Annotated in this window: 44 protein-coding genes (1 of these 44 only partly in view); 30 read left to right on the top strand and 14 right to left on the bottom strand. The window is 51.1% G+C overall.

The genetic code is table 11. The features are described 5' to 3' along the window. The first annotated feature begins 506 nt into the window (after positions 1 to 506). From nadD to priA, 3 genes are all read left to right on the top strand, one after another. Positions 507 to 1,538 carry a nicotinate-nucleotide adenylyltransferase gene (gene nadD, locus WC959_04270; protein ID MFA5688348.1) on the top strand — a complete coding sequence of 344 codons (1,032 nt, stop codon included), beginning with the start codon at positions 507 to 509 and terminating at the stop codon, positions 1,536 to 1,538. A 67-nt stretch (positions 1,539 to 1,605) separates the two neighbouring features. Continuing rightward, complete coding sequence (locus WC959_04265; GenBank protein MFA5688347.1) at positions 1,606 to 2,022, top strand: secondary thiamine-phosphate synthase enzyme YjbQ; 417 nt, start codon at positions 1,606 to 1,608, stop codon at positions 2,020 to 2,022. Beyond that, complete coding sequence (gene priA / locus WC959_04260) at positions 2,019 to 5,003, top strand: primosomal protein N' (GenBank protein ID MFA5688346.1); 2,985 nt, start codon at positions 2,019 to 2,021, stop codon at positions 5,001 to 5,003. The genes WC959_04265 and priA overlap by 4 nt, the downstream gene beginning before the upstream one ends. A gap of 34 nt (positions 5,004 to 5,037) precedes the next feature. On the opposite strand, the gene mutY is transcribed toward priA, so the two are convergent. Continuing rightward, positions 5,038 to 6,159: an A/G-specific adenine glycosylase gene (mutY, locus tag WC959_04255; GenBank protein ID MFA5688345.1), complete on the bottom strand. Its 1,122-nt coding sequence runs from the start codon at positions 6,157 to 6,159 to the stop codon at positions 5,038 to 5,040. 119 nt (positions 6,160 to 6,278) lie between these two features. Between mutY and WC959_04250 the strand changes: the two genes are divergently transcribed. The 3 genes from WC959_04250 to WC959_04240 are packed head-to-tail and all read left to right on the top strand — an operon-like array spanning position 6,279 to position 8,434. Next, on the top strand, positions 6,279 to 7,112 hold the full coding sequence (locus tag WC959_04250; protein ID MFA5688344.1) for a hypothetical protein: 834 nt from the start codon (positions 6,279 to 6,281) through the stop codon (positions 7,110 to 7,112). Then, positions 7,109 to 7,438 (top strand): hypothetical protein, encoded by a 330-nt coding sequence (locus WC959_04245; GenBank protein ID MFA5688343.1) that lies wholly within the window; start codon positions 7,109 to 7,111, stop codon positions 7,436 to 7,438. Before WC959_04250 ends, WC959_04245 begins: the two co-directional genes overlap by 4 nt. Positions 7,439 to 7,441: 3 nt before the next feature. After that, positions 7,442 to 8,434, top strand: a complete 993-nt coding sequence (locus tag WC959_04240; GenBank protein ID MFA5688342.1) for an N-acetylmuramoyl-L-alanine amidase — start codon at positions 7,442 to 7,444, stop codon at positions 8,432 to 8,434. Positions 8,435 to 8,542: 108 nt separating this feature from the next. Here WC959_04240 and uvrB read toward each other — a convergent pair whose 3' ends face one another. Beyond that, a complete protein-coding gene (gene uvrB, locus WC959_04235) occupies positions 8,543 to 10,585 on the bottom strand; it encodes an excinuclease ABC subunit UvrB (GenBank protein ID MFA5688341.1) in 2,043 nt (680 codons plus the stop codon). A 165-nt stretch (positions 10,586 to 10,750) separates the two neighbouring features. On the opposite strand from uvrB, the gene ettA reads away from it, so the two are divergent. Together ettA and WC959_04225 are read left to right on the top strand one after the other, a co-directional pair. Then, positions 10,751 to 12,427 (top strand): energy-dependent translational throttle protein EttA, encoded by a 1,677-nt coding sequence (ettA, locus tag WC959_04230; GenBank protein ID MFA5688340.1) that lies wholly within the window; start codon positions 10,751 to 10,753, stop codon positions 12,425 to 12,427. Between the two features lie 40 nt (positions 12,428 to 12,467). Beyond that, positions 12,468 to 13,409, top strand: coding sequence for a PD-(D/E)XK nuclease family protein (locus WC959_04225; protein MFA5688339.1), 942 nt, complete (start codon positions 12,468 to 12,470; stop codon positions 13,407 to 13,409). A gap of 141 nt (positions 13,410 to 13,550) precedes the next feature. On the opposite strand, the gene WC959_04220 is transcribed toward WC959_04225, so the two are convergent. Genes WC959_04220 through WC959_04210 form a run of 3 tightly spaced genes read right to left on the bottom strand, consistent with a single transcriptional unit; the run spans position 13,551 to position 15,877 of the window. Then, positions 13,551 to 14,267 carry a CpXC domain-containing protein gene (locus WC959_04220; protein ID MFA5688338.1) on the bottom strand — a complete coding sequence of 239 codons (717 nt, stop codon included), beginning with the start codon at positions 14,265 to 14,267 and terminating at the stop codon, positions 13,551 to 13,553. A 4-nt stretch (positions 14,268 to 14,271) separates the two neighbouring features. Further along, positions 14,272 to 14,784 carry a nitroreductase family protein gene (locus WC959_04215; protein ID MFA5688337.1) on the bottom strand — a complete coding sequence of 171 codons (513 nt, stop codon included), beginning with the start codon at positions 14,782 to 14,784 and terminating at the stop codon, positions 14,272 to 14,274. Between the two features lie 28 nt (positions 14,785 to 14,812). Beyond that, a complete protein-coding gene (locus WC959_04210; protein ID MFA5688336.1) occupies positions 14,813 to 15,877 on the bottom strand; it encodes a response regulator in 1,065 nt (354 codons plus the stop codon). Between the two features lie 402 nt (positions 15,878 to 16,279). On the opposite strand from WC959_04210, the gene WC959_04205 reads away from it, so the two are divergent. From WC959_04205 to WC959_04165, 9 genes are all read left to right on the top strand, one after another. Then, entirely contained in the window at positions 16,280 to 17,557 is a 1,278-nt protein-coding gene (locus WC959_04205) for an adenylosuccinate synthase (GenBank protein ID MFA5688335.1), read from the top strand. A 31-nt stretch (positions 17,558 to 17,588) separates the two neighbouring features. Next, positions 17,589 to 17,717 (top strand): hypothetical protein, encoded by a 129-nt coding sequence (locus WC959_04200; GenBank protein ID MFA5688334.1) that lies wholly within the window; start codon positions 17,589 to 17,591, stop codon positions 17,715 to 17,717. A 1-nt stretch (position 17,718) separates the two neighbouring features. Next, positions 17,719 to 18,474: an isoprenyl transferase gene (locus tag WC959_04195; protein ID MFA5688333.1), complete on the top strand. Its 756-nt coding sequence runs from the start codon at positions 17,719 to 17,721 to the stop codon at positions 18,472 to 18,474. Positions 18,475 to 18,482: 8 nt separating this feature from the next. Beyond that, positions 18,483 to 19,334: a phosphatidate cytidylyltransferase gene (locus WC959_04190; GenBank protein ID MFA5688332.1), complete on the top strand. Its 852-nt coding sequence runs from the start codon at positions 18,483 to 18,485 to the stop codon at positions 19,332 to 19,334. 180 nt (positions 19,335 to 19,514) lie between these two features. Next, positions 19,515 to 20,891 carry an RIP metalloprotease RseP gene (rseP, locus tag WC959_04185; protein ID MFA5688331.1) on the top strand — a complete coding sequence of 459 codons (1,377 nt, stop codon included), beginning with the start codon at positions 19,515 to 19,517 and terminating at the stop codon, positions 20,889 to 20,891. Further along, positions 20,888 to 21,262 carry a hypothetical protein gene (locus tag WC959_04180; GenBank protein ID MFA5688330.1) on the top strand — a complete coding sequence of 125 codons (375 nt, stop codon included), beginning with the start codon at positions 20,888 to 20,890 and terminating at the stop codon, positions 21,260 to 21,262. The genes rseP and WC959_04180 overlap by 4 nt, the downstream gene beginning before the upstream one ends. Positions 21,263 to 21,359: 97 nt before the next feature. Continuing rightward, positions 21,360 to 22,103 (top strand): TPM domain-containing protein, encoded by a 744-nt coding sequence (locus WC959_04175; GenBank protein MFA5688329.1) that lies wholly within the window; start codon positions 21,360 to 21,362, stop codon positions 22,101 to 22,103. A gap of 71 nt (positions 22,104 to 22,174) precedes the next feature. Next, a complete protein-coding gene (locus WC959_04170) occupies positions 22,175 to 22,888 on the top strand; it encodes a hypothetical protein (protein ID MFA5688328.1) in 714 nt (237 codons plus the stop codon). A gap of 54 nt (positions 22,889 to 22,942) precedes the next feature. Next, complete coding sequence (locus WC959_04165; GenBank protein MFA5688327.1) at positions 22,943 to 23,506, top strand: LemA family protein; 564 nt, start codon at positions 22,943 to 22,945, stop codon at positions 23,504 to 23,506. 89 nt (positions 23,507 to 23,595) lie between these two features. Here the strand turns inward: WC959_04165 and rsgA are convergent, their stop codons facing one another. Both rsgA and WC959_04155 read right to left on the bottom strand, forming a co-directional pair. Beyond that, on the bottom strand, positions 23,596 to 24,609 hold the full coding sequence (gene rsgA, locus WC959_04160; GenBank protein MFA5688326.1) for a ribosome small subunit-dependent GTPase A: 1,014 nt from the start codon (positions 24,607 to 24,609) through the stop codon (positions 23,596 to 23,598). A 125-nt stretch (positions 24,610 to 24,734) separates the two neighbouring features. Further along, a complete protein-coding gene (locus WC959_04155; protein ID MFA5688325.1) occupies positions 24,735 to 25,625 on the bottom strand; it encodes a carbon-nitrogen hydrolase in 891 nt (296 codons plus the stop codon). Between the two features lie 239 nt (positions 25,626 to 25,864). On the opposite strand from WC959_04155, the gene WC959_04150 reads away from it, so the two are divergent. From WC959_04150 to WC959_04115, 8 genes are all read left to right on the top strand, one after another. Then, positions 25,865 to 28,690: a DNA methyltransferase gene (locus WC959_04150; protein ID MFA5688324.1), complete on the top strand. Its 2,826-nt coding sequence runs from the start codon at positions 25,865 to 25,867 to the stop codon at positions 28,688 to 28,690. Next, positions 28,687 to 29,937: an SIR2 family protein gene (locus WC959_04145; protein MFA5688323.1), complete on the top strand. Its 1,251-nt coding sequence runs from the start codon at positions 28,687 to 28,689 to the stop codon at positions 29,935 to 29,937. The genes WC959_04150 and WC959_04145 overlap by 4 nt, the downstream gene beginning before the upstream one ends. Beyond that, on the top strand, positions 29,915 to 31,726 hold the full coding sequence (locus WC959_04140; protein MFA5688322.1) for an ATP-binding protein: 1,812 nt from the start codon (positions 29,915 to 29,917) through the stop codon (positions 31,724 to 31,726). The genes WC959_04145 and WC959_04140 overlap by 23 nt, the downstream gene beginning before the upstream one ends. Before the next feature lie 320 nt (positions 31,727 to 32,046). Then, positions 32,047 to 33,546, top strand: coding sequence for a DUF2130 domain-containing protein (locus WC959_04135; protein MFA5688321.1), 1,500 nt, complete (start codon positions 32,047 to 32,049; stop codon positions 33,544 to 33,546). A 31-nt stretch (positions 33,547 to 33,577) separates the two neighbouring features. Then, a complete protein-coding gene (locus tag WC959_04130) occupies positions 33,578 to 35,158 on the top strand; it encodes an RNA-binding domain-containing protein (GenBank protein ID MFA5688320.1) in 1,581 nt (526 codons plus the stop codon). Next, a complete protein-coding gene (locus tag WC959_04125; protein MFA5688319.1) occupies positions 35,159 to 36,199 on the top strand; it encodes a virulence RhuM family protein in 1,041 nt (346 codons plus the stop codon). 1 nt (position 36,200) lies between these two features. Then, positions 36,201 to 38,120: a DEAD/DEAH box helicase gene (locus WC959_04120; GenBank protein ID MFA5688318.1), complete on the top strand. Its 1,920-nt coding sequence runs from the start codon at positions 36,201 to 36,203 to the stop codon at positions 38,118 to 38,120. 3 nt (positions 38,121 to 38,123) lie between these two features. Next, on the top strand, positions 38,124 to 39,281 hold the full coding sequence (locus tag WC959_04115; GenBank protein MFA5688317.1) for a GIY-YIG nuclease family protein: 1,158 nt from the start codon (positions 38,124 to 38,126) through the stop codon (positions 39,279 to 39,281). Positions 39,282 to 39,384: 103 nt separating this feature from the next. Here the strand turns inward: WC959_04115 and guaA are convergent, their stop codons facing one another. Next, positions 39,385 to 40,929 (bottom strand): glutamine-hydrolyzing GMP synthase, encoded by a 1,545-nt coding sequence (gene guaA / locus WC959_04110; protein ID MFA5688316.1) that lies wholly within the window; start codon positions 40,927 to 40,929, stop codon positions 39,385 to 39,387. An 816-nt stretch (positions 40,930 to 41,745) separates the two neighbouring features. On the opposite strand from guaA, the gene WC959_04105 reads away from it, so the two are divergent. The 3 genes from WC959_04105 (at position 41,746) to WC959_04095 (ending at position 44,019) form a co-directional block, all read left to right on the top strand. Continuing rightward, positions 41,746 to 42,441 (top strand): hypothetical protein, encoded by a 696-nt coding sequence (locus tag WC959_04105; GenBank protein ID MFA5688315.1) that lies wholly within the window; start codon positions 41,746 to 41,748, stop codon positions 42,439 to 42,441. 72 nt (positions 42,442 to 42,513) lie between these two features. Then, complete coding sequence (gene mazG, locus WC959_04100) at positions 42,514 to 43,308, top strand: nucleoside triphosphate pyrophosphohydrolase (GenBank protein MFA5688314.1); 795 nt, start codon at positions 42,514 to 42,516, stop codon at positions 43,306 to 43,308. A gap of 84 nt (positions 43,309 to 43,392) precedes the next feature. Continuing rightward, positions 43,393 to 44,019, top strand: a complete 627-nt coding sequence (locus tag WC959_04095) for a response regulator transcription factor (protein ID MFA5688313.1) — start codon at positions 43,393 to 43,395, stop codon at positions 44,017 to 44,019. A 119-nt stretch (positions 44,020 to 44,138) separates the two neighbouring features. Here WC959_04095 and dnaG read toward each other — a convergent pair whose 3' ends face one another. The 6 genes from dnaG to WC959_04065 all read right to left on the bottom strand — a co-directional run bounded on the left by dnaG (position 44,139) and on the right by WC959_04065 (position 51,192). After that, on the bottom strand, positions 44,139 to 45,902 hold the full coding sequence (gene dnaG / locus WC959_04090) for a DNA primase (protein ID MFA5688312.1): 1,764 nt from the start codon (positions 45,900 to 45,902) through the stop codon (positions 44,139 to 44,141). Beyond that, positions 45,874 to 46,539, bottom strand: coding sequence for a CvpA family protein (locus WC959_04085; GenBank protein MFA5688311.1), 666 nt, complete (start codon positions 46,537 to 46,539; stop codon positions 45,874 to 45,876). Before WC959_04085 ends, dnaG begins: the two co-directional genes overlap by 29 nt. A gap of 145 nt (positions 46,540 to 46,684) precedes the next feature. Continuing rightward, positions 46,685 to 47,641 (bottom strand): hypothetical protein, encoded by a 957-nt coding sequence (locus tag WC959_04080; protein ID MFA5688310.1) that lies wholly within the window; start codon positions 47,639 to 47,641, stop codon positions 46,685 to 46,687. Positions 47,642 to 47,712: 71 nt separating this feature from the next. After that, positions 47,713 to 48,306, bottom strand: a complete 594-nt coding sequence (gene pgsA / locus WC959_04075) for a CDP-diacylglycerol--glycerol-3-phosphate 3-phosphatidyltransferase (protein MFA5688309.1) — start codon at positions 48,304 to 48,306, stop codon at positions 47,713 to 47,715. Between the two features lies 1 nt (position 48,307). Continuing rightward, on the bottom strand, positions 48,308 to 48,802 hold the full coding sequence (locus tag WC959_04070; protein MFA5688308.1) for a helix-turn-helix domain-containing protein: 495 nt from the start codon (positions 48,800 to 48,802) through the stop codon (positions 48,308 to 48,310). A 2-nt stretch (positions 48,803 to 48,804) separates the two neighbouring features. Beyond that, entirely contained in the window at positions 48,805 to 51,192 is a 2,388-nt protein-coding gene (locus WC959_04065; GenBank protein MFA5688307.1) for a DNA translocase FtsK, read from the bottom strand. 262 nt (positions 51,193 to 51,454) lie between these two features. Here WC959_04065 and WC959_04060 point away from each other — a divergent pair, with 262 nt between their 5' ends. Together WC959_04060 and WC959_04055 are read left to right on the top strand one after the other, a co-directional pair. Further along, complete coding sequence (locus tag WC959_04060; protein ID MFA5688306.1) at positions 51,455 to 51,595, top strand: hypothetical protein; 141 nt, start codon at positions 51,455 to 51,457, stop codon at positions 51,593 to 51,595. Positions 51,596 to 51,606: 11 nt separating this feature from the next. Beyond that, positions 51,607 to 51,761, top strand: partial view of a hypothetical protein gene (locus tag WC959_04055; GenBank protein ID MFA5688305.1) — the start only. Its footprint extends 388 nt past the window's final position; the window shows 155 of its 543 coding nt (coding positions 1-155); the start codon lies at positions 51,607 to 51,609; its stop codon lies beyond the right edge, outside the window.

Below are 51,761 nucleotides of genomic sequence, written 5' to 3'. Positions count from 1 at the left end.
CGCAACAATCGCAAAATAATTACGGGCCGAATGATTGATAAACCGCAGAGCGCACTGAGAACTTTTCAACTCCCAACTGTAAACTGAAAACCCTGAACACGGAACGCGGCGAGGGCGCCGCGTCTACGACTCTGCCTCTCTGCTAATCCCTGAATGCCTGATGCTTTCTGCAAAACTTCCGTGTGTGTTGTGTATCCCCTGGTTTAAATATCTGCGTTCATCTACGTTATCTGCGGATTTCCCAAGACAGGCAAAGATGCCGCGATACATTACACTTTTGTGTGTTTTTGTGTTTTTTGTGGCTATAATTTTTCTTAATACGCTCTAGAACCCCGGCAGCGAATTCCGGGATCAAAAATTTATTTTGTTCGCGCCGCGCCGCAAAACAGATTAAAACGCCGGCTTCAACCACGGGCAATGCAGATGAAAACAGATGAAGAAACCAAAACGACATAAGAGTTCTGACAGGATTCACAGAATTTTCCTAAGTCCATGGTGTCCGGCGGTTGAAAAAATTTGAAATGAAAGAAAACAATCGTCAATCGTCAATCGTCAATGATCCATTGTGCATCGGCGTTTTCGGCGGATCATTTGATCCGGTGCACTGCGGGCATATAACGGTCGCGCAGGATGCCGTAGAGCAGCTTGGTCTGGACCGGCTGATTTTTATGCCGGCGGCAATGTCGCCGCATAAGCCGGACCGCACGCTCGCCGGAGATGAACACCGGTTTGCAATGCTGGAACTTGCTGCCGGCGGAAATCCGGTATTCGAGGTTTCCGGGCTGGAACTCCGGCGCGGCGGAGTTTCGTATACATTCGATACCATCACACAACTGCGTACAGAAAATTCCGCAGCGCAATTTTTTTTCATCATTGGGCTTGATTCGCTCGCCGAACTGCATCGGTGGTATCGCATAGAAGAACTGCTTAAAATCTGCACTATTGTTCCGTTCGCGCGCGGCGGTGACAATGCAGCTGAAATTGCGGCGCAAATTCAATTAACCGGCGAATGGAAGCAGCGGCTGCTGGGGCGCGTTATTGCTATTCACAAAATCGATGTTTCATCGTCGGACATCCGGCATCGGCTGGCGGCGGGCAAAAATATTCGCGGGCTTGTTCCGGCAGCAGTAGAGCGCTATATTGACACTCATCATTTATATAGGGAGAAAGGAAAAAATTTAATGAGTGAAGCACTTCCTGAAGTGATCGGGAAATCCATAAAATTTCTGGACGAAAAAAACGCCAAAGATATTGTCATACTTGATTTGCGTGCAGTCGCTAACATCGCCGACTATTTTGTTGTCGCCTCCGCCGCCAACAAACCGCATCTGAAAGCGCTGAGCGACGGACTGCAGCGTCTGTTCAAAAATGAACAGTACGAAGGCTGGCGCGCCGCCGGTACGCCGGAATCCGGCTGGGCGATTGTTGATTACGACGGCGTGATGATTCACATTTTCAGCGATGAAATGCGCAGTTTCTACGATCTTGAAAAACTGTGGAAAGATGCGGTGAGAGTTGAACCGGGGAATGTAGAATAATGAATATCGAATTAACGGATTTCGAAATTCCTTGTTCGATATTCGACATTCAAAATTCGGGAGTCCTATGAAGTCATACCGGAAAGAACTTTGGATTAAAGCGCCGCGCCGGCGCGCGTATATAAACATCACACCGGACGTAAATGAATGTTTGCGCGAGAGCGGAATTAAAGAAGGCTTGTGTCTTGTTAACGCGATGCACATTACTGCCAGTGTTTTTATTAACGACGATGAAAGCGGACTGCACGGCGATTTCGAACAATGGCTCGAAAAACTCGCGCCGGAAAAACCGCACAGTCAGTACGCGCATAACGGATTTGAAGATAACGCCGACGCGCATTTGAAACGCCAGCTCATGGGGCGCGAGGCCGTTTGCGCCGTCACTGCCGGAAAACTCGACTTTGGTCCGTGGGAACAGATTTTTTACGGCGAATATGACGGCCTGCGCGAAAAACGTGTCCTTGTGAAAATTATCGGGGAATGAACCGCATCGCCAAAGTCGCCGTTGATCTCAGTCTGGACCGGGAATTCGATTATCTGATTCCGGCAGCACTGCAACCGGCGGTTGAAATCGGCTCGCGCGTGGAGGTGCCGTTCGGCAGCCGGAACGTCACTGGATTTGTCGTCGGGTTCGCCGAAAAATCTGATCTTAAAGAACTGAAGCCGATCGAAAAAGTGCTCGGCGAAACATCGCTCATCACGCCGGTCGTTATGGATCTCGCGCGCTGGATGAGCACCTACTATCTCGCGCCGTTCGAAACGTGTGTTCGTTCCGTTCTGCCGGCTGTCGTCCGGCGGAAGTCCGAAGGCGAAAAAAAGCAGTTAACGGTTTCGTTGATCGGAAAAGTAGACGCAACGTCCCCGTCGCGCTCCACGCACGTCCAAACAAATTATTTTGATTCTTCTGTACCTGTATCTTATTTGTCCGGCGGCAATCTTCCGCACTGGCGGCAGGACGGAACCATGTATTTTGTAACGTTCCGGCTTGCGGATTCTGTACCACAGGAAAAACTGGTACAGTGGCGGCGCGAGCGCGACGAATGGCTGGAAGAAAATCCTGAACCAAAAACGACGGAACGCACCAGAGACGTCGCGTCTGCTTTTTCTGCAGACGAATGGCACGAAGAGTATCACCGGCGTTTTTCAGCACCGTTTGAAAAATGGCTGAATTCCGGCACCGGAAGCTGTATTTTTTCTGACGCAAAAAACCGGCAGATTCTTGAAGAAACAATGCAGGCGTTTGACGGTGAGCGGTATCGAATCGACAGTTATGTAATCATGCCGAATCATGTTCATGTCCTCGTTGCGCCGCGCGGCGACAATACACTGTCTTCGATCATTCAACAGTGGAAATCGGTTTCTTCTCATATGATTGGTAAAGTAGACGCGGCGCCCCCGCCGCGTAATGTGTGTGAACGCGGCGGGGGCGCCGCGTCTACTTTGTGTTCTGCACAACAAAGAAACCTTTGGCAGAAAGAATCATTTGATCACATTGTGCGATCACCGGAAAGTTTATCAAAGTTTCGTGAGTACATTCTTAATAATCCGAAAAATCTGCCGGCAGGAACGTTCAGTGTTTTCTGTGCGAATGCGGAACGCGGCGGGGGCGCCGCGTCTACTTTTTCTGCAAATGAAAATTTGAAGCTAACAGCCAAGCAGCAATCCGTCGTCGACGTCCTCAAGAATTCCGGCGCGCTGCTGCTGACTGAATTAACGGAACGGGCGGGAGTTTCGGCGGCGACTGTGAAAGCGCTGGAGAAAAAGGGCATGGTTTTGATTTCAAGTGAAGCGGTATACCGTGATCCGCACGCCGGAATTCATTTGCTGAAAACAGAACCGTTCGATTTAATGCCGCAGCAGGCGGCGGCGCTGAATCAGATTACTGCAGCAATGGATGAACCGGAGCCGCCGGTGATTCTACTGCACGGTGTAACGGGTTCAGGGAAAACGGAAGTGTATTTACAGGCGATCGCGCGCGCGCTGGAACAGGGCAAAGGCGCGATTGTACTGGTGCCGGAAATTGCACTGACGCCGCAGACAGTGGACCGGTTCCGCGCGCGGTTTGCGGATGCGCCGGAAAAGATTGCAGTGCTGCACAGTTCATTGTCGGACGGCGAGCGTTATGACGAATGGCATCGGATTCGCGCCGGTGAAGCGAAGATTGTGGTCGGCGCGCGGTCGGCGCTGTTTGCGCCGGTGGAAAATCCCGGGTTGATTGTCGTCGATGAAGAACACGAGCCGACCTATAAGCAGGATGAAGCGCCGCGGTACAGCGCGCGCGATACGGCGGTGATGCGCGGACGAATGGAAAAGTGCGCGGTGGTGCTCGGTTCGGCGACGCCGGCGCTGGAGTCGTACGCGAATGCGAAGAGCGGAAAATACCGTTATGTCGACATGCCGCAGCGCGTGGACGACCGGCAGATGCCGCTGATGCAGATTGTGGATATGCGCATTGAAGCGCAGCGCGAAGGCAAACCGCATCTGTTTTCACGCGAACTGGTTGAAGCCATCCGCACACGGTTGAACCGCGCGGAGCAGACAATGATTTTTATGAACCGGCGCGGCTTTTCGTCGTCACTCACCTGTCCCGACTGCGGTTATACCGCAGAGTGTTCGCAGTGCAGTGTCGGGCTGACGTTTCACAAAGCACGCGGTCGGCTGGTGTGTCATTTTTGCGGCGATGAAATTCCGGTGCCAGAAAAATGTCCGGCGTGCGCATCGCTGCAGTTTAAATATTCCGGCGCCGGCACCGAAAAAATTGAAGAGGTGGTGACGGCGCTGTTCCCTAAAGCACGGATTCAGCGGATGGATTCGGATACAATGCGCCGGAAAAATGCGTACCGCGATGTGCTGGGAAAATTCCGTACCGGAAAAATTGATATTCTCGTCGGGACACAGATGATTGCAAAAGGGCTCGATTTCCCGAACGTCACACTCGTCGGCGTGGTCAACCCGGATCACGCCCTGCACATGGCGGACTTTCGCGCCGGCGAGCGTGTGTTTCAACTACTGACGCAGGTTGCCGGCCGTGCCGGGCGCGGAGAAACCGCCGGCGAAGTGATCGTGCAAACCTATACGCCGCACCATCCGGCAATTCAGGCGGCGCAGCGCATGGACTTCGCCGGTTTTTGCGATCAGGAATTTTCATTCCGCCAGGAGCTCGGCTATCCGCCGTACACCCGTTTGGTATGCATCACATTTCGCGGCAAAGACAATCTGCAGACCGGCGGCATGGCTGAAAAATTTTTCGCCGGCGTCGAACAATGCGCCGGCGCAACTGTTATTCTTTCTCCGGCAATGCCGGCGCCGATCGCGCGCATTCGCGGCGAATACCGCTGGCAGATTCTGCTGCGTGCGGCGCATACCAAAACGCTGAGCACCGCTATCCGCGCCGCCTTCGGTATGATGAAGCTGCCGAAAACCGTCAAAGTTACAGTGGATGTTGACGCGGTCTCCTTGCTTTAAAAATTCCGGTAACTACAGGGGGAAATCATCTATTTTACATTGCCTGCAGTTTTTGCACAACGCGCAGATCGGCTTTGGAAAATGCATAGTTGCGGAGACCGGCGATTTTTACCCAGGCAAAACCGGCGCAATGAAGCGCACGCGGGCGTCCGGCGACAAGGCGCATTTTATAAACGTGCATGGTCATTTTAAAATGGCTGTAGGTGTGGGTGACCGTCATAAAAAATTCGCAGGGTGCAACTGTAATGCCGAGCTCTTCTTTGAGTTCACGTACAATGCACTCTTCGATACTTTCACCGGGCTCCTGTTTGCCGCCAGGAAATTCCCACAGTCCGGCGAGCATACCGCCGGCACGCCGCTGCGCAATGAGCACTTCATTTTTCCGGCGCAGTGTGATGGCGGCACCGACGATGATGTGCGGAATTTTTTTCTTTTTCCTGAATGCCGGGAATTTTTCGACGGCGTTTGTGTTGCGCGCAATGCAAACAGTATTCATTGGACATGCGCCGCACACCGGATTTTTCGGCAGGCAGACGGTCGCGCCAAGTTCCATCATTGCTTCGTTAAAATTTCCGGCGCGGCCTTTTACAAGCATGGCATCGGCGAGTGCTTGAATCTGTTTTGCACCGGCGCCGGTTTTCGGATCGCTGGAGAGTGCGAAGAGCCGGCTGATAACGCGAATGACGTTGCCGTCCACCACCGCCGCATCGATATTAAACACCAGGCTGGCAATGGCGGCGGCAGTATAGCTGCCGATACCGGGAAATTTTTTTAATGCTTTCTCAATATCATCAGACGCGACGAAGGCATCGCGTCTACATGCAACAATCATTTTCGCCGCCGCGTGCAAATTGCGCGCACGGCTGTAATAGCCGAGTCCTTCCCACTGTTTTAGAACAGCATCCTGCTGCGCGCCGGCGAGCGCGCGCCACGACGGAAAGGTTTTCATCCAGCGCCGGTAATAGTCGATCACGGTGTCGACGCGCGTCTGCTGCAGCATAACTTCAGCAACCCAGACCCGGTAGAGCGTGCGGTTTTTACGCCACGGCAGATCCCGCGCATGTGCTGCAAACCACGGCAGCAGCCGGCGTTTCACTGCTCTTTGTATTGCCGGAATGTGCTGGTTTTTTTCAGCTTGGGATTTGACTGCGCGCATAATCAGGCTAGGATTCCTGCAATTCACCGGAGTTTCAATCCCGAAGAGGAAAAGTTTGCGTTTGTAAAATCTGCCGCCGGCGGTTTATGCTATACCGGATTTTGAAATAGGAGACCGTTATGTTTAAAAAAACAGCTTTACTGTTTGTTGTTATTGCCGCCGCACTGAACGCTTGCGCGCGCCAGGCTGACGAAATTATCATGTTGATCGTGCCGCGCGAACCGGTGCCGGTGCGTGTCGGTCAGGATATTGCATTGAATTATCCGACGCTGCTCGTGACCTATAAACAAACCGGCAGCGAGCTTGAAATTCACGGCTGGACCGGCGAAAAGTGGGTCGGTATCCGCTATGAAGATTATAAGATCGGCAACTTTTTCACCCGTCCGCCGGTGCGCTGTATTCTGGTTGAAAGCGCCGGAATGCCGGTGCCGCAAGAGATGATTCCCGACGGATCATGGTGTCCGGAAGGTTATAAAATCTCGTCCACCGATCCGCGCGTTATGCTGCATCTCGCCGGACTGAACCTCAATTTCTCCTATCGCACCTGGAAACTTTATGCCAAAGCGTACCGGATGGAAATTGAGGACATCAACCCCGGTCTCGTCAATGTTCCGTGGTGGCACTATCAGGCCAAAGACCTGAGCCGTTACAATAGCCGCAATGATGAACTCGACAAAGAATACTGGAACTCGCTGAACATTGTTTCGCCGGCGCCGGTTGAACCGGTTGTCTTTGAAGAAGAGACTGCACCGGCAGTTGAGGAGAAAGAAGATTCGCGCGTTATTCTGATTGAGGCCGCCGGCGACGACACCGCCGCGGTCGAAGGCATTGAAGCACCGCCGCCGCCGGCCGAAGTTGAAGCCGATCCGTTCGGTACCGGTGACATGCCCGAAGCCGTCATCATCAACCCGTCCGTGCCGAAAAAATCATCCTGGTGGAAATTCTGGAAATGAAAAAACTGTCCGCTCTTCCGCTGCTGATTTTATTCGCCGCCGGCTGTGCATCCAAGCCGCCGGTGGTAAATATTGACACCGTTTCGCCGCGCTTTTCTACCGCGTATGCCGGCGGGCAGATGTCCATCAGCTGGAACTCCGCGCCAAATCAGATTTATACTATTTTCTATACCGATGCGCCGCGTAACCAAAGACCCGATTGGAAACCGCTGCCGCAGGCTGACCGCATTCAAGGCACCGGCAAACAGATTGAGGTCGTCGACAAACCCGCCACCGGTGACGTGCGCCGTTATCTGCTCATGACCGGCGACCAGAAGCCGTATTAAATAATGATTTTCCGGCGCGCCATTTTAATTTCGTTTATCTGCGCCGGAATTTCCATTTCAGCAGGCGCCGCGATCCGTACCATTCCATTCGACGGCAGAAACTATGTTGCACTCAATACCATCGCGGCTTATTACGGTATGACTGTATCCGCGCCGGCAAAAGACCGGATGCACCTCACGAATAAATGGCACACTGTCGAATTTGAAACCACCGGCCGGCGCTGCTGGATCAATGGCACGCTCGTCTGGCTCAGCAGTCCTGTCAAAAAAATCGGCTGGCAGTTCACCATTGAAGAACTCGACTTCAACCAAACCGTTGAACCGGCGCTGCGGCCTTATGAGCATCTCGGACGCGCCGGAAACCGCACCGTCGTACTTGATGCCGGACACGGCGGCAAAGACAACGGCGCCGTCAGTCCGCGCAATGTACAGGAAAAACGGCTGACGCTTGACGTCACCAGGCGCGTGCGGACCATTTTGCAAAGCCGCGGCATCAACGTCGTCCTCACCCGCTCTGAAGATAAAGATCTGTCTCTGCCGGCGCGCACAAAACTTGCATCCACCTTGCAAGGCGATCTTTTCGTCAGCATTCATGCCAACTCCGCCGCCGACCGCAGCGCTAACGGCATTGAAACATTCGTGCTCTCACTGCCCGGACGCTACAGTCATAACTCGTTCGGCAAAGGCGCCGCATCAACTGCAAAAAATCCGGGCAATCATTTCGACGCCGCCAACATGGCGCTTGGATTCGCGATTCAGAAACATTTAGTTCGCACCACTGCGCGCACTGACCGCGGTGTTAAACGCGCGCGGTTTCAGGTAATTAAAGACGCGCCGTGTCCGGCGGCGCTTGTTGAAATCGCCTTTCTGAGCAATGCGCGGGAAGAAGCCGTCGTAATTGAAGCCGCCGGACGTGATAAAATTGCACGCGGCATCGCCGACGGCATCAGCGAATATCTCAACCATGTCAATCGCGCCCGCACACCAAAAGGTTAAAAAACGTGGGTGTAAAGCGCCGGAGAGAAATCGCCGTAAAAACATAACAACGCGGCAAATTATAAAAACAGGTGCCAGCCGGAACCGGACACTTGCTTTTACAATCGGTCACATTTTCCGGCGCTTCCTCAATTTGCGTCCGACATAGGAAATTTTCTCTTTCGGCCCCGGAACAGCGGGCGAAGCGGCTTCGCGGAGTTCGTAAAGCTGATCGCGGAGCAGGGCGGCGCGTTCAAATTCGAGTTTTTCAGCGGCGCCGAGCATTTCGCGCTCAAGCTCCATGATGGTCTGATTAATGTCGTAATCTTCGCCGGTTTCACGCAGCACCCACTCTTCCGTATCCTCGGCATCTTTTTTGAGATGCGCCAGGCTTTCCTGAATTTCTTTCTGGATCGCCTGCGGTATGATCCCGTGCTCTTCGTTATAGGCGATCTGCTTTTTCCGGCGATGTTCGGTGACGTCAATCATCCGGCGCATTGAGCCGGTGATCTGATCGGCATACATAATGACTTTGCCGTCAATATGCCGTGCCGCGCGTCCGGCGGTTTGAATGAGCGATGTTTCGGAACGCAAAAATCCTTCTTTATCGGCATCGAGAATTGCCACCAGCGAAACTTCCGGCAGGTCGAGCCCTTCACGCAGCAGGTTAATTCCAATCAGACAGTCGAACTCCGCCTTGCGCAGACTGCGCAGAATTTCAACGCGTTCAATCGCGTCAATTTCGGAATGCAGATATTGCACGCGCAGTCCGGTTTTTTTCAGATAGCCGGTTAAATCTTCGGCGGTGCGTTTGGTCAGCGTTGTTACCAGCGTGCGCTCACCGCGTTCAGCCCGCGCGCGGATTTCTTCCATCACATCATCGATCTGTCCTTTCAGCGGACGGATTTCCACCGGTGGATCGACAATGCCGGTCGGCCGGATCACCTGCTCCACCGGCTTCCCTCCGTGTTCAGTTTCGTACGGTCCCGGTGTGGCAGTAGTGAAAATCATCTGACCGGTGACATCCATAAATTCGTTAAACTCAAGCGGACGGTTATCGAGCGCCGACGGCAACCGGAATCCGTGCTCAACGAGCGTTAATTTGCGCGCGCGGTCGCCGTTAAACATGCCGCGGATCTGCGGCAGTGTGGCGTGCGATTCATCAATGATCGTCAGAAAGTCCGCCGGAAAATAATCGAGCAGACATGCCGGGCGGTCGCCGGCGGAACGGCCGGAAAGATGACGCGAATAATTTTCGATACCGCCGCAATAGCCGATCTCTTTCATCATCTCGATGTCATATTCGGTGCGCATCCGGATGCGCTGCGCTTCAATCAGCTTGTTCGCTTTTTCAAGCTGCGCGACGCGTTCATCGAGTTCTTCACGGATGCGCGCGAGCGCCGGCGCCATTTTTTCGTACGGCATCACAAAGTGCCGCGCCGGCGAAATCATCACGCGGCTCAGCATTTCCTCTGTTTTTCCGGTGAGCGGATCAATGCGCTGAATGCTGTCGATCTCATCGCCGAAGAATCCGACGCGCAAACCGTATTCGGCGTACGATGGAAAAATATCAATCGTGTCGCCGCGCACGCGGAATGTTCCCGGCAGCGTTTCAAAATCGTTGCGTTCATATTGCACCGTCACAAGCTGCTGCAGAAGTTCATCGCGATTGCACTGCTCGCCTTTGCGCGCCGAAACAATCATATTTTTATAATCTTCCGGCGAACCCAAACCGTAAATACAGGAGACAGACGCCACGATAATGACATCTTTGCGGTTCAGCAGACTGTCGGTTGCCGCCAGCCGCAGCCGTTCAATTTCAGAATTAATCGACGCATCTTTTTCGATAAACGTATCCGTCTGCGGAATGTATGCCTCCGGCTGATAATAATCATAATAACTGATAAAAAATTCGACGGCGTTATGCGGAAAGAATGATTTCAACTCGGCGTAAAGCTGCGCTGCCAGCGTTTTGTTGTGCGACATTACCAGTACCGGCTTGCTGTGTCGTGCAATTACATTTGCTATCGTAAATGTTTTGCCGGAACCCGTTACACCCTCCAGCGTCTGAAAACGCTGCCCCGAATCCAGACCTTTCAACAACGCTTCAATCGCCGCCGGCTGATCGCCTGTCGGCTGATAATTTGAAACAAGCTGGAATGATGTACTCATTCGGAGAATTATTAACTGCCGGAGAACGCAAAGAACACAAAAATTTAGCCGCCAATTCAAACGCGCCGGAGGTCGCGTTCCACCTTTTGTGTATTTTGTGTTTTTCGTAGTTCAAATTCCGGCACGATTTCTTTAGATTCCGGCGTTCATTTTGAAAGGATTTTTATGGCGGGTGAATATGTTTATAATTTACAGAATCTGACGAAGCAGCACAATAAAACCATGGTGCTGGACGATGTCATGCTGGCATTTTTCTTCGGTGCAAAAATCGGTGTGATCGGCGGCAACGGCGCCGGAAAATCGTCGCTGCTGCGCATCATGGCGGGCGTGGATACCGATTATATGGGTCAGGTACAAATCGCAAAAAATGCGCGCATCGGCTATCTGCCGCAGGAGCCGCAGCTCGATGCATCAAAAACCGTGCTGGGAAATGTGATGGAGGGCGTCGCCGAAGCCAAAGCCATTCTCGACCGCTACGATGAAATCTGCGATCTGCTCGCCACCGATCTTGCGGACGAAGAGAGCGACAAACTGAATGACGAACTCGGCGAACTGCAGGATAAAATTGATACGCAGGATTTATGGAGCCTCGACCATAATGTTGAAATGGCGATGGATGCATTGCGTCTGCCGTCCGGCGACAACTCCGTTGAAAAACTTTCCGGCGGCGAAAAGCGGCGTGTCGCGCTTTGCCGGTTATTGATTTCAAACCCGGACGTTCTCCTGCTCGACGAACCGACCAACCATCTCGATGCGGAATCGGTCGCGTGGCTGGAAGAATATCTGAAACGCTTCGCCGGCACACTGATTGTAATTACGCACGACCGCTATTTTCTCAATAACGTGACGGAATGGATTCTCGAACTCGATGCCGGCCGCGCCTATCCGTACAAAGGCAATTACGAAGCATGGCTCGAACAGAAACAGGCGCTGCTCGCCGCGCAGAACAAACAGGCCGTGTCGCGCAGTAAACTGCTGCAGCGCGAACTGGAATGGGTGCGCGCCAATCCGTCCGGCCGCCGTGCGAAGAGTCAGGCGCGCCTGAAAAACTATGAAACGCTGGCGGCGCAGGAAATTGATACGCGCGAAGACAGTGTTGAAATTCAGATTCCGGCGGGCGAGCGGCTCGGCAATCTCGTGGTGCGTGCCGAAGGATTAACCAAAAACTACGGCGACCGCATTATCATGGAAAATGTGAACTTTGATCTGCCGCCCGGCGGAATCGTTGGCGTCATCGGCGCCAACGGCGCCGGTAAAACCACACTCTTTCGTATGATCACCGGACAGGAAGAACCGACTGCCGGAGAATTGAAAATCGGTCCGACGGTGCATATTTCTTATGTCGACCAGTCGCGCGACGAATTGAATCCCGACAAAACGGTTTACGAAGAAATCTGCAGCGGCAACGACTGGATTGATCTCGGTGGCAAGCGCATGAACGGACGCGCCTATTGCGGTAAATTTAATTTTAAAGGCGGCGAACAGCAGAAAAAAGTCGGCATGCTTTCCGGCGGTGAACGCAACCGCGTGCATCTCGCCAAACTTTTGCAGCGCGCCGGCAATTTACTGCTGCTCGACGAACCGACGAACGACCTTGACGTAACCACACTGCGTGCGCTCGAAGAAGCGCTGTTGAATTTCGGCGGCTGCGCGGTGGTTATCAGCCACGACCGCTGGTTTCTCGACCGCATTGCCACGCACATTCTTGCGTTCGAGGGCGACAGTAACGTCACCTGGTTTGCAGGCAACTATGAAGCCTATCATGAACAGCGCCGCCGCCTGCTCGGCGACGAGGCCGACAGACCGCACCGCATTAAATTCCGGCCGGTTTCGCATAATTAAAAAGTCGAAAGTCCAAGATCTAAAGTCTAATGTCTTCTGCATGGCCGAATTAAAAAACACCTTTTCGTGGTCGTTCAGCGCCGCAGCGGATTTCGATGAATGCCGCCGGCGGCGCTACTGGAGCAAATACGGCATGTGGGGCGGCTGGAACCGCAACGCCGCGCCGGAAACGAAAACAGCGTACCGGCTCAATAAAATGGATAATCGCTGGGGACTGATGGGTCAGGCGGCGGAAATTTCGATCATGCGCGTGCTGCGCCAGCATCAGGCGGGTAATCCGATGGATACGGAAACGGCGTATGAGACGGTGGCGCGCCCTTTTTTGCGTCAGAAATGGACGGAATCGAAGCGCGGCGAATGGAAGAATGATCCGAAAGGAAAATGCTGCCTGCGCGAACATTATTACGGCACAATGGGTGACGAGAAAACCGCCGGCGAACAGATTGCGAATCAGATTAAAAACTGCATTCAGAATTTTATTGATAAAATTCTGCCGCGCATTGAAGCCATTACGCGCGAACAGGAACTGCCGGTGCGTACGCCGGAGATGGGCGGCGATCCGGAACATATTGTCTGGAACGGCGTGAAGATGTATGTCATTCCGGATTATGCATACCGCGCCGGAAACGCGTTTCACATTCACGACTGGAAAGCCGGAAAAATTAAAGGATCACACCGCGAGCAGCTCGGAATGTATGCCATCTGGGCGCGTGAAAAATTCCGGGCAATACCGGAAGATACATTTCTTTATGTTGAATATCTGAATGAGGGCGTTGTCGCGCCGTTCCAGTTAACCGCCGGCGATTTTGAAATGCTGGAAACACGCATTGAAGATTCGGTGGCGGAAATGACGGAATACCTCGTTGATTTTGACCGCGAAAAAAACAGTCCGCTGCCGAAAGAGGAATGGGATTTAGCTTCCGATGCCGATTCCTGTAAGCAGTGCAATTTTTATGAACTTTGCAAAACAGAACTGGGTTAAGAAGTTCAGGGTTCAGAGTTCGAGGTTGATTTTGGCAGGCCCTTGCTGTCCGCGGTCGCAGGGCCGGCGACCCTCTATTCAAAATCTTCGTTTTCTTCTGTACATTTCCGGTGAATTCGAATCCGGTCAGCTTGTAACACATTATTCAAACTCACCGGAATCGTCATCATCTGCCGGTTCTTCAAAGGTTTCTGCAAGCAGCGTGTCGCGCGCGCTGATGTACGGTCCGGGGAAAAGTTCGATGAATTCTTCGGGGTTGTTGCGATACATGTTGCGGATGTTGTGATAGCCGGAACGCGGATAGCGCAGTATATCTTCCAGCGCGGCAGTCTGAACATTCTGAACAGCAAAGAGCAGTTCGTCGGCAGTGGAATCCTGAATGTTGAGCAGCAGCTGTTTTGCCGCCGGCGGAACGCGGTGCATATTCTGCGTGTGAATTGAATATTTAATATATTCAACGATGCGCTCGTTCATGCCTGCTTCGAGCAGATAAATCAGCTCAATAAGTTCCGGACGCGTGAAGACCAGCCGGACGCACGGCAGCGGTGTATTTTCCGGCAGTGCGGCGCGCAGGTCGTCGGTCATTTTATCGAAGTGATCGACAATTTCTTCGCGTGTGAAGGTTGTATCCGGCATCCAGTAGATTATGAAATCGCGCTCGGTGTCGTGGTAAAGCAGCGGCTTGTCGATCCGGAACGACGCGTCGCACCGGTGGCATTGCACGCGGTTCAAAGTATTTTCGAACAGTGCGGTTTTCAGCTCCGGATTCTGTGCAACGTTGATGGCGTCGTGCAGTTCAACATTCTGTGCGGTGCCGCATTCCGGACAGCGGATGGAATGAGTTTTCGTTGCGCTCATCGGGCTACCACGCTTCCCGGTGAATGAGTTTTTCGTCAAAACGGTATTCCGGCGGCAGTTGTTCTGCCGGTACACCGACAGGGAATAATGCAAACGGAATGAGACTTTCCGGCACGCCGAACACGTTCCGGCAGCCGGTAATCCGCGGCGGAATATGAATCACCGCCAGCCAGACAGTTCCCAGCCCCAGCGCATGCACAGCGAGCTGCAGATTCTGCGCGGCACAGGCACAGTCCTGTTCGCCGAATCCTTTAAAGCCTTCGCGCGCCGGATCGAAGCAGATTAAAATTGCAGCGCCGGCCTGACGGATCAGCGGATTGCCTTCGTCAACCTGATCGGCAAGTGCGTTGAGTTTGGCTTTGTCGGTTGTAACTGCAAACTGCCACGGGCGCCCGTCGCCGGCGCTCGGAGCGTTCATCGCAGCTTCAAGCAGGATGTTAATCTGGTCTTCTGCCACCGGTTTGTCTTCAAACGCGCGAATACTCCGGCGCGTCATCATTGCATGAATCGTGTCCATAAAATCTCCAGTAAAAATTATGCGTTTGTCACCGCGGTTTGAATGGGATACAGCCTTCGATACAAGTGCCTTTGCCCGGCACGCTGCTGATTTCAAGCGTTCCGCCCAGTGCTTCTGCGCGTTCAATCATATTCAGCAGGCCGAATGAACCGGCGCAGTCTTTATTCTCTGGCATGCCTTTCCCGTTGTCGGAAACTGAAATGCTGACCGCATCGGCATCCGAAATCACCTGAATATTCGCTTCCGTCGCCTGAGCATGCCGGAAAATATTGGTCAATGCTTCCTGCACGATACGAAATACAGCAGTTTTAATGTCATCACGGTTAATCTCATCCATCAGATCGACGGACAGGGTACATAGAACATGATTGCGGCCTGACCATTCCGCCACGAGTCCTTCAAGCGCTTCGCCCAGACCGAGATCATCCAGCGCGCCGGGACGCAGCTGCCGGCAAAGAGTGTGGACGAGCCTGATTCCGCCCATCAGCAGGTCATTCATATTGTCCATTTTATTTTTTACGCGCCCTTTACAGGCACACATCTCTTTCATGATCGCTAGGTCAATTTTGAGCGCCGTAAAAATTTGTCCGATTTCATCGTGGAGATCCATCGACAGCCGCCGGCGTTCTTCTTCGCGTACCGATTCCAGATGGTGCGCCAGTCGCCGGTAACGTTCTTCGCCTTCAATCAGTCGCTGCTGCAGCCGCCGGCGTTCAAACGCTTCATCAATCCGGCGCAGCAATCGGGTGGAGTTTTCATCTTTTTTGATGTAATCAAAAATATTCAGGCGCACCGCATTCAGGGCCGATGGCAGCGACGCAAACCCCGTGAGCACAATCACCGGAATATTCGGATATCTGTTTTTCAGCGTTTCAATCAGTTGCAGATCTTCGTTTCCGGGCATTTGAACGTCCAGTACGAAAACATCCGGCAGCTGTTGTTCCGCCGCCGCCAATGTCTCCTCTGCATTACCGGCGGTATCCACTTCATAGCCGTGCTGTGTAATCATCGCCGCCACGGTGCAACGATAAATTTCATGATCATCGGCCAGCAGAACACGCCGCGGGCGGTCTTCATTTCCACTTAAATTCATGGTGTTATATATATACCGGAATAATTCCGGCGGCAAGGGTTTCAACCTGCCGGATCCTTTCACAATATTCGGGGTTACGAAGAGAGTATTTCCGCCGCATCAAGCGGATTTTTCCGCCGCTATGGCGCCAAATCAAAAACTCTACAGAATCTGCGATTTCGGCGCGGTAATGCAAAATGTAACCGCACCTGGGATGCTGTTAAGGGCGGGGAATAAGATTCGGCGGCAGGAATGTCTCGATGAGGTGTCTGCAAAGGATCGCCGAGCCCGCCCGGCCGGGGCCAATGCACCGAAAATCTGAATATTCACAGTAGCGGCGCCCGGCAATACGCATTGACCCGTAAAGGTCAATGCGTTAACATCTCCCGCTTTCAGGTACAGAACATTTAATAAGGATTATCCATGGCGAATACAGTGTTAATCGGTGCCCAGTGGGGCGATGAGGGCAAGGGTAAAGTGATCGACGTGCTGACCTCAAAAGCGAACTGGGTGGTGCGCTATCAGGGCGGAAACAATGCCGGCCATACGGTGGAAATCGGCGATCAGAAATATGTGCTGCATCTGACGCCGTCCGGAATTTTGCGCCCCGGCGTGAAATGCGTGATCGGTAACGGGCTGGTGGTTGACCCGCTCGGGCTCGCCGAAGAATTGCAGGATTTGGAAAAACGCGGCATCGAGTTTGGCAACCGGCTGTTTATCAGCGATCGCGCGCATCTCGTGTTTCAGTATCACAAAGAGCTCGACGGTGCAAAAGAGGCGCGGCTGTCGGAATCCGGCAATAAAATCGGCACCACCAAGCGCGGCATCGGTCCGGCATATATTGATAAAGCCGACCGCATTGGTCTGCGAATGGGCGATGTGCTGGAAGATAATTTCGACGAACTGTTCCGCCGGTGGATCGCCGCGAAAAATGAAATGCTGACGATTCTCGGTGCGCCGGAATTGAATGCGGATGAAATAATAAAAACATACGCCGCAGCATTTGATTATCTGAAGCCGTTTATCTGCGACACACTGCCGATGCTGAACGCCGCTGTCCGCGATCCGGATGCCAATGTTCTGTTTGAAGGCGCCCAGGGCGTAATGCTGGATGTGGACTTCGGAACGTATCCGTTTGTGACCTCGTCGAATACCAGTGCCGGCGGCGTGGCTTCCGGCGCCGGCGTTCCGCCGCACTCGGTTGACGAGGTGATCGGAATCGTCAAAGCCTATACCACACGCGTTGGCGAAGGGCCGTTTCCAACGGAGCTGTTTGATGCCGCCGGCGAACAGCTGGCGAAGGTCGGTAACGAGTTCGGCGCGACCACCGGACGGCCGCGCCGGTGCGGCTGGTTCGATGCGGTCGTTGCGCGCTATTCCGCGATGATTGCCGGAATTGACCGCTGGGCATTGATGAAGATGGACGTGCTCGACGGCTTTGAAACGATCAACGTTTGTGTTGCGTACGAGTGCGATGGCGAACGTATCGAATCCGTTCCGTCCAGCATCAGTAAATTGTCGCGCTGCAAGCCGGTGTACAAAGAATTTAAAGGCTGGAACTGCTCAACCCGCAATGCAGCCTCATTTGATGAACTGCCGGAACAGGCGCAGAACTATGTCCGCTGGATTGAAGAACTCACGAACGTCCCGGTGAGCATTTTGTCGGTAGGGCCCAATCGTGCAAGCACGATAGAATTATAGATTGCAGATTGAAGATTCGCAGGAGAAGTTTGTGATTGCGCAAGAATTAAAAAAACGAACCAGGCAGTTTGCCTTGCAGGTCATGGAATTAATTGACGACCTGCCGCACACAATCAAAGGCCGCGTTATTGCGAATCAGCTTTTACGTTCTGCAACTTAAAATGAAATCGTCTGTTTCCAGTCAAAAATCTACAATCTGCAATCCGCCATCTGCAATTCCTGCTCACGTTGCAATCATCATGGACGGCAACGGACGGTGGGCGCAAAGGCGCGGCTTCCCGCGCCTGAAAGGTCATGAAGAGGGTGCGCAGTCGATACTGGCGGTGCTAAAAGCGGCGCAAAAAGCGGGCGTAAAATATATAACTCTGTATGCCTTCAGTACGGAAAACTGGACCCGTCCGCAAGAGGAGGTGGACGGGCTGATGAGTCTGCTGGCTCAATTTATGGAAAAACACAGCCCTCTGTTTTTAAAAAATAAAATCCGGCTGCGTGTTATCGGTCAGATGGAGCGTCTGCCGGAAAAAGTGCAGAAAAAATTATCGGCGCTGATGGCGGAATCTGAAAAGGAGTATGAACACACGCTGATCGTAGCGCTGAGTTACGGAGGACGGCAGGAGATTGCCGCAGCTGCAAAAAAAATTGCGCGCGAAGCTGTCGCCGGGAAGCTGGATCCCGAGACGATTGATGAAACAACGGTGGCGGCGCATCTCTATCTTCCGGATGTTCCCGATCCGGAACTGATGATCCGCACGAGCGGCGAACAGCGGCTGAGTAATTTTCTGCTCTGGCAGCTCTCGTATGCCGAGCTGTACATTACTGAAACTCTGTGGCCTGATTTTCGTGAGCCGGAATTTTTCGCAGCACTCGAAGCATTTAACCGGCGCTGCCGGCGTTACGGCGGTGTTGAAACCAGGTGAGGTTCGCAATGGCAATGGATAAAAAACGGATTGTTCTCGGACTGCTGATTGCGGCAGTCATCGCGGCGCTGCTGCTGCTGGTTCCTTCCGGCAATCTGCTGACGCTGATTGCGCTGCTGCTGATCTGCGCCATCGGCATGCACGAATTTTACCGCTTAATCGACCGTGCGGACCTGCCGGCATCATATCATTTCGGCATCGCCAGTGGAATCGCGTTTGTTGCGATGACGTGGTTTGTGTGCCGCGCCGGGGTTTCGACACATATTCTCTGGGCATTGCTGGTTTTAATTCTGCTCATTAATTTCTGCCGGATTCTAGCGTATCCCGATGCAAAATTTGCCATCCGCAACGCTCTCGGAACGCTGTTCGGCTTTATTTATGTCGCTTTTTTCTGGAGTTTTTTCGTACGCATTTTCATGCTTGGTCCGAAGAATGTGCCGGCGTACAGCGGACTTTATTTTCTGCTCGCCGTAAAATGGGGCGATGCCGGCGCCTACTTTTTAGGGTGCCGGTTCGGCAAACACAAACTCTTCCCGCGCATCTCGCCGAAAAAGAGCTGGGAAGGGCTGTTCGGTGGGATGCTGGCTTCATGTATTATCGGCGCGCTGTGGTGGTATTTCAGCGATGCCACGCTCGGCAGCTACCGCTTTCCGCTCTATCATGCACTGATTCTCGGGATCCTGTTTCCTGTCGTCGGGACGCTTGGTGATCTGATGGAGTCGCTCTTTAAGCGCGCGGTGGATGCCAAAGATTCCGGAACGATTGCGCACGGACTTGGCGGAATACTTGATATGATCGACAGCATCCTTTTCGCTGCGCCGTTCCTGTATATGTACATCGAATTTTTCTTTAGGAAATAAACCGCGGATAACGCGGATGAAAACGGATTTTTCACGAAAAAAATTTAAGCAAAGAGAGAATTAAAACCACTAATCTTCACTGATCGGCACTAATAATTAGTAATGCGAAGAAGGGCGTTGCGAATGCAAAGCAGCGAAACGGCAACATGAGTGTTAATTAGCGGTTCAAAAAAATATATCATGAGCTCACTTTTTCAAATCGGATCGCTGTTGTACTCGTTCGTTCTCGCCGTTGTTGTGTTCGGCGTGACGGTATTCATGCACGAATTCGGGCATTACATCGTTGCGCGCCGGTGCGGGCTGGTGGTGAAAACATTTTCAATCGGCTTCGGCCGCGCAATTTTTCAGTGGCAGAAAAACGGCATCATCTACAAAATCGGCTGGATTCCGTTCGGCGGTTACGTTGCGCTGCCGCAGCTTGATCCGGCCGGCATGGAAAAAATCCAGGGCGACAGTTCCGCCGGCGAAATATATGCCGCGATTTCACCGTGGAAAAAAATCGCCGTAGCACTGTCCGGTGCTGCCGGAAATATTCTGCTCGCCATTGTTCTCGCGCTGGCGATCTGGCTGATTCCCGGCGATGCCTCCACTGCAAAAGTTCCGTCGATCATCGGGCACGTCGATGAAAACAGCGCGGCGTATGCCGCCGGGCTGCGGCGCGGCGATGAAATCACCGCCGTCGATGGCAAGACAGTGAACAGCTGGTATGATCTAAGTGTCGAGCTGCTGTTAAAAAACAGCGCCACCGCAACGCTGAATATTCTGCGCACGACCGGTGCGGCAGTCATCTCTGTGCCGGTTGAAAAAGGCGAAGAGGGCATTGGCCGTATCCCCGGCGTTGAGCCGGCCATTTCATGCCTGTTCGGACAGGTTACACCGGAAAGCCCGGCGGCGCGCGCCGGAATAAAGTCCGGTGATATTGTGCTCGTATTTAATAATACGCCGGTGCTCGACTGGGTTCAATTCACCGAACTTGTTCAACAGGTTAACCCCGGCGAAGAAGTCAGTCTGATTGTGGAACGCGCTGCCGCACCGGTGGAGCTTACCGTTACGCCGGAATGGAACGAAGAGCTGCAGCGTAACCTTATCGGTGTTCAGCTCGGCGGCGGCGGCATGCCGTGGATGCATTATAAAAAACCGCTCGACCAGCTGATGTATGATGCATCTGCCATCTTCCGCGTTTTAAAAGCGCTCGTTACACCGGCAGAAATCAAACAGGCTGCCGGCGGACTCGGCGGACCGATCGCCATTTTCAGCATGCTTGCCCTTTCATTTAAAAGCGGATTGCTCAATACGCTTGGACTCATTCGCTTCCTCAATATCAATCTCGCGGTTTTAAATCTGCTGCCGATTCCGGTGCTTGATGGCGGACACGTTCTCTTCTCGCTGTGGGAAGGAGTTACGCGCCGGAAAGTGAATCCGCGTTTTCAGATTGCGCTGGTAAATCTGTTCGCACTGCTGCTTATCGGTGCAATGATTTTTCTATCCATCCGCGACGTTGACCGCCTGCGCGCGCCGGCGCCGGCAGCGCACACTGAACAGACTGAGAACAAATGACCAGCCGTTTTAAGCGCCGGCGTGTTCTGAACCGCCCGAAATTCCGGATGCTCAGTCTTACGGCGCTGTTTGCCTTCGCCATTTTTGTTTCATTTAAAATATTTATGGCGCCGGTGAAAACCGTTCAGGTTGTTCCGGCGCCCGCCGGCAACCGCACGGCGCGTCTGCAGCACGTCTATTATTATGCAACGCCGGGAATAAAAATTTCAGTGCGCGAAAAATACATCTGGCGCACACTCGCCTATCTGCCGGAATTCACCAACACGGTTGAAGCTGCCGGCGCAACATCCTTGCAATGGAGTTCCGATTCCCGGCGCTTAACACTCGAAGTGACCGGCACTCCCGTTTGGGAAAAAAGATTCGATCAGTAAGGTAGACGCGACGCCTCCGTTGTGTTCGCGATGTAAAATTTTATCTTTTCAGTTCATTATTTGATTCCGCTGTCGAAAAAATATAACGTCTCCCGAAATGCGAAAAATTTTTATAACCACATTTGCACTGCTGATTGCGTTTTGCAACGCCGGCGCTGATTCAGACCGGCTGCTGAATTCCCTGCGTCCGGCGGGCTATGTTAATGATTTTGCCGGCGTAATAAATTCCGGCGACCGCGCGGCAGTCACGCAGCTGCTTGGTGAGCTTGAGCAGAAAACCGGCGCACAGATTGCCGTGGTAACGCTGCCGACACTCAACGGCGGACAGATTGATGATTTCGCTGTGCGGCTTTATGAACGCTGGAGTATCGGGCAGAAAGGCAAAGATAACGGTATGCTGTTGCTCGCTGTGATAAACGACCGGAAGGTACATATCGAAGTCGGTTATGGTTTTGAAGGCGCACTGCCGGACGCCGCTGCCGGCCGGTTAATTGATCAAACTGTTCTGCCGGCATTCCGCGCCGGAGACCACAGCGCCGGAATGCGCGCCGGGGCGATGGCGATGGCACAGATCGCGGCGCAAGAATCCGGTGTTGAACTCACCGGCGCAATGCAAACGGCAGTGCAGGAAGAACCGCATCCGTTGTCTGGATGGTTCGGTTTACTGTTGGCTGTGGTTTTTATCTGGCTGGCGATTAAACACCCCTGGATGCTGCTGTTCCTGCTGAACAGCGGCGGCGGGCGCGGTGGATATCGCGGCGGCGGATTTGGCAGTGGCGGAGGATTCGGCGGTTTCGGCGGCGGTCGTTCCGGCGGCGGCGGCGCGTCGCGAGGATGGTAAAAAAGGCACAGAGGCAGCAGGTACAAAGGCACTAAGTTGTTAAATCGAAAATCGACAATCGGAGATCGGCAATGAAAAAGATAACACCGGAAGAATTTACGGCGGAAGTGCAGGCAGTGTGCGGCGGCAGTTTACAGTCGGCCGTTCTCTACGGCTCAGCGGCGGCCGGCGATCGCGCATCGAAAGGTTCCGATTATAATATTCTGCTTGTGATGAACGATCTTTCAGCACCGGTGCTGCGTGCGCTGTCAAAACCTGTTTCAAACTGGGAACGCGCCGGAAATCCGCCGCCGATGTTGTTTACACGCAAACGTCTGTTTGAAGCGGCGGATATTTTTCCGATTGAATTCCTCGACATGAAAGACGCGCGCCGGATTTTATTCGGCGATGATATCATTGCCGAAATGAACGTTGATCCGGCCAATCTGCGCCTGCAGGTTGAGCGTGAACTGCGTGTGGCGCTCATTCAGCTGCGCCGGAACTATCTTGCCGCCGCCGGCGGGAACCACCGCCGGCTGGCGGCGCTGATGACCGGATCGTTTTCAGGCATCATGTCCGTTTTTCACGCCGCACTCCGTTTATACGAAACGCCGGCGCCGCTGGAAAAAATTGCGGCACTCGAAAAACTGAACGCGCATGTGCCGTTGAAAATGGACGGTCTTAAAAAAATTCGCGAACTGAAAAACCGGACGGTGAAAATAAAAATGGTCGACGTTGAACGTTTATTCGAAGAGTATCTCAAATCAATTGAACTCCTCGTCGATGCGGTGGACAAGTTAGTGTAGGGCAGGTCCGCCCGCTTGCGGGGAGCAGGCATACTTTATGAAAGGAGAATTGTAATGCAGAAAAAATGGATTGTTATTGGAATTATTGCGCTGGTGATTGTGATGTTTTTCGGCTCGATGATCGGATCGAAAAACCGGTTTGTCTCAATGGACGAGGGGGTGACGGCACAGTGGGCCAATGTTGAAACCGTTCTGCAGCGCCGGTTTGATCTCATTCCGAACCTCGTGAACACCGTAAAAGGGTACGCGGCGCATGAAGAAAAACTGCTTACCGAAATCACCCGTCTGCGCAGTCAGTGGGCCGATGCCGGCACGCCGGACGAAAAAGTGCAGGCCGCTAATCAGATGCAGGGCGCGCTTGGACGCTTAATGCTCGTCGCGGAAAATTATCCGCAGTTGAAAGCCAATCAGAACTTTCTGGCGCTGCAGGATGAACTCGCCGGAACAGAAAACCGCATCGCAGTTGAGCGCCGGCGGTATAATGAATCGGTGCAGGTTTACAATTCTGCCATCCGGCGTTTCCCCGGATCGATCTGGGCCGGCATGTTCGGCTTTGAACGCCGCACGCCGTTCCAGTCCGCACCGGAAGCATCGGCTGTTCCGAATGTGCAGTTTTAAAAAGTAGAAGAGGCTTCCAGCCTCTGGCCGGCGGCAGGATGCCGCTTCCACTGTTGCAGGCGCGACCGGTTAAAAACCGTCGTGCCCGTTTATCTATTCTTCCAGTGTTTTTCGCGCGATGCCTTTTCGGCGGCGTCGGCTTCTTGTTTCATCCGTATAAAACTGCCATAACGCGCCGGAGAAATTTTTCCGGTCTCCACCGCTGCCATCACCGCGCAGCCTTTGGTATTCACGTGTGCGCAATCGCGGAATTTGCATTCGCATTCCAGTGCAATGATTTCATCGAACGTGTCATCAATTCCGGCGGCGCTGTCGAGATGACCGAGTTCACGCATGCCCGGCGTATCGATGACCAATGCGCCGTTATCCAGTGTAATCAGCTCGCGCCACGTTGTGGAGTGCACGCCTTTGCCGTCGCGCTCGCGCACCGGCAGCGTGAAGTATAAATCTTTTTCACCGAGCAGGCTGTTAATCAGCGATGTTTTTCCGGTGCCGGACGCACCGAGCAGGCAGTAGGTTTTACGCGGTTTGAAGAGCGACTGAACTTCTTTCAATCCCGCTCCGGTGGTGTTGCTGAATGCAAACACCGGCACCGACGGAATCCGCTTTTTCACTTCGTCCATGCGTGCACTCAGCTCTTTGGCGGTGAGCAGATCTTTTTTACTTAACAGAATCACCGGCGTAATGCCGCTGTTAAAAATGATCGAAAGATAACGCTCCAGTTTTCGCAGATTAAATCCTTTGTCGAGTGTGTGAACGACAAATACGGTGTCTATATTGGCGGCGAGCAGCTGCCACGCTGTACGTCTGCCGGGAACTTTGCGTTGCAGCACATTCTGCCGTTCAAGTACCGCATGGATCATCGCAAAATCCGGATGATCAAAATCCTTTACGCGCACCCAGTCGCCGACGGTCAGATAGTCACCGGCGCCGCGAGCTTCGCGCCGCAGTTTTCCGGTCGTCTTCGCCGGACGCGTGGTTTCGCCGTCGCAAATATCGCTCCAGCCTTTATGAATGGCTGTAACGCGCGCAATTTTCCAGCCGTCATTGCCGGATTGATTTTGGAAAAAAGTTGAAAAACCGAATTGTTCGAGCGCCGTCATATTCACAGTTTAATTTTTAACCGTAAAAAAATGCAAGGAACGCGCAGGGGCAGGGCGCGCAGTCCCTCGTGCGCCGCAGATGTGATCGAAAGATGTATTTATCGTTTTATGCATTGTTGCGGGGATCAACGTGAATCTAAAAACCGTTCAGTCAGTCCGGCGTATGCGTCAATCCGGCGGTCGCGCAAAAACGGCCACATGCGCCGGACAGTTTCACTGCGCGTCAGCTCCAGTTCAACTATCAGTTCCGTTTCGCTGTCCGTGCCGGCCTGCGCCAGAATTTCACCCTGACAGCCGGCGGCGAAGGACGAGCCCCAGAACTGCGCGCCGGAAGTTCCGGCAGGTGACGGTTCAAATCCGGTGCGGTTTACACTCAGCACCGGAATCCCGTTGGCGACGGCGTGCGCGCGCTGAATTGTAATCCATGCGTCGCGCTGGCGCGCCTGTTCTTCCGGCGTGTCGCCGGAATCCCAGCCGATGGCGGTGGGATAAATTAAAAGATCGGCGCCGGCGAGCGCCATCAGGCGCGCCGCTTCAGGATACCACTGATCCCAGCAGACGAGTACGCCGAGCTTTCCAACCGACGTTTGGATCGGCGTGAAGCCGAGATCGCCGGGCGTAAAATAAAATTTTTCATAATAGCCCGGATCGTCGGGGATATGCATTTTCCGGTATGTTCCGGCGATAGTTCCGTCGCGCTCCAGCACCGCTGCAGTGTTGTGGTAAAGCCCCGGCGCGCGCTTTTCAAAAAGGGAGGTGACAATAACAACATCGAGTTCTTTTGCCAGCGCGCCGAAAAATTCTGTCGACGGTCCCGGAATGGTTTCCGCCAGGTCAAAAACTTCCGGTGTTTCCGTCTGACAGAAATATAAACCGGTATGGAGCTCCTGCAGAACAATCAGTTCTGCACCGGCATCTGCGCACCGGCGGATCGCCGCCGCGCTCTTTTCAATCGTTGCATCGCGATCCGCCGAGCAGCTCTGCTGTATCAATCCGGCTGTCAATTTTTTATTCATGCCGTCACTATGGGCAAAAATCGCATCATTTCGCAATTTTATAGCGTTTAAAAGTGATATGCCGCTTAAAGCGTATTCAGAGAAACGATCGGCGTAAAAACCTACAAAAAAGAAAATCGGAGCTAAACCGGTACTCACGGTGTTATTTTTTTAGGCTTCTTTTCCTGCGCAGAGTGCGAAAAATTATTATAAGCGTAAACTGGAAACGGATTTGATATCCTGTTAAATTATAAATTGTTATGAAGATTTCAGAAATTGCAGAAAACGTCGCACAATTGATGAAGAGCCCGCCGGACCGGGATGAATTCATTTATAAATTTCTGCTGGCGTACGGTACACCGAAAGCAACGATTTCCCGTTTAAAATCCGGACAGTCAAATCTGGCGGATGAGCCCGGCGATGTTTTGCTGAAGAAAAAGGTGTGGTTCCGGTTGATAGAGTTAACCACAGAGAACACAGAGACGCAGAGAGAAGCCAGCCACGAATCACACGAAAACAATGCGAGTGAACTGCTGGCTATGATTGAGGAGATGAAATCCTCGAAAAAAGCGAAGACGAACGATCCGCGTTTTTTGATGGTGACGGATTTTAAGCGGTTGCTGGCGGTTGACCGGAAAACCGGCGATACGCTGGATATTCCCTTTAAAAAGCTAAAAGTACATTACGATTTTTTCCTGCCGCTGGCCGGGATGGAAAAAACAAAGTTGCCGAATGAAAATCCGGCGGACGTAAAAGCCGCCGAAAGAATGGCAAAGCTGTTTGATGCAATTAAACAGGATAATCCGGATTATCTGCGCCATGACGCGCATGCAATGAATGTTTTTCTTGCGCGGCTGCTGTTCTGTCTGTTTGCGGAAGACACCGGAATTTTTCCGGAGAATGCCGTTTCAAACGCGATTGCCTCGCACACGGCTGTAGACGGTTCCGATCTGGATTTGTTTTTTAAACTGTTGTTCGACTGGCTGGATACCTCTGATAAATGTCGAATATCGAACAGCGAATCTCGAATTTCGAAGAATGAAAAAACCACGGGAAACACGGGTGGGAAATTTTTGCGTTCCCTATGTTCTTTTGCGGTTGATTTTCAGAATCTTCCGTATGTGAACGGCGGACTGTTTAAGGATCATTATGACATTCCGGAGTTTTCTGCCAGATCGCGGAACATGATGATTGATGCCGGCAAACTGAACTGGTCGAAAATTAATCCCGATATTTTCGGCTCCATGTTTCAGGCCGTGATTGATCCGGAAGAGCGGCATAACCTGGGACAGCATTACACCAGCGTCACCAATATCATGAAAGTGATAGAGCCGCTTTTTCTGAATGATTTCCGGGAAGAACTGAAGCAGGCAAAAAACCTGAACCAGAAAAACGTGAGGGCAAAAGCTCTGCATAAACTGCACGACCGGATGGCAAACGTAAAAATTTTTGATCCCGCCTGCGGTTCCGGAAATTTTCTGATTATTGCCTATAAAGAACTGCGTAAACTGGAAATGGAACTGTTTGAAGCACTGAACGCCTTTCCGGTTTCGCGCATCACCGTTGACCAGTTTTACGGCATTGAAATTTCCGACTTTGCCTGCGAAACCGCTATGCTGTCGCTCTGGCTGGCGGAACACCAAATGAATCTGGAATATCAAAAACGGTTTAAACAATCACTCACTTCACTGCCGCTCAAAGAGGGCGCACACATTGTTTGCGGCAACGCCTGCCGCATCGACTGGGAAACCGTCTGCTCGAAAAATAAAGATGATGAGATTTATATTTTAGGTAATCCGCCGTATTTGGGGGCGCGTCAGCAGTCTAAAGATCAGAAAGTTGATATGGCCTCTGTTTTCGGCAAGATGCAGGGCGTCAACAGCCTTGATTATATTGCTTGTTGGTTTTGTAAGGCGGCTCAATACATTCGTGGAGTGAATGCGCAGTTTGCTTTTGTCTCCACAAATTCACTGACTCAGGGCGAACAGGTAGCTTTGCTTTGGCCAAATATTTTGAGAACCGACCTCGAAATCGGATTTGCCCATCATTCTTTTAAATGGACAAACAATGCAAAGGGTAGCGCCGGGGTTATTTGCGTTGTGGTTGGTGTGCGCAACATTTGCTCGAAAAAGAAGATCCTTTACAAAAAAGGCATTGCAGAAGCGGTGGAAAATATAAATGCCTATTTAGCAAATGCAGGCGATCTATATGTCACTAGCAGGCGAACCCCTGTTTCGAAATCCAACCTGATCAATTACGGCAGTTTTGCTTTGGATGACGGAAGATACACGCTAATGGAAGCAGAGAAAGACGAATTAATCTGCAACAATGAACAGATTCGGGAATACATCCGTCCGTTCATTGGAGCACGCGAACTGATACAGGGAATCAAACGGTATTGTCTGTGGCTAGAGGAAGCTGACGAGTCGATTTTAGAGATTCCAAGCATCAAATCGCGAATTGAATACGTTGAAAATTGGCGATTAAATAGCGCCCGTGAAGCAACGCGTAAGCTGGCATCAACGCCACATCTGTTTGCCGAAATTCGTCAGCCCAAAACGCCATATTTGGCATTTCCTACGGTGTCGTCTGAGCGTCGGCACTATATTCCGATTGATTTCTGTCAGCCAGAGATGATTGCTTCAAATCAAATTTATGTCGTTGCGAATGCGGAGACATATTTATTTGGGATTTTATCGTCCCGTATTCACATGACATGGGTGCAGGCGGTGGCTGGTCGGCTTAAGACTGATTACCGTTACTCAGCAGCGGTTTGCTACAACACTTTTCCAATCCCAGACTTAACTGAAGAGCAAAAACAGACAATTACACTACACGTCATGAATGTTTTAGATGAGCGGGAAAAACATTCTGAAAAGACGATGGCGCAGCTGTATAACCCGGATAAAATGCCCGCCGGACTCCGCGAAGCACATCATCAGCTCGACTTCGCCGTCGACCGCATCTATCGATCCAAGCCTTTCGCTTCCGATGAAGAACGCCTCGAACATTTATTTAAATTGTATGAGGAAATGACGGCTAAGGAGAGGTTGGTTTCGCGACCGAATGAAAGGATGTTAATATGAAAGCATTTGATCCGAAAGATTACATTCGTGGACTTCAGCAAATACTAATTAATGACAAAAAGAGGATTGGTTTTCTTTTTGGTGCGGGTATTTCCATTGGAGCAGGAATTCCTGCAATAGATGGTCTTACGAAAAAAGTCATTGATAGTATGTCTGGGGAACCAAAATTTCAGGATGCCGTGGAGAGTATTAAATCCGAAATAGGTGCCGATAAATACAATGTCGAATCATTGTTATCCAATGTATCTCAAAAGAAGCAGATAATTGGCCGCGGGAATCTAAATGGATTGAATATTTCGGAATTTACTGATTTAGAAACAAAGATTAAGCAAGGAATAATCAATGAGATTTCTATCCATACTAATGCTTGTTTTTCTGCTTCTAATTTAGCTCATACTATATTTGCTCGGTGGATTGCTTCAACGAATAGAAAATACCCAATCGAAGTGTTTACGACGAATAATGATGTTTTACTGGAACTTGCTATGGAAGAAGTCTCACTGCCTTTTTATGATGGTTTTTCTGGGAGCTATGAATCCTTTTTTGATGAAGCATCAGTTGAAAATATGAAATTTCTTCCCCAGTGGACGAAGTTATGGAAAATTCATGGCTCTCTTGGTTGGAAAGAAATTGATAGAGGTAAAAAGATAATTCGCAAAAACGAAGGAAATAACATCAATGCTGAAAATACGCTGATTTATCCGTCGGTATTGAAGTACGAAGAATCCCGAAAGCTTCCTTATGCTAGTTTAATGGACCGGTTAAAAAATTTCATCAGACAGGATGACACTATTTTATTTACCTGTGGTTATTCTTTTGGTGATGAGCATATTAACAATGTGATACTAAATGCTCTTAAAGAGAGCTCTTCATCTCATGTCATAGCTTTCTTATATGACAAAACGGGGACAAAACCCCACACCTATTCTCTTTCTGGGAACCATCATGTTGTTAAATTAGCACAGTCTAGCAATAGGGTTTCGATCTATGCATGCCGTAACGCTGTGATTGGTTGTCGTTACGGAAAATGGAAGCTGATGGCTGAGCCCGATAAGCAAGATACAATAGATATTAATCATTATTATGATGAGGATGCTCCCGTTCTTGATACTATGGGGGAGCAGCCGGAAAGGATCACGCCATGGTCAGGAGAAGGTGAGTTGATGCTACCTGACTTTTCTAAGTTAGTGGAATTTTTGCAGTACATGATCCCGGAAACCTCTATTGGAAAATACAAAAATGAATGATAACCGGCGGCAATCAAAGATTGGGGATGTTGAAAGCGTTAGCGGAAATACTATTAGTGTTAAGCTTTCTGATAATATTCAATCAACTTTGCCTGTAATTGACGGGATCGTTTACCGAGTCGGACAGGTTGGATCATTTTTGAAAATTCAACTAGGGTACGCCAATTTGTTTGGCATTGTTACTGAAATGGGGGCAACTGCTGTTCCAGACTATGTTCGAGAAATGGAACGAGATGGAGGTATGCCTGTTCATAATAATCGATGGATGAAATTGCTATTGGTTGGGGAACAAGTTGGCAAGAAGTTTGAGCGCGGAATTACACAATTTCCCACATCTGGAGATTCTGTTCATATTGTTACCATTGATGATTTGGAGGTTATATACGGTGATGTTGGGAATTCTGATGCATTATCCATAGGGAATATCAGCGTATCAGAAAGTTTGGATGCTAAAATCGATTTGGGAAAATTGCTGACAAGACACTGTGCTATTGTAGGCTCTACGGGGGCAGGAAAGTCCAATGCGGTATCAATAATTATCGAACGAATTGCCCAGAAAGTGGAGTTCCGAAGTTCGCGTATACTGTTGATTGATCCACATGGGGAATATAATGAGGCATTAAAAACGTACAGCAAGGTCTTTAAGATAAACGCCGAAGAGGGTCTGGCGGATGAACTTTATGTGCCTTTTTGGGCATTATCTTTTGATGAGTTGATTTCTTCTTTTGAATCTCATTTGAGCGATTCTCAGCGGGAGTATGTTCGGGACGCAGTGCTTAAGCGAAAAATTCAATCTGCCCAAAATATGGAGTTGGATATTACTGCTGAGCGGATCAGCGAAGATAGTCCAATTCCATTCAGTCTGAAAAAGCTGTGGTTTGACTTGGATGACTTTGAGCGGCAAACGTTTCAAGTGCGAGGTGATTTTAGTTCTTTGTTGCCAGTCGAAATTGCTGGTGATGCGAGCAATTTAATCTCAAATAAATATCCAATTCCTTCAACAACGAACACTTCTCCATATTTAAATACACGGGCGCAATCGTTATTGAAATTCCTTGACGGAGTGAGAAATAAGCTGCTTAACCAGCAGTACAACTTTTTATATAATCCTCAATCTCTGTCTCCGAATGAGGCTGGGGTCATTCCTGACGGCAAAGACCTGGACGATCTTTTTGTTGAGTGGTTTGCCCACGATCATCCTGTCACTATCCTTGATCTCTCAGAAGTGCCCAGTGAAATAAAAACATCTGTGTCAGGAACTATTTTAAAAATTATCTATGATGCTTTGTTTTGGGGGCAAAACCTTCCTGTTGGAGGAAAGCAACAGCCATTGTTAGCGGTGCTTGAGGAGGCGCACAGTTATTTGAAAGCTGGCGAGGATTCAATTTCTTCACGTATCGTTCAAAAGATTGCTAAGGAAGGCCGGAAGTATGGGTGCGGTCTTTTGCTTGTGACTCAACGCCCGTCAGAATTGGATGAAACAGTTTTAAGCCAATGTGGGAGCTTGATAGCGCTTAGGATGACGAATTCCAAGGATCGGGGACACGTATCGGCAGCGGTACAAGATGAGTTGCAAAGCATTATTGATTTACTTCCAAGTCTCCGGATAGGAGAGGCATTAATAACTGGAGAAGCTGTAAAAATCCCATCTCGTGTAAAGTTTCATAAAATTGCTCATGCTCCGAAGAGTGAGGATCCCGATGTCGTCAAACAGTGGAAAAAGGAACGCCCTCAAAACGGTGAATACAAGGAGCTAGTGTCGAAGTGGAGAAATCAAAAATTAAATTAATAAGGAGACTAATATGAACTGTCCGGAAATGAAACCAGTAGCGAGTTCGAATGTAGAGAGTATTGGTTACAATGAAAGCACTCAGGAGCTATATGTGCGCTTTCTAAATAATAGCTTATATGTGTACAAGAATGTTCCGAAGATAGAGTTTGCGGGGTTGGAAAATGCTCCTTCAATCGGAAGTTATATTCACCGTAACTTAAAGAATGTTTATGCATGCGAGCGTGTCGCGTAGAGGTGCGAAAATGATTCCTTTTTTCAGGGACGCGTGACGGTGATAGCGGTCGGTGGGTAAGTTGAATGTTCACGGGGGCGAGATTATGGAAAACGGAAAAATCAAATGTCCGAATTGTGGATATGAATTTGAGATTTCGGATGTATTGGCGGGGCAGATACGAGAGCAGTTGAAGACGGAACTCTCGAAAGAAGTGCTGGAGCGGGAAACGGCGTTACAAAAGCGGTTAGACGTTTTTAAGTCGGAAAAGGATGCCTTGGAGCTGCAACGTTCTCAGCTTGAAGATGAGGTCAAAAAACAACTGACAGAAAAACTGGCGGATGCTGAAGCGAAATTTGCAAAAAAACTGGAAAATAAATACAGCGCCCATGTCAAAGAGTTGGAGATTTCTTTGGCTGAGCAGAATGAATCCCTGAAAGCTTTTAAACAGAAAGAAATGGACTTGCGTAAAAAACAGCGTGAGCTGGAGCAGGCTAAAGAAGATATGGAGCTTGAGATTCAGCGTAAACTGGATGAAGAGATCGAAAAGCAGTTGTCTCAAAAACTGGCAGAGGCGGAGTCTAAAGCTGTAAAAAAAACCGAGGGCAGATACAATGAGCAATTAAAAGAACTTGAAAATTCGCTGGCAGAACAGAGTGAGGCTCTAAAAACATTTAAGCAGCAGGAAGTCGAATTTCGTAAAAAGCAGCGTGAGTTGGAACAGGCCAAAGAAAATGCGGAGCTTGAGATTCAACGTAAGTTGGATGAACAGCGGGAAATCATTCGTAAGGATGCGGAGTCAAAAGCGTCGGAACAGCATCGCTTGAAAGAGTTGGAGCAGGCCAAGATCATCAATGATTTGCGTAGCAATCTTGAAGATATGAAACGCAAAGCGGAACAAGGTTCTATGGAAACTCAAGGCGAGGTCTTGGAGCTCGATTTTGAAGAACAGCTGAAATCTTTCTTTCCGCACGATGAAATTTCTCCGGTGCCAAAGGGAATTCGCGGTGCGGATTTGATTCAAACTGTAAAAACTCCATTCGGACAGGAGTGTGGAATTTTATTGTGGGAAATGAAGAATACCAAAGCGTGGAGCGGGCAGTGGATACCTAAGCTCAAGGATGATATGATTGAAACGCGGTCAGCGATTGCAATCCTCGTTTCCGTTTCTCTGCCGGAAAATATTGCCCGGTTTGGACAGGTTGACGGAGTTTGGGTGTCTGATCCGCTATCGGCGATTCCACTTGCCGCAGCTCTTCGGCAGCAACTTCTTGTTTTGGAGCGGGAACGGCAGGTGTCGGTCGGGAAAAATGAAAAGATGGAGATGCTGTATCAATATCTTGCCGGCACTGAATTCAAACAAAAAATTGAGGGTATTGTAGAAGCCTTTACAGGAATGCAGGAACAGGTTAATCGCGACCGCCGGGCAATGGAAAAACAATGGAAAGAACGTGAAAAACAAATAGAACGTATTATCAAGAATACCGTTGGTCTCTATGGCGATATGCAAGGAATCATAGGTGGTCAGATTCCTGAAATTCCGGCATTAGAACTTAACACGGAAAAACAATTGCTGGAACATGACGATTTAGACGCTGAATGCTAAAACCTGTCTATTGAATTTTTAAAGCATTGAAATGACAAAACCAAAAACCAGATTAAACCTGCCGATTTCGCTGGATGATGTGCTGGGCGGCGGTGCGGTGGAATGGGAGCGGCTGGAGTTTAAACGGGGCTGGAATCCGGAGGCTGTGCTGCACTCAATTTGTTCGTTTGCAAATGATTTTCATAATCTCGGCGGCGGTTACATTATCATTGGCGTTGCGGAAGAAGACGGTCGTCCGGTTCTGCCGCCTGCCGGAATATCGGCAGATAAACTTGATGCGATTCAAAAGGAACTTTTGAATCTTGGGTATTCGGCGATTCAGCCGATGTATCATCCGCTTTCTGCGCCGTATACTATTGACGGACGGTGGATTCTGGTGATCTGGGTGCCGGGCGGCGAAACGCGTCCGTATAAAGCGAACGTCAGTTTATCGAAAGAAAACCGTGAATGGGCGTATTATATTCGCAAGCAGTCGAGTACGGTTCGCGCAAAAGGTGCAGATGAGCAGGAGCTGATCGGACTTGCGGCGACGGTGCCGTTTGATGACCGGTATAATCAGCGGGCGTCACTGGATGATCTGTCGTCGAAGTTGATTGAAAGGTTTTTGCGGGATGTTGGCAGTGAGCTGGCAGATGAAGTTGCGTCGCTTCCGCCGGAAGTTGTCGGGCGGCAGATGAATATTGTCGGCGGTCCGGTGGAATCGGTTTTTCCGAAAAATGCCGGGCTACTGTTTTTTAATGATGATCCGCGCCGGTTTTTTCCGGCGACACAGATTGATGTGGTCTGGTTTCCGGACGGTGCAGGCGGTGACCGGTTTGACGAAAAGACGTTTTCCGGGCCGCTGGCACAAATGACACGCGAAGCGCTGGATTATATTCAGCGCAATTATTTGAAAGAAACGGTGATTAAGCATTCTGACCGGGCGGAAGCGGAACGGGTCTGGAATTTTCCGTATGCAGCGGTTGAGGAAGCACTGGTGAATGCGGTTTATCATCGGTCGTATGAAATCCGCGAACCGGTGGAAGTGCGGATTTCTCCGCGCGAGTTGATGATTTTGAGTTTCCCCGGCCCGGATCGGTCGATTCGCATGGATGATTTGCGTGCCGGGCGTGCGGTGAGCCGTCGTTACAGAAACCGGCGGATTGGTGAATTTCTGAAAGAGCTGGACTTGACAGAAGGACGTTCCACCGGCATTCCGAAAATTTTACGGGAAATGGCGGCGAACGGTTCGCCGGTTCCTGAATTTGACAGTGATGACGACCGCACATCATACCTGGTAAAACTTCCGGTGCATCCGCTGGCGGATATTGCAGAAACCGGATTGGATGGTCGGCCACCGACCCAGTCACCGACCCAGTCACCGACCCAGTCAAGGGCTCAGTCAGAAAATTCAATAATCCGGCTCCTCTCTGTTCTGCAAAAAGGCGATTTGTCTCCAAAAGAATTGAGGATCAAGCTTGGATTAAGTCATCGGGCTACTTTTCGGGAAAATTATTTGCGCCCTGCAATTGATAGTAGTCTTATCGAATTGACAATCCCCGACAAACCGACCAGTCGCTTGCAGAAATACCGGCTGACGGAAAAGGGACGGAATTTGCTGGAGAATTTATAAATGCCGGAATTTAAAGAGAACAATAAATCTGAAATTTTGATTTACCGGAATCCGGGTGGAGATGTCCGGCTGGATGTGCGGCTGGAGGATGAAACGGTCTGGCTGACGCAGGATCACATGGCGCAGCTTTTTGGAAAGAGTAAAAAGACCATTTCCGAACATATCCGCAATATTTTTACTGAAGGGGAACTGAATGAAAAAGTGGTTGTCCGGAATTTCCGGATGACCACTCGTCACGGCGCAATAGAAGGCAAAACACAGAGTAAGGATGTTAATTTTTATAATTTAGACGTGATTATCTCGGTGGGTTACCGGGTGAAATCACAGCAGGGAACGCAGTTCCGGATATGGGCGACGCAGCGGCTGAAAGAGTACATCGTGAAAGGGTTTGTTCTGAATGACGAGCGGTTCAAAACCGGGCAGTCGATGAATTATTTCACGGAATTGCAGGAACGCATTCGCGAAATCCGTCTTTCAGAGCGGTTTTTTTATCAGAAAATCAAGGACATCTACACAACGAGCATTGATTATGATCCGCGGGATGAAAAGACGCTTTTGTTTTTTAAGACGGTGCAGAATAAACTGCTGTGGGCGATCAGCGAGCAGACTGCGGCGGAACTGATATTCCGGCGGGCGGATGCAGCACTGCCGTTAATGGGCATGCAGTCGTTTGATAAAAAAACTCCGGTGTCTGTTCGTAAAAGTGATGTGAGCGTGGCGAAGAATTATCTGAATGAAAGCGAGATAAAACTGCTCGGACTGCTGGTTGAACAGTATCTGGCTTTTGCAGAAGCCATGGCGCAGCAGCAGACGCCGATGTATATGCAGGACTGGATTGAGCGACTGAATGTGATTATTCAGCTGAATGGACGGGAACTGTTGACTCATGCCGGAAAAATCAGCCATGAAGCGGCTATGGATAAATCAGCAGTGGAATACGGGAAATATAAGGAGCAGTTGCGGCTGTTTCAGCATGACGAGAATCTTCGGGAACTGGAACAGGATTTGAATGCGTTGACGCATCCTGAACAGGGAAAATAAAATGCCGGATTTGGTGAAAGTGCATTATGGGCAGACGGGGCGCAGTACGAATACGGATGCGCTGGGGATGCGGGAAATGCAGGCGCGGGCGTTTGCCGCGCGTGATGCGCAGTATCTGCTGGTGAAAGCGCCGCCGGCATCCGGCAAGTCGCGCGCGTTGATGTTTCTGGCGCTGGATAAGATGCTGCATCAGGGTGTGTCTAAAACAGTTGTTGCAGTGCCGGAGCGTTCGATCGGGGCGTCGTTCGCGTCGACGAAGCTGACGGAGCACGGTTTTTTTGCCGACTGGGATGTGGAGCCGAAACGTGATTTGTGTTCTCCGGGGGGCGAACAGGGAAAGGTGAAACAGTTTCAGGATTTTTTGCAGAGCGATGACCGGATTCTGGTTTGTACGCACGCGACGCTGCGGTTTGCGTTTCAGTCTTTGGAAACGGCGGCATTCAATAATGTGCTGCTGGCGATTGATGAGTTTCACCATGTGTCGGCTGATACGGCAAATCAGCTGGGTGAAGTGATTCGGGATGTCCTGCGTAATTCGTCGGCGCATGTGATTGCGATGACCGGTTCATATTTTCGCGGGGACAGTGTTCCGGTGCTGCTGCCGGAGGATGAAGCGAAGTTTACGCATGTAGTGTATAATTATTACGAGCAGCTGAACGGATACCGGCATTTAAAGTCGCTGGGCATCGGGTATCATTTTTATCAGGGAAAATATACGTCGGCGATTCCAGAGATTCTTGACACAGATAAAAAAACGATCCTGCATATTCCAAATGTAAATTCCGGCGAGTCGACCAAACAGAAGCATGCGGAAGTAGATTTTATTCTTGATTCTATCGGTGACGTTGTCGAGGTCGATTCCGGCACCGGCATTATTACAGTTCAGCGGCGCGGTGACGGGAGACTGCTGAAAGTTGCCGATCTGGTTTGGGATGAGCCGCGAGAGCGCGATAAGGTGATTTCGTATCTGCGGAATATTAAGCGTCCTGAAGATGTGGATTTGATTATTGCGCTGGGAATGGCAAAAGAAGGGTTCGACTGGGTATTCTGTGAACATGCGCTGACGGTCGGGTATCGCGGCTCGTTAACTGAAGTGGTGCAGATTATCGGGCGCTGTACGCGCGACAGTGAAAATAAAACCCATGCACAGTTTACGAATCTGATTGCCCAGCCGGATGCCGCCGATGAGCTGGTGACGGTTTCGGTGAATAATATGCTGAAAGCGATTACCTGTTCGCTGCTGATGGAACAGGTGCTGGCGCCGGGTTTTAAATTCAGAACAAAGCAGTCCAATGATGATATTACTGCTCCGGATGAATTAAGAATCCGCGGATTTAAGGAGCCGAGTTCAAAACGGGTGAAGGATATTATCGAATCGGATTTGAATGATTTAAAGGCGGTGATTCTGCAGGACAGTACAATGCAGAAAGCGCTGCCGGGAAATATTGATCCCGAAGTGATGAATAAAATTCTGATTCCAAAAATTATCCGCACAAAATATCCCGACCTGACGGATGCGGAATGTGAAGAAGTCCGGCAGTATGTGGTGGTCGATTCCGTCATGAAAAATGCGACGGTGGAGCAGTCCGGCGACAGGCGCTTTATTCGCATGGCGAATCAGTTTGTGAATATTGATGACCTCCATATTGATCTGATCGATCGCATCAATCCGTTCCAGAAAGCATTTGAGATTCTGTCAAAATCGGTCAATCCGTCAGTTTTAAAAGTAATCATGGAGTGCATCGAGTCGACCCGCAGTCAGGTGACAGAGGATGAAGCGGTTTTAATGTGGCCGAAAATTAAACAGTTTGTTCAAACTGCCGGACGCGAACCGTCTTTGACGGCGATTGATCCGCTGGAAAAGCGTATGGCGGAAGTTCTGGCGTTTATCCGGCACCAGCGCCGGAAACAGGGAGTCTAGAGAATGGATGCCGGGAAACTGCGCGCGCTGATTGAAGATGATGATCTCGGCTTACTGGACATTAAGCCGGAATCGTCAAACAGGTTGTCCGAAGATGAGCGGCTGACAGAATCTTTTTATGAAATTACAGAATTCCGGCGGCAGCATGGCAGAGCGCCGAAAAATGATATTTCCAATGTGCAGGAATACCGTCTGGCGGCGCGGCTGCAGTCATTAAAAAATGATTCTGAAAAAATTAAAGCACTGATTGATCTGGATGAATTCGGATTGCTGACATCTGAAAAACTGCCGGAAAACATCACGGAGATTTTTGATGACGATGATTTAAATTTGCTGAATGAAAATCCGGCAGACAGTATTTTTTCTTTGCGCCATATTCCACAGGACATTGCGATGCCGGATTATATTGCGCAACGAAAACCGTGCCGGGACTTCAGCCGGTTTGAGCCGCTCTTTAAACAGTGTCAGGCGGAACTGAAAACAGGGAGACGCACGCTGCTCCCATTTTCGATTGAGCGGCAGATTCAGAAAGGGCATTTTTTTGTTCTGAGCGGAATTCTCACTTTTGTTGCGGATGTCGGTGAAAAAGAAAAAACCGGCGGAAAGGTAAATGCGCGCCTGCGCTGTATCTTCGAAAATGGAACAGAATCCGATCTGCTCCTCCGGTCACTGGCCCGCGCTCTGTACAAAAACGGACGGCGGGTTACTGAGCATCAAGACCGGTTAATGGACGATTTAAACAATATAACCGAGGAAGATGGACAGACAGGATTTATCTATATTCTGCGCTCTTTGAGTGCGGATCCGCAAATAACTTCGATAGAACATCTGTATAAAATCGGATTCAGCACCGTTCCGGTGGATGAGCGTGTTAAGAATGCGAAAGATGATCCGACATTTTTAATGGCGCCGGTTCATATTGTGGAAACATTCGAATGCTATAATTTAAATCCGCAGAAGCTGGAACTGCTGCTGCACCGGTTTTTCGGAAAAGTATGCCTGAACGCAGATGTGTTTGATGCTGTCGGAATCCGTTATACGCCGCGTGAATGGTTTTCTGTTCCGCTGCCGGTTATCGAAGAAGCGATTGAGTTGATTATTTCAGGCAAAATCATTGATTTCACTTATGACGAAGAAACAAAGCTGATTCGCCGGAAATAACGCGTCGATTCTGAAAGTTCACCTTAAAAACATGATCGTGTAAACCGGCAGGACGATTATGAAACGACTGGCCGGGGTGATATGTCAGGCGATAGTTTACCGTTTATTCCCACTCAATCGTGGCCGGCGGCTTGGATGAAATGTCGTAAACGACGCGGTTGACGCCTTTGACTTCGTTGATGATGCGGTTGGAAATACGATCCATCACATCATACGGAAGTTTGTACCAGTCGGCGGTCATGCCGTCGATACTCTGCACGGCGCGCACGGCGACGACGTGTTCGTAGGTGCGGCTGTCGCCCATAACACCGACGGTTTGAATCGGGAGCAGGATGGCGAAGTATTGCCAAACGTCGAGATGATTCGGCATTTTCAGAATTTCTTCGCGAACGCGCAAATCGGCAAGCTGGATGAGCTCAACGCGTTCTTTGGTGATGTCGCTGAGAATGCGCACCGCGAGTCCGGGGCCGGGGAAGGGCTGGCGGTCGACAACATAATCGGGCAGTCCGAGTTCGCGTCCGACGGCGCGCACTTCGTCTTTGAAGAGTTCGCGCAGCGGTTCGATCAGATCAAACTGCAGATCGTCCGGCAGCCCGCCGACGTTATGATGACTCTTGATGGCGACGGACGGTCCGCCAGCCGGCGAAATACTTTCAATGACGTCCGGATATACGGTTCCCTGCGCGAGATATTTAACTTTGCCGACTGCGCGCGCTTTTTCGGCGAAGATATCGATAAATGTTTTGCCGATAATTTTACGCTTCTGTTCCGGGTCGGTAACGCCGGCGAGTTTGGCGAGGAAAATATCTTCAGCATGCGCGGTGTGGAGGTCGATGCCGAACGCATCGCCGAAAAGCTTTTCAACCTCTTCGGCCTCTTTGTAGCGCATCAGTCCGGTGTCGACGAATACGCAGTGGAGCTGTTTGCCGATGGCTTTGTGCAGCAGCGCCGCAACGACCGAAGAGTCGACGCCGCCGGAAAGTCCGAGCAGTACGTGTTCGCCGCCGACTTTTTCGCGGATGGCATTCACGCTCTCTTCAATAAATTTACTCATTTCCCAGTCACCGGCGCAACCGCAGATTTTCAGTGCAAAATTGCTGAGCATTTTTGCACCCTGCGGGGTGTGCACCACTTCGGGGTGAAACTGAACGCCGTAGATTTTTTTCGCCGGATCCTGCATGGCGGCCAGCGGACAGCTGTCACTTTTTGCCACGGTTTCAAAACCGTCCGGCAGCGTTTCAACTTTATCGCCATGGCTCATCCACACCTGTAGCTGCCTGTCGAGTCCATCGAACAGCGGCGAATCTTTTACGACATCCATCATGGCTTTGCCGTATTCGCGTTTCAGTCCCGGCTTCACTGTGCCGCCGAGAGTGTGCGCCGTCAGCTGCATGCCGTAGCAAATGCCGAGCACCGGAACCCCAAGATCAAATAGCGCCGGATCGCACTTCGGGGAATTCGCATCCGGTACGCTCGCCGGACCGCCGGAAAGAATAATGCCTTGCGGCGCGCGTTTCGCAATTTCCGCCGCCGGAGTATCGAACCGGAGAATTTCGCAATACACTTTCTGTTCGCGGATGCGCCGCGCAATCAGCTGCGTCACCTGTGAGCCGTAATCCAGAACTGCAATCCATTCACTGTGCTTCATGACTTCCTCTGCGCGTTAACATCAAACATTTAAATTCCTGCAATATTCGCAAACCGTCTGCGCACCAGCAAACTTTTTCCGGCGCTGGACAGAATTTTTTTGACGCAGAGATAAAACGAACGCTTCATTGAAGTGCAAAATGTGGCGCGGACATTCCTGTCTGCGCAAAAATACGGGCAGACAGGAATGTCTGCCCCACCTGTTTTTACAAAAAAATTAAAAAAGAAAATAGAGGGGCGCTGGTCTCGACGACCGCGTACAGCGAGGCCGCTGTCTTTCCACAAATCCGGTCATCAAAACCTCTTCGCATTCTTTCGCGTCCCTCTGTTAAAACCATTTTAGTGCCTTCTTGTGTTTTTTGTGGCCAAACTCTCCAGATTAAAAATCCTGTCATCCTGTCAAAAAATATTCCCGGTCGTGCTGAATTTCCCGCGCAAAGCCGCAAAGTTGCCGGAGGAGAACCATCTTAAAATCTCAGTTTTGATGTGCCGGAAGTTAATGGCAGGGCGGACAGTCCCCTGGCTGCAGCGAATTTTGGACTATTACCGGCGCGCAAGGGACTGCGCGCCCTACCTTATTTTTACAAAATGAAAACACCGGCCGGGCGCGCAGGTTCCCTGCGCGCTGGAATGTTAACTGCAGATTCTGAATGGATGTTGAAAAGCTCTGCGGCTCTGCGTGGAAATTTCTGTACACAAAAATGCGCAAAAAAGATCGCCTCTGCACCGGAATTCCGCAGACTTGACGGCGGGCAGCGCGACACATACACTATGCACTTATTTTTTAAGAGGGAAAGATTTCTTCAGGAGCAGAAGTATGGACAAAAATAATGTGACACCCAAGGCTTCGCCGCGCGAAGTGCTGTTTTTTGAACTGGAATATATTGCGACAACTGGACGCGCAGCGCTGTTTGATGCGGTGAAAAAAGCGCTGGCGGGCAGGGTGGATGTAACGCCGGTTTCTTTCGGACGCACCGGCGCCGCCGGCCGGCCGGCAGCGCTGATTCCGGAACTGCTGAAAGCGGCCGGCAAAGAGGCCGCCGGAACGGAGGAATTGATTGCAGCGGCGGAAGAGGCTATGGCGCAGTTTTTTGCTGAAAAGGCGGAACTGAATAAGGCGCTTCCGCCACTGATTAAAGAAGCGCAGTCTAAAAATATTCAGGTCGTGGCGATGTCGGCGTGGCCGGAGGAAGCGGCGGAAACATTAATGAAGCGCCTCGGGCTGGATGAAATGGGCGTCGAGCTGGAAGCATTTGATGTGACAGACGGTGCATTTCCGCGCGCGGATCACTGGCTGCGCATGCTGAAAGTCCGTAATCAGGAGACACTGCCGGCGATTGCGGCGGTAAGCTCGCAGACCGCCTGCAAGGGCGCATTGACGGCGGCGGCGACCTGTATTGCCGTGCCGGACGAGTATACGAATTTTGAAGATTTTTCCGGCGCAAAATTTATTCTTGAATCGCTCGGCGATGTTCCGGCGAAAGAGATTATAGCGCTGGTTACGCGCCGGTAACAGTTATCAATGTTCAATTTTCAATATTTAATGTTCATTGATCACTGTTCTCTGGATATCAGGAATTGAACATTGAGCATTAACTCCACCAATCCAGTTGAACGTCTGCTGAACATTATGCGCCGGCTGCGCGCGCCGGACGGCTGTCCGTGGGATCGTGAACAGACGATTGAATCGCTGCGCTCAAATTTGGTTGAAGAAACATACGAAACAATTGACGCGATGGATTCCGGCGACCGGAGTCTGCTGTGTGAGGAGCTCGGCGATCTGCTGCTGCAGATTGTTTTTCAGGCGCAAATCTGCGACGAAGAGGGTGCATTCAACTTTAATGACGTCGTTACAGGCATCGGCGATAAACTCGTCCGGCGCCATCCGCATGTTTTCGGTACTGTACAGGCGGATACATCCGGCGAAGTGCTGAAAAACTGGGAAGTGATTAAAAAAACCGAAAAAGGCGGTGATACACCGCGATCGCTTGTCGCCGGCATTCCGCGCCACCTGCCGGCGCTGATGAAAGCGGCGCTGGCGCAGAAGCGCGTAGCGCGCGCCGGTTTTGAGTGGGACGGTGTTGCCGACGTGGCCGCCAAGCTCGAAGAGGAGCTGGCGGAAGTGAAAGCGGCGCTGGCTGCCGGGAATCCGGCAGCGCTCAAAGAAGAGCTTGGCGATTTAATTTTTTCTGCCGTCAATCTGGTGCGTTACCTCGGGTTCGATGCCGAAGAGGTGCTCAACGAAAACATTGCAAAATTTATGCGCCGGTTTCAGGCGCTCGAAGCCCGGTTGAATGCCGCCGGAAAAAAACCGGAAGAGTGTGCGCCGGCAGAACTGGACGCCGTCTGGAATGCTGTTAAAGAGTCAGAGAAAAGTTGAGATTGTGGTTGTAGGGACAAGCGGTTTTTATCATATAATTTACGGATGTTTGCAACCCCTCCAGAGAGGAAGAAAATCCTGATTGTGGATGACCACGCGTTTATTCGCAAGGGACTGCGTGATTACGTTGAGCAGGAACCTGAATTTGTCGTTTGCGGCGAATCAGAAAGCCGTGCTCATGCTGTCGAACTTTGTGCCCGGCTGTCGCCGGACCTGGTTCTGGTTGATCTTTCTCTCGGAAAAGACTCCGGTCTTGATCTTGTTAAAGACATCTCAGCGCGCTTTCCCGGCATCAAGACACTGGTTCTTTCAATGCAGGACGAAATGCTCTATGCGGAACGCGTGCTCCGTGCCGGTGCGAGCGGGTACGTTGGTAAAGACGCGCCGCCGGCAAAACTGATTGATGCCTTTCGCGAGATTTTCAATGGCGGTGTGTACGCCAGTGAATCCGTGAAGCAGAAAATCATGAAAAACTTTCACCGGCGTGTCTCATGTTACTCCAACCCGGTAGAAAAACTGAGCGACCGCGAACTGGACGTATTCGAACGCATTGGGCACGGTCAGAATACTGCAGAAATTGCCGGCGCAATGGGACTGAGTATAAAAACAATTGAAACCTACCGCGCACGTATCAAAGTCAAACTGGGACTTTCTAACGGGACTGAGCTTGTCCAGCGCGCTGTTCAGCGGGTGATGGACCAGCGCAACTAGAACGATTTCGTTTTCATTGGCCGCACCGGAATCGCGGTTAATGCCCGCCGCGCGTGCAATCATGAATACAATAAATTAAGCGGCAGAGATAATTTTCTATTTTTTAAATCAGCTGCATTTCAGACAACCATAAAACTGACGGCATGTTCCCAACCGAAGTCGAGCTGTTTAAGCTGGAGTGTAATTTCCATTGTTGCCGGACCGGCGGGCAGAGTCTGCCGCCGGTGTTTAAGCGCTTTGCGCCAAAGCGCCATGACGATATCCTGTGCGGCTTTGGCATGATCATCGTTTCCGCCGCGAATTTTTGTTTCTCCGGCCTGCAGCCGTGCGGCGAGCCGTTGTGCGCCGGTGCGTTCCGGCGGAATCTGATCCATAAACGCCGCGCCGTAATCCAGCAGCAGTTCGAATAATAAGCGGCAGTCAGGATGAGAGAAAAAATCCGGCGGCAGATGATCGGCAACCACTGTAAATGCAGCGTCATAATGAAATATTAAAATTTCCAGCAGCGCTGTTTCGTTGTCCGGATAATGTTCCGGCGCGGGCAGGGCGCTGCCGGCCGTTTCCGCTGCAGGGCGCCGCAATGTTTGTTTTTTATGCGCGAGGTCGCGGCGCAGCGCCGCCGGCGAAAGATTCAGCCGTTCCGATGCTGTCTGCACCATGCGATCGCGCTGAACGGCGCCGGGCGCCCGGGCGATTAATGCCTGTACGGCGCGCGCGGTGCGCATGAGTCCGGCTTCGTTGTTCAGGTTTTCCTGCGCGCTCATTACGTTAATCAGAAAATCAATCGCCGGAACGGCAGCATGAATGTGTGCCATAAAAACATCGGCACCCTGATTGCGAATCAGCGAATCAGGATCTTCACCGGCGGGCAGTGATGCCACACGCACACTGAGTTCTTCGGCGATGAATGCTTCGGATGAACGCAGCGCTGCTTTTTGTCCGGCGCTGTCGGCATCAAGCATTAAAATGACTTCGTCAGCATAGCGCCGGATCATACGCGCATGGTCGGATGTGAGTGCGGTTCCCTGCGAGGCAACGGTGTTATTCATTCCGGCCTCGTGACAGCGGATGGCGTCGAGCTGACCTTCAACCACAATCGCAGTACGTTTGTCGACCATCGCGCGCCGCGCTTTGTCGATGGCGAACAGCACGCGGCTTTTATGAAACAGCGGTGTTTCGGGGCTGTTGACGTATTTACCCCCTTTTTCATCCGGATTGACGGCGCGGCCGCTGAAGCCGATTACGCGTCCGGTCTCGTCGCGGACGGGAAACATGAGGCGGTTGCGGAAACGGTCGTAAAAACTTCCGGCGTGTTTGCCGGACTGAATCATCAGTCCTGCCTGTTCCATGAGTTCAAATGGAATTTTTTTCTGCGCCGCCCATTTTTCAAGTGCATCGAAACGGTCCGGCGCAAAGCCGATTTGAAAATCTTCGGCGATCTGACCGGTTAACCGGCGCGCGGCAAGATAGTCGCGGCCGGCGGCACCTTCAGGATGGTCGGTTAAAATTTTTCGATAGAGCTGTGCGACGCTTTCATGAATTTGAAAAAGTTTACGGCGATTCGCACCGGTTTCATCGCTGCTCTCTGCCACAGTGAGTTCAACTCCAACGCGATCAGCGAGCATGCGCAGCGCCGTCATAAAATCGACCTTTTCATATTCCTGGATGAAGCGGATCACATCGCCGCCGGCGCCGCAGCCGAAGCAGTGGTAAATCTGCCGGTCGGGACTCACCGTGAACGACGGCGTTTTTTCTTTATGAAACGGACAGTTGACTTTGAAGCGCGTACCGGCGCTGCGCAACGGCAGATAGGACCCGATGACTTCGGCAATATCGTTGCGCGCGCGGATTTCTTCAATCAGTTCTCTGGGGACCATTGTCATTGTTGATTGTCGATTGCTGATTGGCGGACGCCGGAGTATTTCCCGGCGGTGTGTTTGTTTGCGTGAGGCCGGCAGCTTCATCTGTATTTTTCCGGCGATAAAATTCCAGCGGCAGCGGAAAATCACCGCAGCCGGTTTCCGGCATTGTGACGGTTTCTTTGAGCCACGGCGTGATGGTATTTTCAACCCAGCAGCCGATTACCGATTTATCGACGACAGCTTCCTGCACCGCCGGAATCTGCACGAGCGTCAGTGCCGCAATAATAACTAATCCGAAAACCGCGCCGCGCGCTGCGCCGACGATTCCGCCGAGAAATTTTTCACCGAGAAAATCAAGGAACGGACAAAGCAGTGCGCGCAGGCACAGCCAGATCAGAATGTATACGACAAGCGCAGCACTCAGCATCATGACCGGCACGGCGATGTGAATATGTTCCAGCGCAACAAATGTACAGTGGCAGGCAGCGAATTCTGTGATTGGCGCGTAGAAAAAGCAGAAACCGGCAATCAATGCCGCAAACGTAAGGATATGCGCCAGTTCACGGCACAGCCCGCGCCGCAATCCGTTCAGAAAAAACAGCAGCACCAGCACCGCCAGGGCGATATCGACCCACAAAAAACCATCCGTCAGAGACATGCCGCATTTATAACACGCACCGGCGTAAAATTGGAATCATAATTAATTTTAACATAGATACTCCCGGATTTACCGGAAGTATCTATATGAGTTTTCAGCGCTTAACCGGCAGCATATAATATACCTTTTAGGCCGTATGTCCTTTTTATGAATTATATGTCGCAGCGGCTTGAACTGCGGCGAGAAATTTCTCACGCAGTTCAATGATGCGCGGATCATCGATGTTAAATGCCTCGAGAACTTCGGTTTCGGTAATTTCTGCCGGTTCTTGCAGTGCGAGTGTTTCGAGTGCCTTGGCCAGCGCCGGTTTTCCGAGTCCTTGAAAACGGACTTCCTGCGGGATGCGTTCAATCAGATCGCGGTATTCAGTGACTGCCGGTCCCCACGTTTCGGAATCTTCAAAACGGTTAAAAACTTTATTCGACTCTTCCCACCACGGACTTTTTTTGCCGGCGAGCAGTGCAAAAAACGATGCCGCGAGTTTCTGTACAATGCCTTCTTCGCCACCGACCGGTTTTTTCGGAAATAGAATTTTTTTATGTTTTTCCACCAGCGCGTGCAGAACCATTTCAAAGTAAATCACCGTTGCGGTTTTCGGCGGCTTACCGCCGAGCAATCCAACGACTTCTTCCTGAACCTGTTCAATTTCGGCGAGTTTCAGCTCCGGATCGACAATCAAAAATGTGTCGCCGGTTTTTTTATGTTCGTAAACGCGGACTTTCGTTTTGTCGTCGCGCATCTGTATATCTTTTTCGACCAGAATTTTTTTACGTTCCAGCATCACCGCGAGAATATAAATTGCATTCGTATCGTCTGCATCCTCCTTCGCTACCATCTTACGCAACAGCGATTCCGCATTTTCTTTTTTTACCGGCTCTTCCGGCGCCGGCGGCAGGCGGAACATACTTTTCCACGCACTGATACCGCGCTCGGGATTATTTTCGTTCCACCACGTCAGACTGTAATCTTCGCGGACATATTCACCGTCGATAAACAGCAGACGCGTCATAAATTCGTCGCCGTCTTTAAACGGTTCATTCGTGCCGGCGCACACATCGGCGCGCCGTTTAATCTGCCAACTCTCTTCTCGTGCTGTAGACATACAAATTCCTGAAAAACTAAACTGCTCTGAAAATATTCCTGTTTATTCATAACACGCCGGGGGCGGCGCGTTTACTTTTTCAATAAAGAAAAATTTTCGCGGAAATAAACAATGCCGCTCCAGAGGGTGATGCCCGTGACGGCGAAGGCGAAAGTCCAGTTTGCGGTGCAGCATGTTTTTTGTGTCAAAACGCCGAATGGCCGGGCTATCAGAACAGCGATGATATAGACCATCTGCCAGACGGTTTTATGCTTGCCCCACGCGCCGGCGGCGAGCACAACACCTTTTTCGGCGGCAAGCAGGCGCAGGCCGGTAACCATCATTTCGCGTGAAATAATCAGTGTGACCATCCATGCGGGCATCAGTCTAAGTCCGGCGAAGCCGATGAATGCGGCGGCGGTGAGCACTTTGTCGGCAAGCGGATCCATCAGCTTCCCGAAATCGGTGCAGCCGTAAATTTTGCGCGCAAGATATCCGTCAAGTGCGTCGGTGAGTGCGGCGACGGCAAATAAAATTAATGCGATAATCGTTGCGCCGGAAAATGGAACACTCAAACAAACCATGAACAGGATCGCGAACACGAAACGGCTGAGAGTGAGGATGTTGGGGGGATTGATAATTGCCGATTGGCGATTGTCGATTGCCGATTGATTGTTTTTTTCCATATTATTTCTGTTCAATGGTTTCACGGTCGATGAGGTAAAGATCGGGCAGGGGCTCGTTGAGCAGGACCCTGGCGTTTTTCGTCTGGTGCGCGGCGGCGGTTTTTTCCGGTGCGCGGCGGCGGATGCAGTTGGTAATGCTGGCAATGAGCACGATCAGAACAATAATGCCGGCGATTGCGCCGGCGACGATGCGCGGGTCGAACGGCAGCGATGAATATTTTTTTTCTTCATCATCATACGGTTCCGGTGCACCGCCGGTTTCATGGATAAATTTTTCATTATATTCCGCCAGCAGCGGGTCAGGGTCAATTTCAAGATATTTGGCGTATATGCGGATAAAGCCGCGCGCATACATCGGCGCAGCAATACCGGAAAAATCGTCAGCTTCTATCGAAACAATCATTTTCGTCAGAATTTTCGTCGCGGCGCCGGCTTCAGATTCGCTGACCCCTTTGGCGATGCGCGCAGCCTTAAACGTCTCTCCGATGCTTGCCATGGTTATTCCTCCTGCGGATCTACCTCCGCTGCTTCCGCCGGTTCACCGCCGGCATCACCCTCCACCGGCGGCACTGCACCCTCATTGTCCGGAATTTCACCGTCGAGATCAACCAGAATATCGCGCGGTCCGGTTTCCGTCGGCGGCCCGATAATTCCTTTTTGTTCGAGCACTTCCATGAGGTTGGCGGCGCGGTTGTAACCGATTTTCAGGCGGCGCTGCAGCGACGAAGTCGTCGCGCGTTTGGTTTGGCGCAGCACTTCGATTGCGGCCTCAAGCATCCCGTCGTCCGCATCCATTGCCGGCAGTTCCGCCTTGCTGTCTTCCATCTTCTGCGTAATTTCGGTGATGAATTCCGGCGTGCCCTGCTGGCGGATGAAATCGGTGACGCGGTGCAGTTCGGCGTCGCTCGTCCACGTTCCCTGTAAACGCACCGGTTTCGGCTTACCCGGCGGCAGGAAAAGCATATCGCCTTTGCCAAGCAGTTTTTCGGCGCCGACAGTATCCAGAATCGTGCGGCTGTCGTTCCCCTGGTTAACCCGGAATGCGATCCGTCCCGGAATATTCGCTTTAATGGTTCCGGTAATAACGTTTACCGACGGACGCTGCGTGGCGAGAATCATATGAATTCCGGCCGCGCGTGAAAGCTGCGCGAGGCGCACGATACAAGGCTCGATTTCCTGCTGTGCAACGCCCATCAGTTCCGCCAGCTCATCAATCACGATGACGATATACGGCAGTTTTGCCGGAATATTCTCTTTTTCTGCCGGCGCTCTGTTTTCCAGTGCGGTTTCACCGAACAGATCCGCCTGCTGCTCGATCGCGCGGTTGTTAAATCCCTTAATGTCGCGCACTTTCAGCTTTTTAAACAGGGCATACCGTTTTTCCATCTCCTTAATTGCCCAGCGCAGACCGAGCGTGACTTTCTTTGCGTCGGTGATGATCGGCACCACGAGATGTTTCAGATTTTCATACGCCTGAAATTCAAATGTTTTCGGGTCGACCAGAATCAGCCGCATCTGTTCCGGTGTGCACGACAGCAGCAGTCCGGTGAGCAGCGAGTTCATACACACCGTTTTTCCGGCGCCGGTCGCCCCGGCAATCAGCATGTGCGGCATACTCGCCAGATCGCCGACCACCATCTTCCCGCTGACGTCTTTGCCGAGTGCCAGCGGCAGCGTGATATCCGGGTTATGAAACGCCGGACTTTCTGCCAGTTCGCGCAAATATACTGCGGAACCTTTTGCATTGGGCACCTCAATTCCTACCGCGCCTTTACCGGGAATCGGCGCCTGAATACGGATGCTCTGCGCTTTCAGAGCAAGTGCGATATTGCGTTCGAGCGATGAAATTTTTTCAACGCGTACGCCTTCCGCCGGGGTAATTTCATACGACGTTACCGTTGGACCGGTTTCAACATGCGTCACCGCGCCTTCTACACTAAACTGTTCCAGCGTCCGTTGCAGAATTGCTGCTTTTTCGATCGTATTTTCCTGTGCGGTACGCTGATCCAGCGGCAGCAGTTCGTCAAGCAGACTGACCGGCGGCAGCTGATAGCCGGACTGATCAGCGCCCGACGCGATATTAACACTCGCGCCGCCGGCCTCGTCGCTTGATTTCTCTTGCGGCACCGCTACCGGCTTTAATACGTCGCGTAACGGTTTTTTCGGCTTTGCCGGTACAGGCTCAGGTTCCGGCGCCGGTATAAAAAGTTCTTCTGCCGGTATTGTTTTAATTTTTTCACGCCGCTGTTTCACCGGTTTTTTCCCAGTCGTTAAAACCTCGTCGTTATCCCGCCCGTTCCGGCGCAGCACGCCGCGGATTTGTTTCCAGACAAAAACAAACGGTGTGAAGGGGTGCATACCGGTGAGCTGCAGCAGCGCCAGAATAATGATTGCTGTAAAAACGACACCGGCGCCGGTGCGGCCGATTAACAATCCGAGCGTGCGCACAGCCAGCAGATTTCCAATCAGTCCGCCGGGTGTGCCGAGATTATACCGCGCAACCAGTCCGCTCCAAAGCGCCGGCTGATATTCAAAAAAGCCGGCGAGCGCCGTTAAGCTGATAAACAGCCATGTCCAGACCGGCCAGATGCGTTCGTACGAACGGAACGTCATCAGCAGCCCGCCGGTTAATAAAATAAACGGAACCAGCCAGCCACCGGCGCCGAACAGCAGCAGTCCGAAATAGGCAAACCATGCGCCGAACGGGCCGATCAGATTATGCGGCGGCGACGCCGGCGGGCTGCACAGCAGGCTGATGTCATTCGGATTAAACGAAAATACACTGAGAAAACTCATCAAACACAGCGCCAGCAGAATCACTCCGATCATCTCGCGACGCGGCGAGCGTACCGGCACGTCATCTTCTTTAGAACGTTTTTTTGCCATTTGCGTGATTATAAGAAGAGAAGAGGAAAATAAAACCTGAAATTTGAAGGAAAAAGTTAAAAGTCAAATCTCAATGTCTCATCCTTGCGAGTATCACAGAGATAAACGGATACCGTTTTTTGACAGGACTTACAGGATCGACAGGATTTTCACCTTTTTCCGGTTCGCGAAATTATTTGAAAAAGTTTTTCCAGTGACACGCTGTGTCATTCATCTCTGCATATACTGCCGTCCAAAAAACAACTCAAACAGGAGAAGATATATGCCGGCACACCTGAAAAATTTTCCACTGCCGATTCTGGAGCTTATTGCCATCGAGAAAAAAGAGCTGCGGCACATGCGTAAAAAAGAGCCGTTTAACGGAGTGCGGATGAAGAAGTCGCGGTCGGGAAAATTAAGATAAGGAGAAACGGGATGAATGCAAAACTATGTGCCGGTATTTGCGCCGGTATCGCCGGGGCTGCGGGCGGCGCAGGCTGGATTGTAAAAAACCGGCGCGTAAAAAAAATTGTTGTTAAGGCAAAACAAAATATTGCTGACGCCGTCGCAGACACAGAAGAAAAACGAGC

The organism is Kiritimatiellales bacterium (genome assembly GCA_041656295.1).
Classification (GTDB): domain Bacteria; phylum Verrucomicrobiota; class Kiritimatiellia; order Kiritimatiellales; family Tichowtungiaceae; genus Tichowtungia.
Note: the sequence above shows the minus strand (reverse complement) of the source record. Positions and strands in the feature narration are given on the sequence as shown.

Excerpts from the sequence above, each read along its gene's own strand:
- WC959_04265 (MFA5688347.1), top strand. The coding sequence starts at position 1,606 with ATGAAGTCATACCGGAAAGAACTTTGGATTAAAGCGCCGCGCCGGCGC.
- priA (MFA5688346.1), top strand. The coding sequence starts at position 2,019 with ATGAACCGCATCGCCAAAGTCGCCGTTGATCTCAGTCTGGACCGGGAA.
- mutY (MFA5688345.1), bottom strand. The coding sequence starts at position 6,159 with ATGCGCGCAGTCAAATCCCAAGCTGAAAAAAACCAGCACATTCCGGCA.
- WC959_04250 (MFA5688344.1), top strand. The coding sequence starts at position 6,279 with ATGTTTAAAAAAACAGCTTTACTGTTTGTTGTTATTGCCGCCGCACTG.
- WC959_04245 (MFA5688343.1), top strand. The coding sequence starts at position 7,109 with ATGAAAAAACTGTCCGCTCTTCCGCTGCTGATTTTATTCGCCGCCGGC.
- WC959_04240 (MFA5688342.1), top strand. The coding sequence starts at position 7,442 with ATGATTTTCCGGCGCGCCATTTTAATTTCGTTTATCTGCGCCGGAATT.
- uvrB (MFA5688341.1), bottom strand. The coding sequence starts at position 10,585 with ATGAGTACATCATTCCAGCTTGTTTCAAATTATCAGCCGACAGGCGAT.
- ettA (MFA5688340.1), top strand. The coding sequence starts at position 10,751 with ATGGCGGGTGAATATGTTTATAATTTACAGAATCTGACGAAGCAGCAC.
- WC959_04225 (MFA5688339.1), top strand. The coding sequence starts at position 12,468 with ATGGCCGAATTAAAAAACACCTTTTCGTGGTCGTTCAGCGCCGCAGCG.
- WC959_04220 (MFA5688338.1), bottom strand. The coding sequence starts at position 14,267 with ATGAGCGCAACGAAAACTCATTCCATCCGCTGTCCGGAATGCGGCACC.
- WC959_04215 (MFA5688337.1), bottom strand. The coding sequence starts at position 14,784 with ATGGACACGATTCATGCAATGATGACGCGCCGGAGTATTCGCGCGTTT.
- WC959_04210 (MFA5688336.1), bottom strand. The coding sequence starts at position 15,877 with ATGAATTTAAGTGGAAATGAAGACCGCCCGCGGCGTGTTCTGCTGGCC.
- WC959_04205 (MFA5688335.1), top strand. The coding sequence starts at position 16,280 with ATGGCGAATACAGTGTTAATCGGTGCCCAGTGGGGCGATGAGGGCAAG.
- WC959_04195 (MFA5688333.1), top strand. The coding sequence starts at position 17,719 with ATGAAATCGTCTGTTTCCAGTCAAAAATCTACAATCTGCAATCCGCCA.
- WC959_04190 (MFA5688332.1), top strand. The coding sequence starts at position 18,483 with ATGGCAATGGATAAAAAACGGATTGTTCTCGGACTGCTGATTGCGGCA.
- rseP (MFA5688331.1), top strand. The coding sequence starts at position 19,515 with ATGAGCTCACTTTTTCAAATCGGATCGCTGTTGTACTCGTTCGTTCTC.
- WC959_04180 (MFA5688330.1), top strand. The coding sequence starts at position 20,888 with ATGACCAGCCGTTTTAAGCGCCGGCGTGTTCTGAACCGCCCGAAATTC.
- WC959_04175 (MFA5688329.1), top strand. The coding sequence starts at position 21,360 with ATGCGAAAAATTTTTATAACCACATTTGCACTGCTGATTGCGTTTTGC.
- WC959_04170 (MFA5688328.1), top strand. The coding sequence starts at position 22,175 with ATGAAAAAGATAACACCGGAAGAATTTACGGCGGAAGTGCAGGCAGTG.
- WC959_04165 (MFA5688327.1), top strand. The coding sequence starts at position 22,943 with ATGCAGAAAAAATGGATTGTTATTGGAATTATTGCGCTGGTGATTGTG.
- rsgA (MFA5688326.1), bottom strand. The coding sequence starts at position 24,609 with ATGACGGCGCTCGAACAATTCGGTTTTTCAACTTTTTTCCAAAATCAA.
- WC959_04155 (MFA5688325.1), bottom strand. The coding sequence starts at position 25,625 with ATGAATAAAAAATTGACAGCCGGATTGATACAGCAGAGCTGCTCGGCG.
- WC959_04150 (MFA5688324.1), top strand. The coding sequence starts at position 25,865 with ATGAAGATTTCAGAAATTGCAGAAAACGTCGCACAATTGATGAAGAGC.
- WC959_04145 (MFA5688323.1), top strand. The coding sequence starts at position 28,687 with ATGAAAGCATTTGATCCGAAAGATTACATTCGTGGACTTCAGCAAATA.
- WC959_04135 (MFA5688321.1), top strand. The coding sequence starts at position 32,047 with ATGGAAAACGGAAAAATCAAATGTCCGAATTGTGGATATGAATTTGAG.
- WC959_04130 (MFA5688320.1), top strand. The coding sequence starts at position 33,578 with ATGACAAAACCAAAAACCAGATTAAACCTGCCGATTTCGCTGGATGAT.
- WC959_04125 (MFA5688319.1), top strand. The coding sequence starts at position 35,159 with ATGCCGGAATTTAAAGAGAACAATAAATCTGAAATTTTGATTTACCGG.
- WC959_04120 (MFA5688318.1), top strand. The coding sequence starts at position 36,201 with ATGCCGGATTTGGTGAAAGTGCATTATGGGCAGACGGGGCGCAGTACG.
- WC959_04115 (MFA5688317.1), top strand. The coding sequence starts at position 38,124 with ATGGATGCCGGGAAACTGCGCGCGCTGATTGAAGATGATGATCTCGGC.
- guaA (MFA5688316.1), bottom strand. The coding sequence starts at position 40,929 with ATGAAGCACAGTGAATGGATTGCAGTTCTGGATTACGGCTCACAGGTG.
- WC959_04105 (MFA5688315.1), top strand. The coding sequence starts at position 41,746 with ATGGACAAAAATAATGTGACACCCAAGGCTTCGCCGCGCGAAGTGCTG.
- dnaG (MFA5688312.1), bottom strand. The coding sequence starts at position 45,902 with ATGACAATGGTCCCCAGAGAACTGATTGAAGAAATCCGCGCGCGCAAC.
- WC959_04085 (MFA5688311.1), bottom strand. The coding sequence starts at position 46,539 with ATGTCTCTGACGGATGGTTTTTTGTGGGTCGATATCGCCCTGGCGGTG.
- WC959_04080 (MFA5688310.1), bottom strand. The coding sequence starts at position 47,641 with ATGTCTACAGCACGAGAAGAGAGTTGGCAGATTAAACGGCGCGCCGAT.
- pgsA (MFA5688309.1), bottom strand. The coding sequence starts at position 48,306 with ATGGAAAAAAACAATCAATCGGCAATCGACAATCGCCAATCGGCAATT.
- WC959_04070 (MFA5688308.1), bottom strand. The coding sequence starts at position 48,802 with ATGGCAAGCATCGGAGAGACGTTTAAGGCTGCGCGCATCGCCAAAGGG.
- WC959_04065 (MFA5688307.1), bottom strand. The coding sequence starts at position 51,192 with ATGGCAAAAAAACGTTCTAAAGAAGATGACGTGCCGGTACGCTCGCCG.
- WC959_04060 (MFA5688306.1), top strand. The coding sequence starts at position 51,455 with ATGCCGGCACACCTGAAAAATTTTCCACTGCCGATTCTGGAGCTTATT.